At 49.6% G+C, this 57,671-nt stretch carries 54 protein-coding genes (1 of these 54 cut by a window edge); 29 read left to right on the top strand and 25 right to left on the bottom strand.

The genetic code is table 11. The annotated features are described in order from the left end of the window. Window positions 1–159: 159 nt before the first annotated feature. From QL223_RS09580 to QL223_RS09570, 3 genes are all read right to left on the bottom strand, one after another. A complete protein-coding gene (locus QL223_RS09580; protein ID WP_281544591.1) occupies window positions 160–1,050 on the bottom strand; it encodes a LysR family transcriptional regulator in 891 nt (296 codons plus the stop codon). Window positions 1,051–1,236: 186 nt separating this feature from the next. Continuing rightward, window positions 1,237–2,322 carry a porin gene (locus tag QL223_RS09575; RefSeq protein WP_002536757.1) on the bottom strand — a complete coding sequence of 362 codons (1,086 nt, stop codon included), beginning with the start codon at window positions 2,320–2,322 and terminating at the stop codon, window positions 1,237–1,239. A 478-nt stretch (window positions 2,323–2,800) separates the two neighbouring features. Beyond that, window positions 2,801–4,729, bottom strand: a complete 1,929-nt coding sequence (locus QL223_RS09570; protein ID WP_281544590.1) for a sigma-54-dependent Fis family transcriptional regulator — start codon at window positions 4,727–4,729, stop codon at window positions 2,801–2,803. Window positions 4,730–4,950: 221 nt separating this feature from the next. Here QL223_RS09570 and QL223_RS09565 point away from each other — a divergent pair, with 221 nt between their 5' ends. From QL223_RS09565 to QL223_RS09540, 6 genes are read left to right on the top strand one after another with little or no spacing between them, the layout of a single operon-like run. Beyond that, window positions 4,951–6,054: an ABC transporter ATP-binding protein gene (locus tag QL223_RS09565; RefSeq protein WP_002536754.1), complete on the top strand. Its 1,104-nt coding sequence runs from the start codon at window positions 4,951–4,953 to the stop codon at window positions 6,052–6,054. Window positions 6,055–6,058: 4 nt separating this feature from the next. Beyond that, window positions 6,059–7,195 carry an ABC transporter ATP-binding protein gene (locus tag QL223_RS09560; protein WP_281544589.1) on the top strand — a complete coding sequence of 379 codons (1,137 nt, stop codon included), beginning with the start codon at window positions 6,059–6,061 and terminating at the stop codon, window positions 7,193–7,195. Then, on the top strand, window positions 7,185–8,054 hold the full coding sequence (locus QL223_RS09555) for a sugar ABC transporter permease (protein WP_046303823.1): 870 nt from the start codon (window positions 7,185–7,187) through the stop codon (window positions 8,052–8,054). Before QL223_RS09560 ends, QL223_RS09555 begins: the two co-directional genes overlap by 11 nt. Window positions 8,055–8,057: 3 nt before the next feature. Further along, window positions 8,058–8,855: a carbohydrate ABC transporter permease gene (locus QL223_RS09550; protein WP_002536748.1), complete on the top strand. Its 798-nt coding sequence runs from the start codon at window positions 8,058–8,060 to the stop codon at window positions 8,853–8,855. Between the two features lie 11 nt (window positions 8,856–8,866). Next, the gene (locus QL223_RS09545; protein ID WP_002536746.1) at window positions 8,867–9,139 is read left to right on the top strand and encodes a DUF2160 domain-containing protein; all 273 of its coding nucleotides are present in this window, start codon (window positions 8,867–8,869) and stop codon (window positions 9,137–9,139) included. Window positions 9,140–9,164: 25 nt separating this feature from the next. Then, on the top strand, window positions 9,165–10,898 hold the full coding sequence (locus QL223_RS09540) for an ABC transporter substrate-binding protein (RefSeq protein WP_281544588.1): 1,734 nt from the start codon (window positions 9,165–9,167) through the stop codon (window positions 10,896–10,898). A gap of 292 nt (window positions 10,899–11,190) precedes the next feature. Here the strand turns inward: QL223_RS09540 and QL223_RS09535 are convergent, their stop codons facing one another. Then, window positions 11,191–13,512, bottom strand: a complete 2,322-nt coding sequence (locus tag QL223_RS09535) for a response regulator (protein ID WP_281544587.1) — start codon at window positions 13,510–13,512, stop codon at window positions 11,191–11,193. 82 nt (window positions 13,513–13,594) lie between these two features. On the opposite strand from QL223_RS09535, the gene QL223_RS09530 reads away from it, so the two are divergent. After that, window positions 13,595–14,377, top strand: a complete 783-nt coding sequence (locus tag QL223_RS09530) for an ABC transporter substrate-binding protein (protein ID WP_002536742.1) — start codon at window positions 13,595–13,597, stop codon at window positions 14,375–14,377. A 27-nt stretch (window positions 14,378–14,404) separates the two neighbouring features. Further along, the gene (locus QL223_RS09525; RefSeq protein WP_281544586.1) at window positions 14,405–15,085 is read left to right on the top strand and encodes a flagellar brake protein; all 681 of its coding nucleotides are present in this window, start codon (window positions 14,405–14,407) and stop codon (window positions 15,083–15,085) included. Between the two features lie 55 nt (window positions 15,086–15,140). Here the strand turns inward: QL223_RS09525 and hppD are convergent, their stop codons facing one another. The 3 genes from hppD to QL223_RS09510 all read right to left on the bottom strand — a co-directional run bounded on the left by hppD (window position 15,141) and on the right by QL223_RS09510 (window position 17,786). After that, the gene (gene hppD / locus QL223_RS09520; RefSeq protein ID WP_281544585.1) at window positions 15,141–16,214 is read right to left on the bottom strand and encodes a 4-hydroxyphenylpyruvate dioxygenase; all 1,074 of its coding nucleotides are present in this window, start codon (window positions 16,212–16,214) and stop codon (window positions 15,141–15,143) included. Between the two features lie 189 nt (window positions 16,215–16,403). Continuing rightward, a complete protein-coding gene (locus tag QL223_RS09515) occupies window positions 16,404–16,751 on the bottom strand; it encodes a DUF2750 domain-containing protein (RefSeq protein ID WP_002536736.1) in 348 nt (115 codons plus the stop codon). Window positions 16,752–16,886: 135 nt separating this feature from the next. Further along, window positions 16,887–17,786, bottom strand: a complete 900-nt coding sequence (locus QL223_RS09510) for an AraC family transcriptional regulator (RefSeq protein ID WP_281544584.1) — start codon at window positions 17,784–17,786, stop codon at window positions 16,887–16,889. A gap of 179 nt (window positions 17,787–17,965) precedes the next feature. Between QL223_RS09510 and QL223_RS09505 the strand changes: the two genes are divergently transcribed. Both QL223_RS09505 and QL223_RS09500 read left to right on the top strand, forming a co-directional pair. After that, window positions 17,966–18,865 carry an EamA family transporter gene (locus tag QL223_RS09505; RefSeq protein ID WP_281544583.1) on the top strand — a complete coding sequence of 300 codons (900 nt, stop codon included), beginning with the start codon at window positions 17,966–17,968 and terminating at the stop codon, window positions 18,863–18,865. A gap of 252 nt (window positions 18,866–19,117) precedes the next feature. Then, window positions 19,118–19,483, top strand: a complete 366-nt coding sequence (locus tag QL223_RS09500) for a cupin domain-containing protein (protein WP_281544582.1) — start codon at window positions 19,118–19,120, stop codon at window positions 19,481–19,483. Here the strand turns inward: QL223_RS09500 and QL223_RS09495 are convergent. The 4 genes from QL223_RS09495 to QL223_RS09480 all read right to left on the bottom strand — a co-directional run bounded on the left by QL223_RS09495 (window position 19,480) and on the right by QL223_RS09480 (window position 23,293). Beyond that, window positions 19,480–19,842 (bottom strand): hypothetical protein, encoded by a 363-nt coding sequence (locus QL223_RS09495; protein WP_002536728.1) that lies wholly within the window; start codon window positions 19,840–19,842, stop codon window positions 19,480–19,482. The genes QL223_RS09500 and QL223_RS09495 overlap by 4 nt on opposite strands. A gap of 428 nt (window positions 19,843–20,270) precedes the next feature. Continuing rightward, window positions 20,271–21,515: an extracellular solute-binding protein gene (locus QL223_RS09490; RefSeq protein ID WP_281544581.1), complete on the bottom strand. Its 1,245-nt coding sequence runs from the start codon at window positions 21,513–21,515 to the stop codon at window positions 20,271–20,273. A 22-nt stretch (window positions 21,516–21,537) separates the two neighbouring features. Further along, complete coding sequence (locus tag QL223_RS09485; RefSeq protein ID WP_002536722.1) at window positions 21,538–22,389, bottom strand: carbohydrate ABC transporter permease; 852 nt, start codon at window positions 22,387–22,389, stop codon at window positions 21,538–21,540. Window position 22,390: 1 nt separating this feature from the next. After that, window positions 22,391–23,293 (bottom strand): sugar ABC transporter permease, encoded by a 903-nt coding sequence (locus QL223_RS09480; protein WP_002536720.1) that lies wholly within the window; start codon window positions 23,291–23,293, stop codon window positions 22,391–22,393. A gap of 226 nt (window positions 23,294–23,519) precedes the next feature. On the opposite strand from QL223_RS09480, the gene ugpC reads away from it, so the two are divergent. The 6 genes from ugpC (at window position 23,520) to QL223_RS09450 (ending at window position 32,149) form a co-directional block, all read left to right on the top strand. Continuing rightward, window positions 23,520–24,653: a sn-glycerol-3-phosphate ABC transporter ATP-binding protein UgpC gene (gene ugpC, locus QL223_RS09475; protein ID WP_281544580.1), complete on the top strand. Its 1,134-nt coding sequence runs from the start codon at window positions 23,520–23,522 to the stop codon at window positions 24,651–24,653. A 42-nt stretch (window positions 24,654–24,695) separates the two neighbouring features. After that, the gene (locus QL223_RS09470; RefSeq protein WP_281544579.1) at window positions 24,696–25,706 is read left to right on the top strand and encodes a substrate-binding domain-containing protein; all 1,011 of its coding nucleotides are present in this window, start codon (window positions 24,696–24,698) and stop codon (window positions 25,704–25,706) included. A gap of 53 nt (window positions 25,707–25,759) precedes the next feature. Next, window positions 25,760–27,898, top strand: coding sequence for an alpha-galactosidase (locus QL223_RS09465; protein WP_281544600.1), 2,139 nt, complete (start codon window positions 25,760–25,762; stop codon window positions 27,896–27,898). A gap of 46 nt (window positions 27,899–27,944) precedes the next feature. Beyond that, the gene (locus QL223_RS09460; RefSeq protein WP_281544578.1) at window positions 27,945–31,037 is read left to right on the top strand and encodes a beta-galactosidase; all 3,093 of its coding nucleotides are present in this window, start codon (window positions 27,945–27,947) and stop codon (window positions 31,035–31,037) included. Between the two features lie 71 nt (window positions 31,038–31,108). After that, on the top strand, window positions 31,109–31,810 hold the full coding sequence (locus QL223_RS09455; protein ID WP_281544577.1) for an SDR family oxidoreductase: 702 nt from the start codon (window positions 31,109–31,111) through the stop codon (window positions 31,808–31,810). Between the two features lie 75 nt (window positions 31,811–31,885). Continuing rightward, window positions 31,886–32,149, top strand: a complete 264-nt coding sequence (locus QL223_RS09450; RefSeq protein WP_002536708.1) for a glutathione S-transferase N-terminal domain-containing protein — start codon at window positions 31,886–31,888, stop codon at window positions 32,147–32,149. Between the two features lie 61 nt (window positions 32,150–32,210). On the opposite strand, the gene QL223_RS09445 is transcribed toward QL223_RS09450, so the two are convergent. Further along, complete coding sequence (locus tag QL223_RS09445; protein ID WP_281544576.1) at window positions 32,211–33,029, bottom strand: hypothetical protein; 819 nt, start codon at window positions 33,027–33,029, stop codon at window positions 32,211–32,213. 280 nt (window positions 33,030–33,309) lie between these two features. Between QL223_RS09445 and QL223_RS09440 the strand changes: the two genes are divergently transcribed. Then, entirely contained in the window at window positions 33,310–33,669 is a 360-nt protein-coding gene (locus QL223_RS09440) for a diacylglycerol kinase (protein ID WP_002536704.1), read from the top strand. Window positions 33,670–33,732: 63 nt separating this feature from the next. Here the strand turns inward: QL223_RS09440 and QL223_RS09435 are convergent, their stop codons facing one another. The 4 genes from QL223_RS09435 to QL223_RS09420 all read right to left on the bottom strand — a co-directional run bounded on the left by QL223_RS09435 (window position 33,733) and on the right by QL223_RS09420 (window position 37,701). Then, window positions 33,733–34,794 (bottom strand): DUF4056 domain-containing protein, encoded by a 1,062-nt coding sequence (locus QL223_RS09435; RefSeq protein ID WP_281544575.1) that lies wholly within the window; start codon window positions 34,792–34,794, stop codon window positions 33,733–33,735. Between the two features lie 24 nt (window positions 34,795–34,818). Continuing rightward, on the bottom strand, window positions 34,819–35,943 hold the full coding sequence (locus QL223_RS09430; RefSeq protein ID WP_281544574.1) for a BamA/TamA family outer membrane protein: 1,125 nt from the start codon (window positions 35,941–35,943) through the stop codon (window positions 34,819–34,821). Window positions 35,944–35,951: 8 nt separating this feature from the next. Then, window positions 35,952–36,854 carry a TonB-dependent receptor gene (locus QL223_RS09425; RefSeq protein WP_281544573.1) on the bottom strand — a complete coding sequence of 301 codons (903 nt, stop codon included), beginning with the start codon at window positions 36,852–36,854 and terminating at the stop codon, window positions 35,952–35,954. A 205-nt stretch (window positions 36,855–37,059) separates the two neighbouring features. Further along, window positions 37,060–37,701 (bottom strand): DUF3047 domain-containing protein, encoded by a 642-nt coding sequence (locus tag QL223_RS09420; RefSeq protein WP_281544572.1) that lies wholly within the window; start codon window positions 37,699–37,701, stop codon window positions 37,060–37,062. A 291-nt stretch (window positions 37,702–37,992) separates the two neighbouring features. Between QL223_RS09420 and QL223_RS09415 the strand changes: the two genes are divergently transcribed. The 7 genes from QL223_RS09415 to QL223_RS09385 all read left to right on the top strand — a co-directional run bounded on the left by QL223_RS09415 (window position 37,993) and on the right by QL223_RS09385 (window position 45,910). Beyond that, entirely contained in the window at window positions 37,993–38,835 is an 843-nt protein-coding gene (locus tag QL223_RS09415) for a transporter substrate-binding domain-containing protein (RefSeq protein WP_281544571.1), read from the top strand. Further along, window positions 38,832–40,895, top strand: coding sequence for a bifunctional diguanylate cyclase/phosphodiesterase (locus QL223_RS09410; RefSeq protein ID WP_281544570.1), 2,064 nt, complete (start codon window positions 38,832–38,834; stop codon window positions 40,893–40,895). The genes QL223_RS09415 and QL223_RS09410 overlap by 4 nt, the downstream gene beginning before the upstream one ends. A 456-nt stretch (window positions 40,896–41,351) precedes the next feature. After that, on the top strand, window positions 41,352–41,804 hold the full coding sequence (locus tag QL223_RS09405) for a hypothetical protein (protein WP_281544569.1): 453 nt from the start codon (window positions 41,352–41,354) through the stop codon (window positions 41,802–41,804). 308 nt (window positions 41,805–42,112) lie between these two features. Beyond that, complete coding sequence (locus QL223_RS09400; RefSeq protein ID WP_281544568.1) at window positions 42,113–42,565, top strand: DUF1353 domain-containing protein; 453 nt, start codon at window positions 42,113–42,115, stop codon at window positions 42,563–42,565. A 202-nt stretch (window positions 42,566–42,767) separates the two neighbouring features. Beyond that, window positions 42,768–43,943, top strand: a complete 1,176-nt coding sequence (locus QL223_RS09395; RefSeq protein WP_002536689.1) for an EAL domain-containing response regulator — start codon at window positions 42,768–42,770, stop codon at window positions 43,941–43,943. A gap of 22 nt (window positions 43,944–43,965) precedes the next feature. Beyond that, window positions 43,966–44,292, top strand: coding sequence for a DUF6614 family protein (locus QL223_RS09390; protein WP_039849631.1), 327 nt, complete (start codon window positions 43,966–43,968; stop codon window positions 44,290–44,292). Then, window positions 44,285–45,910, top strand: a complete 1,626-nt coding sequence (locus tag QL223_RS09385) for a PAS domain-containing protein (protein ID WP_002536687.1) — start codon at window positions 44,285–44,287, stop codon at window positions 45,908–45,910. The genes QL223_RS09390 and QL223_RS09385 overlap by 8 nt, the downstream gene beginning before the upstream one ends. A 7-nt stretch (window positions 45,911–45,917) precedes the next feature. Here the strand turns inward: QL223_RS09385 and QL223_RS09380 are convergent, their stop codons facing one another. Together QL223_RS09380 and QL223_RS09375 are read right to left on the bottom strand one after the other, a co-directional pair. Beyond that, a complete protein-coding gene (locus QL223_RS09380; protein WP_152442349.1) occupies window positions 45,918–46,478 on the bottom strand; it encodes a hypothetical protein in 561 nt (186 codons plus the stop codon). A gap of 188 nt (window positions 46,479–46,666) precedes the next feature. Beyond that, the gene (locus tag QL223_RS09375) at window positions 46,667–47,356 is read right to left on the bottom strand and encodes a hypothetical protein (protein ID WP_002536686.1); all 690 of its coding nucleotides are present in this window, start codon (window positions 47,354–47,356) and stop codon (window positions 46,667–46,669) included. 215 nt (window positions 47,357–47,571) lie between these two features. Here QL223_RS09375 and QL223_RS09370 point away from each other — a divergent pair, with 215 nt between their 5' ends. From QL223_RS09370 to QL223_RS09360, 3 genes are all read left to right on the top strand, one after another. Then, on the top strand, window positions 47,572–48,330 hold the full coding sequence (locus QL223_RS09370; RefSeq protein WP_002536685.1) for an isocitrate lyase/phosphoenolpyruvate mutase family protein: 759 nt from the start codon (window positions 47,572–47,574) through the stop codon (window positions 48,328–48,330). A 79-nt stretch (window positions 48,331–48,409) separates the two neighbouring features. Continuing rightward, a complete protein-coding gene (locus tag QL223_RS09365) occupies window positions 48,410–49,117 on the top strand; it encodes a hypothetical protein (RefSeq protein ID WP_002536684.1) in 708 nt (235 codons plus the stop codon). Window positions 49,118–49,311: 194 nt separating this feature from the next. Beyond that, complete coding sequence (locus tag QL223_RS09360) at window positions 49,312–49,827, top strand: outer membrane beta-barrel protein (RefSeq protein ID WP_002536683.1); 516 nt, start codon at window positions 49,312–49,314, stop codon at window positions 49,825–49,827. Between the two features lie 47 nt (window positions 49,828–49,874). Here the strand turns inward: QL223_RS09360 and QL223_RS09355 are convergent, their stop codons facing one another. From QL223_RS09355 to QL223_RS09325, 7 genes are all read right to left on the bottom strand, one after another. Continuing rightward, window positions 49,875–50,810 carry a 2-dehydropantoate 2-reductase gene (locus QL223_RS09355; protein WP_281544567.1) on the bottom strand — a complete coding sequence of 312 codons (936 nt, stop codon included), beginning with the start codon at window positions 50,808–50,810 and terminating at the stop codon, window positions 49,875–49,877. Window positions 50,811–51,122: 312 nt separating this feature from the next. Continuing rightward, window positions 51,123–52,868 carry a lysophospholipid acyltransferase family protein gene (locus QL223_RS09350; RefSeq protein ID WP_281544566.1) on the bottom strand — a complete coding sequence of 582 codons (1,746 nt, stop codon included), beginning with the start codon at window positions 52,866–52,868 and terminating at the stop codon, window positions 51,123–51,125. 34 nt (window positions 52,869–52,902) lie between these two features. Then, window positions 52,903–53,328 carry a YHS domain-containing (seleno)protein gene (locus tag QL223_RS09345; RefSeq protein ID WP_002536679.1) on the bottom strand — a complete coding sequence of 142 codons (426 nt, stop codon included), beginning with the start codon at window positions 53,326–53,328 and terminating at the stop codon, window positions 52,903–52,905. Window positions 53,329–53,660: 332 nt separating this feature from the next. Further along, on the bottom strand, window positions 53,661–54,416 hold the full coding sequence (locus QL223_RS09340; protein ID WP_002536678.1) for an NRDE family protein: 756 nt from the start codon (window positions 54,414–54,416) through the stop codon (window positions 53,661–53,663). Continuing rightward, window positions 54,417–54,956: a DinB family protein gene (locus tag QL223_RS09335; protein ID WP_002536677.1), complete on the bottom strand. Its 540-nt coding sequence runs from the start codon at window positions 54,954–54,956 to the stop codon at window positions 54,417–54,419. A 42-nt stretch (window positions 54,957–54,998) separates the two neighbouring features. After that, on the bottom strand, window positions 54,999–56,075 hold the full coding sequence (locus tag QL223_RS09330; RefSeq protein WP_281544599.1) for a D-alanine--D-alanine ligase: 1,077 nt from the start codon (window positions 56,073–56,075) through the stop codon (window positions 54,999–55,001). A gap of 47 nt (window positions 56,076–56,122) precedes the next feature. Next, window positions 56,123–56,701, bottom strand: coding sequence for a DedA family protein (locus QL223_RS09325; RefSeq protein ID WP_002536673.1), 579 nt, complete (start codon window positions 56,699–56,701; stop codon window positions 56,123–56,125). A 218-nt stretch (window positions 56,702–56,919) separates the two neighbouring features. Here QL223_RS09325 and QL223_RS09320 point away from each other — a divergent pair, with 218 nt between their 5' ends. Beyond that, window positions 56,920–57,282, top strand: a complete 363-nt coding sequence (locus QL223_RS09320) for a nucleotide pyrophosphohydrolase (protein WP_281544565.1) — start codon at window positions 56,920–56,922, stop codon at window positions 57,280–57,282. 162 nt (window positions 57,283–57,444) lie between these two features. Beyond that, window positions 57,445–57,671: the 5' end (the start) of an EAL domain-containing protein gene (locus tag QL223_RS09315; protein ID WP_281544564.1), read on the top strand. The gene runs 3,541 nt beyond the window's last position; 227 of the gene's 3,768 nt are visible here — the first part of the coding sequence; the start codon lies at window positions 57,445–57,447; its stop codon lies off the right edge, out of view.

The raw sequence follows: 57,671 nt of genomic DNA, 5'->3' as shown, positions 1-57,671 counted from the left end.
ACGGCGTCAGTCAACTCGCCCGAAGGGAGGCCATCAATGCGCCCACTTCTTCGTTAAACTCCACGGAAATAGAATGACTATTCCTCGCGAAATTTGCCTCGAATTGAACGCATTGATGACCTCTGAATGCGCGCAGCTTCAGGTCGTTTGGGTATAATATCAGCAGGGGTTTTCCAGCAGAAAGTCCTTGAACTTGCTGGCAACGGGAGAGGCAACCCCAGAAGGGTGATAATAGAGATTAAGACTCCAGGTACTGGTTTCAAAGTCTTGCATCAGCGGGACAAGCGCGCCATTTTCAATCGCAGATTCAGTCACAAACTGCGGCAGATAAGCCACGCCAGCCCCTTGAGTCACGCCACGGAGCAACAGGTCGCTGTCGTTCACTTCAATGGTTTTCGGCACTTTCATGACGATGGTTTCCAGACCTTTTAGGAAAATCCATTCGTTACTGCCTGTGAGTGTGGTCGCCACCAGACAGGCATGATCCTGCAAATCTTCCGGTTGCGTCGGTAAGCCCTGCTTTTCTGTGTAGTTGGGAGAAGCAACGACCACAAAGGGGGAAGCCAACAGCTCTCGTTTGACCAGCATAAGATCCTTTTCTCTATAACCCTGAAACCGCGCGTTAGCACTGATCATCAAATCGCTCGTGCTGGCGTGGTCGAGCGCCCAAGGCGTGACATTAATATTGAAGGTCACTTTCGGGTTGAGTCTGGAATACTCGGTGATTTTATCCATCAGGTAATGATTGGCGTAAACTGGCGTACAGGCGATGTTGATGTGGCCTTTTTCATGATCCTGAAAGCCTTCCAGCTTACGGCTGATACGCTCGGCTCGGTCGACAATGGGCGAGAACTCTTCATAAAGCGTCTGGCCAGCCGGGGTTGCTTCTAAAAGGCGGTTGGAACGATGGCAAAGTGTCGTGCCGAAGTGCTGCTCTAACTCCTGAAGCCAGCGACTGCCTGCCGACACTGAAACGTTAAAATGGCGCGCTGCAGAGGAAATCGACCCAGTGCGGATCACATAGATAAAGAACGCCATTTTATCGAGCATGGAATCTCTCCGAAGCTGAGCCAGAACATGTGCTAAATCTCTTTGTAAAATATTCGGTTAACTTTTGCACGTGCGCCAACGGCAGTTTTTGGATTTGTTCTCAACACAACAAGCAGATACAACAAAGCCCAGCATCCTGCTGGGCTTTAAAGACAGTGTGAAGTTTAAGCGTGTTTTACTGATTTATTACCAGTATACGCGTGCACCGATTGCGTAGAATGCTTCACTGTCAGCGGAAGAGCCAGGTGCAACTGCCCAATCGTTCTTGTTGTTGGTGAAACCCGCAGTTTTACCATCTGCCAGCGCTACTTCACCGTACACACGGAAGAACGAGTTGAACTTGTGTACTGCTCCCAAGTAAGCGTTGGTCGCGTCACCACTTTCATCAATTGATTCTTGGGTGAACTTAGCATCGTACTCGCTCACTTCGTAACCACCATATACTGATGATTTTTCAGAAAGTGCGTAGCTCAGCGCCAGTGCATAGCCTTGGCGATCAAGTTTCAGATCGCTCACGTCGCTCTCAATCTCACTTTGAGCATACTGAACACCTACATTCAGATCTCCAAAGGAGCGCTCTACCCAGATAGAGGTGTATAGATCTTCCAGTGAACCAGCTTGCAGTTCGTAATCTACGTTGTCAGTAACTTTGCCGTTCGCGTCTTTTTCATACACTTTGAAAGAAGCATGCTCTTGTTCTGCAAGAGAAACACCAGCAGTCACATCAAAACCAGCAACGTTCACACGACCGAAAAGTTCAAATACTTCAGCGTTGGCTTTATCTTCTGGCAGGGCGTAGCTTGCATCGATGTAGATAGCATCGTTTTCGAAAATGTAACGAACAGCGCTATCGTGCTTACCACCTGAGATAGTACCCTCAGGAATGTGAGAACCACCGTAGAAGTAAGAGTTATCAACGCCCCACAGGTCATCAGCTGTCAGGTACTGTTTGCCCAGAATGACTTTACCGAAGTCACCAGAGAAACCGAAGTTACCCAGACGATTTTCCAACGCATCTTTGTCGTAGCTGATGCTGTATTCCAGTTTTGCAAATACGTCTACGTCGTCAGTCACTGAGTACTGTGCATTAACACCTGCACGTGAACTACCATCGTTCAGCGTCAGCTCTTTTTCTGGTGCTTTAGCCAGAGTGGCGCGAAGCTGACCGTAAACCTCTACCGAACCAGCGTCGCCGCTGTATGCTTCAAATGCGTTTACGTTGCCTGCTGCAAGTACTGCCGGGATTGCTACTGCTAAAAGTGTCTTTTTCATAGAATACGTTCCTGTATTTCTTATAAATTCCATTTGCAAAATGCTGCGAGATGAAAATTAACATTCTGAAAACACAGAGTTCAACGCTACAAAAATTAACAAAATAAGCTATTGACAGTTACATTGACTAAAAATCGCCCAGTTATTTATTCTTAATAAAATTCCTTATTATTTGAATACACAGTCACAAAAGTGAAACAAAACCACATTTAGTGAGGTTAATCATTCATCTTTGATTCAACAAAACCCCAGTAATAACAATCCATTAACCGCTCAATAATTAACCAATATCCACCCAGAAAACAAAAATGTGATTTGCGACACACTTCTCGATATGAGCAAATTATCATTAGTCGTTTCATCCTATTTCTTCGCGCCATGGCGAAAATTGCGTGCAACACGCCGCCTTTGATGTTGACACGGCAAATATCACAAGCCCGATTAATTGATGCTTTGAATGCTTTATTAGTGGTAAAGGCTACTTCAGCCCTAATGCACGAAGACGTTTATAGATAGTGTTTCGGCTCACGCCGGAAAGCTCAGCGATGCGGGTAATATTCCCATCTGTTGCGGAATAAAGTTCTGGTAGGGTGTCTCTCCAGCCAAGCGTTTGGAGAAGAGGCGCTTCATTTTGATAAGTATTGGACGCTTCCTGAGATGTTGGCTGCGCTTTCAGATCAAAGAAAAAGTCATCGGGAAGATGGTGGGTATGGATCATATTACCGTCGGACAACGCCAGTGCGACACGCAGGGTGTTAAACAACTGCCGAATGTTACCCGGCCAAGGGTGCTGTTCGAATAGGTTTAATACCTCATTGCTAACGGGGGGTTGATTGTCCTCTGTCAGTTCAATCAACAAGCGTTCAACCAAGGCTTTGACATCATTTCTTTCGGCCAGAGATGGAAGAAACAACGTCAGCCCATTTATCCGGTAATACAAGTCATCGCGAAACTGTTTTTTGGATACGGCTTCACGCAAGGGCTGGTGGGTCGCACTGATCACGCGAAAATCAACAGGGTAGCTGTCCGTGCTTCCTAATGGCGTCACCGCTTTTTCCTGCAGTACACGCAACAGTCTTGCCTGCACATGGAGCGGCATGTCCCCAATTTCATCGAGCAGCAAGGTGCCGCCATCAGCTTGCCTGATATAACCCATGCTGCCTTTGTTATTGGCACCGGTAAACGCCCCTTTCACATAACCAAAAAGCTCTGACTCCACCAGCTCAGTGGGAATGGCGGCGCAGTTCACCGCTACAAACTTCTTATCCGCGCGGTCGGAAGATGCATGCACCGCTTTAGCAAATACTTCCTTGCCAGCGCCTGTTTCTCCCTGAATGACCAATGGAATGTCGCTGTTGACCACACTGGCAGCCTGCTTGATCGCTTTCTGCATTTTCAGATCGCCAAGATCCAAGTCGGAAAGTCGGCGCTCACCAGATACGGCTTCAACAGGCTTTGAATCATTCTTTATTTTGACTGAAGACAAAGGCGATTGCGGTGCACGGATCATATTGGTGAGGGGGCGTTTGAGCGTACCAAACAAGCGATAGTTTGAAATACCGAGGAATGAAAGCGTTTGGTTTTCTGGGTGCGCTGATAATTTTAGCGTGGTGATCCCAGTCACCATTTCGATGTTCAACCCTTTCAACACATGACCGACTAACAAATCTGCCCGTCGGTTGGCGGCCACTATCTCACCTGCATCATTGAAAACCAGCAATCCCGCCCACTGGCTGGTGTGGTTATCCTCGCTGTTATTGAACACCAAGGTGTAATAGTGCTGGCGATACGTCGCCATGATGAGCTGGTTTTCAACCGACTGCGTCATCACTTTCACCATGCCATTCACATGGGAAGTAGGTAGATAAGCATCAGAGGAGATATTCAATACGCCGACAAGCTCACGTTCACTGTTAAAGATGGGTGCAGCAGAAGCAGTCATATAGCGATTCGCGATCAGATAGTGCTCATCCCGCCCGACGACAACGGATTCACCTGTCTGCAATGCCGTGCCCACAGCATTGGTACCATTAAACCGCTCAAGCCAACTCGTCCCCTGCTCGAAGAGGTGCCCTTCCATTTGGTTAATAAAGCCAGGACGCCCCCAACGGCTAAGCAAGTTTCCGCTGCTGTCAGCCAGTAAAACCAAGCTGTTGCTGTTTACCAGAATATTTTCATAGTAAGGCAGCACCTGTTCTTGTGTTGTCACTATCAGGTCTTTGGATTTGCCTTGTGCATCCTCCCAATCCCCTTTGTTCAAACGAATGATTGCTGGCGCGCTCTTTGGGTTAAGCCCAAATGAGCGGCACCGTTTCCAAGACGCCTGTATAACCTCATCGTGAGAGTGAGCCAGATCGCTCATTTGACCACCAATCCATGCGCGTTCGAACAACAATAAGACTGTCAAGCATTGTTCACATTTTGTTAACAGTCAACATAAATGTTCACACTTCTTACACAGTGACGCTGTTCACACTTATTTTAATCCCTTTAAATTCAGTTAATTAACATTAATTTAACTTCTGGCACGAATCTAGCGTATGACATTCGGATTCGAAAATTAATGCGCGTTCGCGCAATTGACGATGTCGCCAGTACAGCACGTCGTTATTTAAACAGGGAGTTTACATGTCACTCGAATTGGAGAACGTCACAAGGATCAGCAACCATGAAACGTGGTTGGACGACATTAACCTGAGGATAGAACCCGGTTCTTTTAATGTCTTGCTCGGCAGAACACTGGCGGGGAAAACGAGCTTGATGCGTCTGATGGCAGGGCTGGATAAACCTACCAGCGGTCGCGTGCTCTTTAATGGACAGGATGTCACTGGCGTACCCGTGCGGGAACGCAATGTCTCCATGGTCTATCAGCAATTCATCAATTACCCCAACCTGACCGTCTTCGAAAACATCGCCTCACCGCTGCGATTGGAAAAACAGCCTGAAGCAATCATTAAGCAGAAAGTGCAGGAAACGGCAGAGATGCTTCACATTGAACAGTTTCTCGATCGACTGCCTCTCGAACTATCAGGCGGTCAGCAACAACGCACTGCCATGGCAAGGGCACTGGTGAAAAACGCTGACTTAATTCTGTTTGATGAGCCTTTGGTCAACCTCGACTACAAACTGCGTGAAGAGCTTCGTCAGGAAATGCGTGAACTGTTTGCCGAGCGCAACACCATTGCGGTTTACGCCACCACAGAGCCTAACGAAGCGCTTGCTCTTGGCGGTAATGTGGTTCTGATGCACGAAGGCAAGGTGATTCAATCCGGGCCAACCGCAGAGGTATATCACCACCCATCTTCAGTCACCAGCGCTGAACTCTTTGGTGAACCGCCCATTAATTTGATCCGTGGCCGTGTCGGCGGCGGAAACGTCTCTTTCGACGAACACATTCACTTTCCACTCAACACTGACCTTGGTGAATTAACTGACGGGGAATATCAGTTTGGCATCCGCCCTAACCACCTCAGTTTGGTGCCGAACAATGATGACGATTTAGAGCTGACCGTTGATGTCGAACTGGCGGAGATCAGCGGTAGTGAAACTTTCCTGCACGTCAGAAACCGCGACATCAATATGGTGCTCCACTTACCGGGGGTTCACGACTACGACGTTGATCAGAAGATCAGTATTTATGTGCCTACCCACAAGCTTTATGTCTTCGATGAGTCACAAAAGCTCATTCAGTCTGCGCGTCGCGTCCAGTCAACGCCGGGCATAGGGGGGTAACAATATGGCAGAAATCATTCTTAATTCCTTGGCACATTCCTACAAGGCTTCACCTCAAAGCCGCGAGGATTATGCTATCCGGAAAATGACCCACACCTGGCGCAATGGCGGTGCCTACGCCTTGTTAGGCCCTTCCGGTTGCGGCAAAAGCACCATGCTGAACATTATCTCCGGCCTGCTGACACCGTCGGAAGGGGAAGTGATGTTTGACAACCAGGATGTCAGCCGACTTGCACCACAAGAGCGCAACATCGCGCAGGTTTTCCAGTTTCCTGTGGTGTACGACACCATGACGGTATACGACAACCTCGCCTTTCCACTTCGCAACATGAAAACACCGGAAGCCAAGGTACGTTCACGTGTCAGTGAAGTGGCTGAGCTCTTGGAACTCAATAGAGTGCTGGATAAACGCGCCAGCAACCTCAACGCAGATGAAAAACAGAAAGTCTCCATGGGTCGCGGTCTGGTGCGTGAAGATGTCTCCGCCATTCTGTTCGATGAACCACTGACGGTTATTGACCCACATCTGAAATGGAAACTGCGCCGCAAGCTTCGCCAGATCCATGAACAGTTCAACATCACCATGATTTACGTGACCCACGATCAGCTCGAAGCCGCCACCTTCGCAGAAGAGATCGCCGTGATGTTTGACGGGACAATTGTACAGTTTGGCTCTCCACGCGAACTGTTCGAGCGCCCCAACCACACTTTCGTGGGTTTTTTCATTGGCAGCCCCGGCATGAACCTCTTGCCTGTTCAGCGCTCCGCTGACGGCAATGTGTCTTTTGAAGACATGCCCATCACCCTAACGGACGCCCAGCGCCAGATGCTGGAAAACAACAGTAGCAACAACATCAAGGTCGGAATACGCCCTGAGTTTGTGCATGTGTGGCAGGAAAAACGGGAGGATTCTTGGGAAGTGCCCATACAGCACGTTGAAGATTTGGGCACCTACAAAATCGTCACCGCGATGTTCGGTACCCAACCTATCAAACTGCGCATCGCTGAAGAAGCGCCGATTCCTCAAGGACGCGCCCATATCAGCTTCCCAGCTCAGTGGCTGAAGCTCTACATCGATGAGTATCTGGCCGGAGAGCCGGAAGAAAGCACAAGCGCGACAGGAGGTCAGGATGCAAACTAAGACGGAAAATAACCGCGCCTGGCTGCTGGTACTCCCAGTATTCCTGCTGGTCGCCTTCTCCGCCATCATCCCGTTGATGACGGTGGTGAACTACTCGATTCAGGATATTTTCGATCAGAACACACGCTACTTCGTGGGTACAGAATGGTACAAGGAAATCCTGAACGACCCACGTTTACACGACTCTCTGGTTCGTCAGTTTATCTACTCTTTCTGCGTACTGGCGATTGAAATCCCGCTGGGTATCGCGGTGGCGCTGTGCATGCCTGCACGCGGGTTTAAAGCCTCACTGGTGTTAATCGTTCTTGCCATTCCACTTCTTATCCCCTGGAACGTTGTCGGCACCATCTGGCAGATATTCGGGCGGGCAGATATCGGCTTACTCGGCTGGTTCCTCAACAACATTGGGGTGGAATACAACTATGCCTCCGATCCGGTCGATGCGTGGATTACCGTGCTGGTGATGGATGTCTGGCACTGGACATCTCTTGTTGCCCTGCTTTGTTACTCCGGCCTTCGAGCTATTCCGGATGTTTACTATCAAGCCGCGAAAATCGACCGCGCATCGAACTGGGCTGTGTTCCGCTACATTCAACTGCCCAAACTGAAGAGTGTGCTGCTCCTCGGTGTCCTGCTGCGGTTTATGGACAGCTTCATGATCTATACCGAGCCCTTCGTACTGACAGGCGGTGGTCCGGGTAACGCCACCACTTTCCTTTCACAGGCATTAACCAAGATGGCTGTCGGTCAGTTTGATATCGGCCCTGCCGCCGCCTTCTCGATCATCTACTTCCTCATCATTTTACTGGTGTGTTGGGTGTTCTATACCGCAATGACCAACATGGACAAAAGGAGCTAAGCCATGAACAGAAAAACCTTTGGCCTGCTCGCCTACATTGTGTTTCTGATGACGCCGATTTACTGGCTGCTGATGATGTCATTTAAAACCAACGAAGAGATTTTAGGTGGCCTCACCTTCTGGCCACAGAGCTTCACGTTAGAGAACTATGCAGTCATCTTCTCCGATCCAAGTTGGTATTCGGGGTATCTGAACTCACTCACCTACGTGAGTATAAACACCCTGCTATCACTGGCGGTTGCGCTGCCTGCCGCTTATGCGTTCTCGCGCTATAAGTTTATCGGCGACAAGCACCTCTTTTTCTGGCTGCTGACCAACAGAATGGCGCCACCTGCAGTATTCCTGCTGCCCTTCTTCCAGCTCTACAGCTCCGTGGGTTTGTTCGATACCCATATCGCTGTGGCACTCGCCCACTGCCTTTTCAACGTACCGCTCGCGGTATGGATTCTGGAAGGCTTTATGAGCGGCGTGCCAAAGGAAATCGATGAAACCGCCTATATCGATGGATACAGCTTCCCGCGCTTCTTTGGGCGGATCTTTATCCCGATGATCCGCTCAGGGATCGGTGTCACCGCTTTCTTCTGCTTTATGTTCAGCTGGGTTGAACTGCTGCTGGCACGAACACTGACTTCTGTAAACGCTAAACCCATTGTGGCGACCATGACCCGAACCGTCAGTGCATCAGGCATCGATTGGGGTGTGCTCGCTGCAGCGGGTGTGTTGACCATTGTTCCCGGCCTGTTGGTGATTTGGTTCGTGCGTAACCACGTAGCCAAAGGCTTTGCACTTGGACGTGTATAAGGAGAAATGACATGAATTGGATGGCCTGGACACTCCCGAGCGCCCTGTTTTTTATCACCATTGCCTGCATGTTGGTGGCAATGACCGTATTCGAAGTACTCCGTCCTTGTGTGGAAAGGAAAGGATTTTTGCCTATCCGCACAACCCGGGGTGATCGACTCTTTATAGGACTGCTCGGCAGTGCCTATATCCACCTTTTCTTCATCGGAATGACGGATCTGCCTATCTGGTATCCCTTCGGGATCGCCATCGTGTGGCTTATCTCGGTTTTACGTTGGGGTTAGGACAAAACGACAAAGGAGCGAAACTATGAAGCAATTGCCTGCTGTAAACAAATGGACACCACTTGGGTTCATGATCAGCTTGCTACTGGCACCGGCGGCCCTCGCCGATCAGTACAGCGACGCAGCAAAGAAGTGGGTTGGCGATGAGTTTACCCCTTCCACGCTAAGCCAAGAGGAACAGCTCAAGGAAATGGCCTGGTTTACAGACGCTGCCAAACCTTTCCGTGGCATGGAAATCAAGGTTGTCTCAGAAACCATTACCACCCATGAGTATGAGTCCAAAGTGCTGGCGAAAGCCTTCGAGGAAATTACCGGCATCAAGGTCACTCATGACCTGATTCAGGAAGGCGACGTGGTGGAAAAACTGCAAACGGAGATGCAGTCTAACCGCAGTATCTACGATGCCTATATCAATGACTCTGATTTGATTGGTACCCACTTCCGCTACGGCAAAGTTTTCCCAATCAGCGATTACATGGTGGGTGAAGGGAAAGACGTGACCCTGCCTACTTTGGATTTGGACGATTTCATTGGCATCAGTTTCACCACCGGCCCGGACGGCAAAATCTACCAACTGCCTGATCAGCAGTTCGCTAACCTCTACTGGTTCCGCGCCGACTGGTTTGCCCGTGATGACCTGAAAGCCAAGTTCAAAGAGATTTACGGCTATGAACTCGGTGTACCGGTTAACTGGTCTGCCTATGAAGACATCGCTGAATTTTTCTCTGTTCACGTAAAAGAGATCGATGGCGAGCGCGTGTACGGCCACATGGATTACGGTAAAAAAGACCCGTCTCTGGGTTGGCGCTTCACTGACGCATGGTTCTCAATGGCAGGTGCCGGTGACAAAGGCATTCCAAACGGTACACCCGTTGATGAGTGGGGTATCCGTGTTGAAGGCTGTTCACCTGTAGGCTCCAGCGTTGAGCGTGGCGGCGCGACTAACGGCCCTGCGGCTGTTTATGCCACCACCAAATACGTTGATTGGTTAAGTGATTACGCGCCACCAGAAGCACAGGGCATGACCTTCTCGGAAGCAGGTCCGGTTCCAGCACAGGGTTCTATCGCTCAGCAAATCTTCTGGTATACCGCCTTTACTGCTGACATGACCAAACCGGGTCTGGCAGTTGTGAACGAAGATGGCACGCCAAAATGGCGCATGGCACCTTCACCTCGCGGTCCTTACTGGGAAGATGGCATGAAACTCGGTTATCAGGATGCCGGTTCATGGACTCTGATGAAATCGACCGATCCAAAACGCCGCATGGCGGCATGGCTATACGCGCAGTTTACTGTCGCGAAATCCGTGTCTCTTAAGAAAACTTTGGTGGGTCTGACGCCTATCCGTGAGTCTGATATCAACTCTCAGGCAATGACAGATGTGGCACCGAAGCTGGGTGGCTTGGTGGAATTCTACCGCAGCCCTGCTCGCGTTCAGTGGACACCAACCGGCACCAACGTGCCTGACTATCCAAAACTGGCGCAACTGTGGTGGCAATTTATTGCGGAAGCAGCAAACGGCGAGAAAACACCTCAGGAAGCACTGGACGGTTTGGCGAAAGCGCAAGACCGCGTACTTCAGCGTCTTGAGCGTGCAAAAGTACAAGGCGACTGTGGTCCTAAGCTGAACAAGCCACGTGATGCCGAATACTGGCTGAATCTGCCGGGTGCACCGAAAGCCAAGCTGAGTAACGAGAAGCCGCAAGGCCAGACCATCAACTACGATGAACTGCTCCAGCAATGGAAGTCAGCAATGTAAATATTGAAGTAAAGAGCAACGACGACGAGATGTTTTGTCTTGTTGAAGATGTAATACCAATCACAGTAGGTAGGTGATCAGAGATAGCATAGGAAAAATGCTCGAGAACAAGGCAAAAAATTTCGATAAGTAGTTCTTCTACAATCAAATTTTTCAACGCAGTTATCGAGTATTTTAACAAGCTAGGATGAGCAGATACTTACTACGATTGGTATAATGTAACGAGTCCAAGTAAGCAAAACGCCTGCTATCGCAGGCGTTTTTATTTTGCGAAGGTTTGTCACCCCGCCCCTCAGATCGATTTAGCCTTTCCCCGCTCAGAACCCGGCATATGCGTTTTGATCATCCGCTCCAGTTCCGCTTTGCTAACCGGCTTGGCAATATAATCATCCATGCCGCATCTCAGGCATTCATCCCTGTCCTGCGCCGTCGCGTTAGCGGTCAAGGCAACAATCGGTGTATGAGGCGCATATTCATGCTCACGAAGGAGTCGGGAAGCCTGATAACCATCCATGATAGGCATTTGGCAGTCCATAAAGATCAGATCGAACATACCTTCTTTGCAATAATCGATCGCCACCTGTCCGTTTTCGGCGACCACTACTTCCACCCCAAGTTTCCCAAGCATGGCCTGTGTCACCCTCTGGTTCACCAAAGTGTCTTCCACCACCAACACACGGCCTGAGTAGGTCGAAGGTTCAGCCAAACCAATCTCTTTCGACGCTTGCTCTTCTTTGTGAGCCGACATGGAAATCACGCCGAGTTTCGCCTGTTGTCCACGGAGGATGCGCGTGAGGTGATTGCGAAGATCGTTAAACTTATACGGTCTGGAAAGGTACCCTTCGATGTTGAAACTCTCCAGCTTCACATTGTCATGTACTTCCGGCGCGGCGGTGATCATCATCAAGCTCGGGCAACGCTTACCAAAACGCTTGCGTAATTTAGAAGCGATCGAAAAGCCATCTGAATTCGGCATCAATTTATCCAGAATAACGATTTTGAACGGCTTAGCCGTGTCGATGCGCTCTGCGATCATCTCTTCCGCATCTTCAGGATGGACACAACATGTCACCTGACAGCCCAAGTTACCCAATTGTGCACTGGTGATCCGCATGTTCAAACGGCTGTCGTCCACCAGTAGCATGGCAGCGTCAGAGAAAAGCATGGCATCAACCGGAGTTGCTTCCGGCATTTGTGCGCGCTCGAAAGTCACGGTGAAGAAGAAACGGCTTCCTTCTCCTTCCTGACTTTCCACTTCAATGTGACCACCCATGAGTTCGACGATCTGACTCGAAATCGCAAGACCCAATCCCGTTCCGCCAAAGTTGCGGCTCATGCTGCCATCAGCCTGTTCAAACTTTTCAAAAATGGTGTCGAGTTTGTCGGCGGGTATACCAATCCCCGTGTCCTTAACATCAAAGCGCACCGTGATTTGATCCCCTGCCTCATCAACCTGCTGGATATCAACACGCACACTGCCACTTTGGGTGAACTTCACAGCGTTCCCGACCAGATTAATCATCACCTGTCGAAGGCGCGGCGCATCACCCATCAGTAGTGGTGACAGATCCTGATCGAGGCTACATTCGAACTCCAGCCCTTTTTCCTTGGTGCGAAGCCGGAACAAGTGCTCGATGTCTTTGCAAAGCTCAAACAGGTTGAGCTCAACAAAGTCCAGTTCCAGCTTACCCGCTTCGATTTTTGAGAAGTCGAGAATATCGTTGATGATATCGAGCAGCGACAATGATGACGTTTCCAGCATTTCGATAAACTCGCGCTGTTCGTCGTCCAAACGGGTGCCTTTCAGCAATGATGCCATCCCAATGATGCCGTTCATTGGCGTGCGGATTTCATGGCTCATGTTGGCCAGAAATTCACTCTTTTTCTGGTTAGCCATTTCCGCCTGTATCTTGGCGTTTTTCAGCTCCGCGCTGTATTCGCGCATTTTCTCTATCGTGTCGTTGTACTGGGTGTACAGCGTCACCAGTTCTTCGCCCATTTTTTTGTTCGGACGCTCAATCGGCTGCGGCAAGTTATCAACCCCAAACTTGGTTACACCATGAGACATCCAGACCAGTGGACGGACGACATCAACATACACGATAAAGAACACCAAACCACCAAGCACCAGCGTTGCGCCACCCAGGAAAAGCAGCAGCATGACAAAGCGTTCGATCAGCGCGTTGTAAATACCTTCAAGGCCCACTTCAACTTGCAGGTAGCCCAGTTGATAGGTCTTGCCAAATTGCTGATGAACCAATGGCCATTGGTAAGAAAACTTGGGTTCAAGCGGCATTTCACCGAATTCCGCCAGTGTCCGTCCATCATCAAAAACACGGATATAACTAATGTCAGGATCCCGGAAAATCCCTTGCGCGGTGACTTGCAACTGGGTGGTGTCTTCCTGCCAGACACTGTTAGTAATACTGGCCAGATCGGTCTTTTGAATCAGCAACGCATTTTGACGCATCTGTTCAGTGCGTGCCTGATAATCCAAATACAAGGCAAACGCCGCTACCAAGAATGCAAGAAGACTACAAATGAGAAGAACACGGCCCACTAAACGTGCTGCCATGCTGGAAGGCGGAGGAAGATTCTCTTTTTGATTCAACATAGTCTAGGCTTATTAATGTCTTAAATTTAAAGCACCTACCTTTAAGAATAGCCACGATTTGTAAACTTGGATGGTCAAAACTATGTCCGAAAAGAAATCCATTCCCAGCGTCCTTTATCGTGTCATCGGCGTGCCGGTGATATTTGCTCTGCTCTCTGCCACCGCTTCAGCAACAGTGTTGGAATACTTTGTGATACAAGATCAGGCCGAGCCACTGCAGATACAAACCAAAGGTGAGAACCATCGTGGCATTGTCACCGATGTTTTAAAACAGGCTTTCGACGGCACTGAGCACCAATTGGTCATCCACACTTATCCGTTTAATCGCTATCTTGCCGAGCTCAATAAGCATAAAGACAAAAATTGGGTCACCTATGGCAGCCCCGCTTGGGGCGATATGCAGGCCGCCAATCTTTCCGCATACCCGATTTTAGAAGTTGAGCACAGCATCCTCAGCCGGGCAGATTCTGATTTTGTTTACCAAACCCCGGAAGATTTAAACGGAAAAATCGCGGTGCTCCTGTTCGGGTTCGACTATCCCGGCCTTGAAGAGCAAATAGAAAAAGGGGCAGTCAGTGAAGTACGGGTCAAGAACTACGATTCGGCTTTCCGTGTGGTTGATCGCCTTAAAAGTGTCGGCGGCTTCGTTGAAATGGATCTCAGGCTGAAATACCACCTCAAACGCCTTGGCTTCACTCAAAACGATTACACCCTGTTTGAGGTTAACAACCTGATCCCGAAATACAACATCCACTTGGCCTATTCACCGGGAATTGACCCAGAACTGCAACAATTCATGGACAAGCGATTACAAGAGATGCGCAATAACGGTCAGCTGGCAAGCATCATCAGCGACTATCTGTAACTGCGGCCATCGGGAGAACGTAGCGATATGCAAGCAGTGAAGAAAGATTCGACAGACAGTTTTTACCGACTTTTGTCAGTAGGAGCCCGGCTCAACATCGAGCTTTCTGACGATCCCAAAAAGACGCAGGTCACCTCCCGCATTGTTGGCTATCGTAAAGATCAGTTTTTGCTGATTGACTGCCCAAGCGGTCAGGATCCCATCATCGAACGCTTTTTTATTCCCAACAACGAGCTGATTATCCGAGCCATTACAGACAGCGAATTCCGCGACGTCATTGCGTTCCGCTCATTGGTCATGGGTGTGATTCAAAAGCCCATCCGCCTATTGATTGTGTCATTGCCGGAAAGTATTGCCCACCGACAAATCCGGCAGGAACCCCGTATAGATACCAACCTTACTCTACGCGCTGAAGCGGACGAAGGCCCATTCAAAGCACGGCTAATCGATTACTCCGTTTCAGGTTGTTGCCTTTCAGCCTCGGGCGACGAACACCTTTTCTTCGAAGATGAAACCCTGAAAATTCATATTGAATATGGCAGTGATCTACGAGGTGTCATCACCGGAAAAGTCGTTACCGTGAACAATGACAAAGAACCGCCAACCGCAGGCATTCGTTTTGATGAGAGCAGCTCTACGCTGCGTAAAGAGTTTTTCTACCAGTTGCTATTCGACATGCGGGTGAACGACAGATCGCTGGACGTTTAACGAAGAACAGGCCGATTGGCCTGTTCCAAGTTTTAAGGGGGGTTTTAAGAGCGGTTTAACCTGCATCCAACACACCTCTGCGGATTTGGTCGAGTTCAATCGACTCAAACAGTGCCTGGAAGTTACCTTCACCGAAGCCTTGATTACCTTTACGCTGGATGATCTCAAAGAAAACGGGTCCAATCACAGTGTCGGTAAAAATCTGCAGCAAAATGCCTGTTTCCACATTGCCATCAATCAGCACGCGCAGTTCTCGTAACTGATCAACACTCTCTTCATGGCCTTCTACGCGGTCATTCACTTTCTCATAGTAAGTGTCTGGTGTGTCCATAAAGCGCATGCCCCGGCTTCTCAGCGACTCGACAGTTTTGTAGATGTCCTCAGTGCTGAGGGCAATATGTTGAATACCTTCGCCGTTGTACTCTTTGAGGTATTCCGCGATTTGGGATTTATCATCGCTGGACTCATTAATTGGGATGCGGATTTTGCCACAGGGTGCAGTAAGGGCGCGGGATTTTAGCCCCGTCAGCTTGCCTTCAATATCAAAGAAACGGATTTCCTTGAAGTTCGCAATACGGTCGTAGAAATCGGCCCACACATCCATATTGCCTTTCTCCACGTTGTGGGTCAGGTGATCAATCACCTGTAGTCCCGCATCAGAGGCTGCAAGACGTTCACGCCAGTCCGGGTAGTAGTCAAAATCGATGTCATAGATTTCCTTGTCGCCATATCGGTCAACAAGGTAGAGGTAAGAATCACCAATGCCGTGGATAGCAGGGATATTCAGTTCCATCGGCCCCACACGTGCATCGCACGCCGTTGCGCCTTGTTTCACCGCGTAGTCGACGGCATGTCGTGCATCTTTCACCCTGAACGCCATAGCGTTCACACTGGCGCCATGCGCTTTGGCGAAACCCTCTGCCTGAGAATCAATTTCACCATTAACTATGAAATTGATATCTCCCTGACGGTATAGCCACACGTCTTTGTGCTTGTGCTTGGCGATTTCCGCAAACCCCATCAGTGAAAACAGGTTTTTCAGATCAGCAATGCCTTTGGCATTCGGCGCGGTATATTCCACAAATTCGAAGCCGTCAGTCCCCATTGGGTTGATTGTCGTCGTTGCCATCGTTAATCCTCCTACCAAGCGATCCCTTGCAATGGGTCGCAACACTCAAAAGTTGTTACGACCTTGTTAATTCACCTAAATAGAAATAGCAGTCGGTAACGGCAGAAGGCAACGCAAGCGCGCGTGCTACAGGTGAGCACGGTGTAAAGAGGATTTTGTACATGGAGATTGACAGTGAATCACAACCCCTTATTGAATAAGGAACTTTTGTGCAAGTTCGACAGGTTCTACTTCTTCACCACACAGATCATCGCCCCAATCTGGCCCAAGCATCACCGCATCATTAGCGAGATCCACCAGCCATTCCTCCACGAACTCCTCAACAGAAATGGCAACAGGTGCAAAGTCAGCCCACTCATCAATACAGTGAATTTCCGCCGCTTCACGGGATGACCAAAACGGCATTACATCCGTATCTTCGTAGATAGCTGAATCACAAATCACCCAACCATCTTTACAGTGTAAACCCCATATCGCGCCCGTTTCTCGGGAAGCGTGCACGAAATGCTCTAAAGGCGTGGTGTTCTCGGTCGTCATGCAGGCTCTCCTATGCATCGCAATAATTGACCAGTCAGCGGGAAATCAGTTTTCCCAACTTCTCAATCTATGCGCCATGAGAGCAAAGGCGTGTATTAAAAGTGAGGATCGTGCAGAAGCGCTTGCAAACTGGCCTTAACGTCGGTTTTGCGCCTTACGAAAAGCAGCGGGTGTGCTGCCGACACGTTGCTTGAACTGCTGGGAAAGGTGTTGTTGAGAAGAGAAACCACAGGCGTCGGCAATCTCCGCAAGCGGCAGAATATTCTCTTGAAGCAGATCTTTGGCGCGGGCAATGCGGCGTGACAACACATACTGGTGTGGCGTGCAGTCGAAGCTGACTTTAAACATACGCGCGAAATGGAACTCACTGAGCTGAGTCAGTGTTGCCAAATCGCTTAAGGAAAAAGACTGCATCAGGTGGCTTTCAATGAAATCTATCACCAGCCGCTGGTTTTGGGGCGACAAGCCACCTTGTGATTGCGGCAATTGCAGTGGCAACTGACAATAACGGCGCACCAAGTGAAGCAACAGCATTTGCTGGGCGTGAGACATCATCAGCTTATCAGTCTCGCTTTCCCAATCCAGTTGCAGCATGGTCTGGCGCACCAATTGGTTGACGAAAGGATCATCAACAAAGGTGCACTCTTTAAGCTCAATATGCCGACCTTCTTTATCAAACACCTGCTCAGCAAAGTTCTGAAGATGCTTCTGTTCGAAGTAGAAATGGAAGAAGCTGAAAGGATCGGCAAAAGACCATTGCGAGCGATGATCCGTCGGCATCAGACACAGCTTGTCTTCACCGCCAAACATGTCACCACCGGACAGACATCGCTTGGTATTCTGCCCACCGCTAAGATAAAAACTCAACGTATGATGACCCGGCTTTTCATAGCTGGCACTGCCGTGGCTGTTACTCCATACGGCTGATCCCAGGCCATTGTCCTGCCAGATTTCATTGTGCAGCCGCGCCGTGTTGTCCTTCAACACGTTGTAAACTCGCTGCCTTTTGAGGGTTTGAGACGAATCCTTGTCCATTGATATACCACTCCTTTCTCGACCCAATATATCGGCACTTCCTCTGGTTGAACATGCTTAGAAGGAAAAAAGCGCAAGAATCTATAAAAACCGCAGGATGCTGAAAGCCTAAAAAATGTCTCGGAGATAGATTGGCGAAAAAACAACGATAGTTGGCTGATGTAAGGATAAGGGAAGTTATGAACGCAACGCTGTATGTCATCACGGTATTAATCTGGGGAACCACCTGGTTGGCGATTGCCTTCCAGATTGGAGACACCCCGGTTGTTGTTTCAGTGGGATGGCGATTTGCTATCGCATCCGCTGCACTTCTGGCTTGGCTTGCCCTACGCGGCAAGCTGCCCCGACTTTCCAAAGAAAACCACAAAATGGCGGTGCTGCTGGCGCTTTGCCTGTTCTCCAATAACTTTCTCTGTTTCTATTTCGCTACCCAGTACATCCCAAGTGGGCTCAACGCGGTCGTCTTTTCCCTCGCCCCGATCCTGAATGCGCTCAACCTATGGTGGCTTGAGAAAAAACGTCCCGACGCATCTTTCATCCAAGGGGCACTCATGGGTTTTTCTGGCATCTTGATGCTGTTTGGCGCCCAGTTCATTCACTCCGCCATGGATCTCACCATTTTGCTCGGCCTTGGGGTCACCTTTGTTGGCACTTACTTCTTTTCCATGGGTAATCTGGTTTCTGCCCGCGCACAACAAAAAGGTATGCCACTGTTGCCAACCACGAGCTGGGCCATGGGTTATGGCGCGCTGTACCTGTTCACCATCGCCTTGTTCATGGGTCATTCACTCGCCTTCACCACCACGCCGCTGTATGTATCCGCGTTGGTCTATCTCGCCATCATCGGCTCTGTGGTCGGTTTCAATACTTACCTTGCGTTGGTTGGGCGCATTGGCGCGGCTAAAGCGGCTTACTGCACCGTCCTCTTCCCGCTGGTTGCCTTGTCTTTATCGACCATTTTTGAAGGCTATGAATGGACATGGCAATCGGTGCTCGGCGTGATGCTGGTGGTTGGTGGAAACCTGAGAGTGTTTGGCTTACCAGAGCCTGTAAAACGCTGGTACCACGCACACCGCTAAGCGCTCGATTTTTTATTCTGCCGCCAGCTGAATAACCCAAACCATGCTGATCAAAACCGGCCAAAGCCACGATGGGATGCCAAGCGTAAATGAGTGTTTGGTTGGTTGCTTTTTCATCGTCTTGCCCTCTCTTGTTTGATTGGGTGATTAAAGCGAACAAAGCGGGCAATACAGGCTTTAAGTAATGGCATTATGGCGAACAATAGTGACCAAAATATGGCAGTAACGTTCACGCTACCTAGGAATACCGAGATGGACAAAATTACCCTGGCCGACAAATTTTCTCTATTTGATGAAGTCTGGACGCCCAAAATCATCGCCGAATCTAACGGACAGTTGGTCAAGATTGCTAAAGGCAGCGGCGAGTTGGTCTGGCATAGCCATGAGAATGAGGATGAACTGTTTCTGGTGCTGAAGGGTCAGCTGACCTTAAAGCTTCGCGACATAGACATTGTGCTCAATCCGGGAGAATTGTTTGTGGTGCCAAAAGGTGTGGAACATTGTCCAGAGGCAAAGGAAGATACTCACTTCATGATGATTGAACCAGCGTCCACCCAGCACACAGGCGCGCTGGAAACTGATGTCACAGTGTCAGCAGATGCGCAGGAGTGGATTTAGACCTTAAAGTTGTAACTGGTCTCGCCAGCATTCGGCGTGATGGTTTTTTCGACCTGTTTTAAGAGTTGCTGCTGACCTTGGGTGTAAGCGGAGAATTTCGCCATTTTGGCTTCCTGCTCCGCTACGCGGTCTATCAAACCGCGGTAATCACCGCGCTGTGGCGAATCTTCCTGTGCTTTATCCGCCTGCATTTTCTCTTCGCGCTCTTTTCGGAGCATTTCCGCTCGTTCTGCGGGAGTCAACGACTGATCAGTTTTCACGCCTTCATTACGCGCACCATACTGCGCCTCATCTTTCTCACGCTGACGCGCGCTGAGGTACATGTTGTTCGAGTAGCTGGCGTTGATCAGATTTGGCATTGCCCTTTCCTGTCAGCAATTCATTTTACACATCGGGATCTTAAATTTAGTACAGGGTACTAGGGGCTGCTGACCTTTTGTGGTTAAATTTTGTTCTCGCTATAAGCGTTTTAGGCGCGGCGAGGTGTGTGCTGCCTAGTCATTCTAAGCAAATACACCTCAACAAAGCATAAAACGCTTAGAGCAGAACCCTTCGGGCAGCGTTTGTGGGGAATTTCTGCTGCGTTATCAGCTTCTCATGTAGGCTCGCTACACATCGAAGCCTCTGCCTTGCATAAAATCCCCCACAAAACTGCTGCAAAAATCACCACAAAAAGGTCAACAGCCCCTAAAGTACGGCATATATTTTCCTTTCTCATTTATCCGGATAAAAAAGCGAGCGTTATACAATAACGCCCGCTCCTGATTCTAACGGTCTGATATGTCGATTATTGCTTGAAAGTACGCTGACGCGTTTTTTCCAGCTTCTCAAGAATCTTGTCGATACGGTCTGGGTGAACCATATATTGTTGGAAACCCTTCATGCCTTCTTTCGCCATCGCAGGATCGGTATCTCGGTCGTAGAACTGCGCCGTACCCGCCGCTTCACCTAACATCACCACGCCTGCGTTCAGATATTCATCGTCTTTAGGGGTCGCTTTGTTATTGGTCGGGATTTGCAGTAGCGCTTCGTTAATCATGGTCTGGATTTCAGGCTGCGCCACAAACGCCAAGAACCTACGCGCATCTTCTTTGTTCTTTGCTTTGGAAGGAATATGCAGGGTATCCATCGGCGCGTCTTCCGCCATTGGCACACTGGCATCAATCACAGGGAACTGGAAAAAGCCCATGTTTGGACGCACTTCATCGGTAAAGTTTGCCGCGAGGAAGTTACCCATCAGGTACATCGCTGCTTCACCGTTGTACAGGAAGGGCTGGGCTTCCTGCCAAGAGTAAGATGCATGGTTGTCGAGATAGTAGCCCGGCTCAACCAGATCATTCCATTTTTCGAATACGGCTTTCACGCGTGGGTCGGTGTAAGGCACTTTGCCATCCATCAGATCGATGTGGAAATCGAGACCATTCACGCGCATGTTCAGATAATCGAACCAACCCGCTGCAGTCCAAAGATACTTGGTACCGATCGTAAATGGCGTCACGCCGTTGTCTTTGAGAGTTTTAGAGGCAGCGACCAAGTCATCCCATGTTTTAGGCACCGCAATACCGTATTTATCGAACAGGTCTTTGCGGTAGTAGATACCCCATTGGTAATAGGTATAAGGCACCCCGTATTGCTTGCCGTTGACGCTCATCGCAGGCATAGCGCTGGCAAAATCTTTGTCCATGCCATTGGCTTGCCACATGTCGCTCACGTCTTCAAACAAACCACGGTCGACGAAGGTTTTCATTCGGTTACCCGCATACCAGAACACCACATCCGGCGGAGAAGTTACCAGCCAGTTACGAATCGTGGTCTTGTAAGCTTCGTGGTCATACAGGTTGTATTTCACCGTGATATCCGGGTTCGCCTGTTCGAACTTTTCAATCACCTCGGCCCAAGCTTTCTTTGGGGCTGGGTCTGAGGCATCAGAGTTAATCACCAGCGTCCCTGCGGTTACTGAACCACTGAGCGCCAGCATCAGAGCGCTGATCATGCCCATGCTTTTCTTAGCAAGCGTTCTCATATCCTTCATCCTTACTTTCGTTAAACCGGGATCAGCCTTTGGTTGCGCCCAAGGTTAATCCAGCAATAAAGTGGCGTTGCATCGTGAAAAACAGTGCCACAGGCGGAAGTGCAGCGATCACCGCGCCTGCCGACATGTACTGCCAGGATGCAAGCCATTGTCCTTGCAATGCGTTCAGGCCTGCCGTGACAGGACGAACTTCATCGCTTTGAACCAGCACCAGAGCCCAGAAAAAGTCATTCCAAATAAAGGTAAAGACCAAAACAGACAATGCTGCCAGTGCGGGTCTCACCAAAGGGAGAACCACATACCAGAAAATGCGCCACTCACTGACCCCTTCCACACGCGCTGCCTCAATCAGAGCATCGGGAATGCCAATCATAAAGTTACGCATAAATAAGGTGCAGAAACCGGCTTGGAAGGCGACATGGAAGAAAATCAGCGCCCAGTGGGTGTCATACAGACCAAAGCTGATGGTGAGGTCGCGAACTGGGATCATCAAAATCTGAAACGGAACAAAGTTACCGCCGATAAACAGAGCAAACAGCCAGATATTGGCGCGGAACTTATATTTGGCCAGTGCATAACCTGCGAGGGTCGAGAGCACTACCGCCCCCGCCACCGCGGGAATACAAATCAGCAAGCTGTTCAGCAGATAGCGTCCCATCGGAGTTGCGGTGAACACCTGTGTGTAGTTTTCGACCAGCTGCAGTTCATCCGGCATACCCCAGTAATTACCCGCGTTAATGTCAGCGATAGAGCGCACAGATGTCATCAACACCGCCGCGAGGGGGATCAGCCAAAGACACACAGCAATGTAGAGCGAGATGCGATACGTGGCGTTGACGAATTTGCCGCGCTGTTCAATCGGTCTTGGAAACATATCAACGCTCTCCTTTCAGCATTCGCCACAGGAACCAGGCGATATAGATATCCATAATCAGGAAGAGCACCACGGCGACCGCCGCACCATAACCCATGCGGTAATTGAAAATAGACTCTTCATACATCAGGTACGCCAATACCGTTGAGCTGCCCCACGGACCACCTGCCGTCATGGTCGCCACTAAATCAAATGACCTCAGCGCGCCAATCACCGTCACAACCACCGCGATGAAAGTGGCGGGTTTGAGCTGCGGTACCACCACGTACCACATCATTCGCCAGCCTTTTGCACCATCAAGGCGCGCCGCTTCCAGCTGTTCGGGGTCGAGGTTGTTGAGACCCGTCAGGTAGAGAATCATGCAATAGGCCACCTGAGGCCAAAGCCCGGCCGCGATGATGCCGTACGTCACCAGATCTTCATCAGCCAGAATCGAAATAGGATCAAACCCCAGCGCGACAATAAATTGCGTCAGCAAACCAAATGACGGGTCATAGAACCAAGCGAATACCAAGCCCACCACCACTTGCGAGATCACGAAGGGGAAGAAGAACAGCGCCTTAATAAGACGGATACCTGCCACTTGTTGATTGAGAAAGAGGGCAATCAGAAGGCCAATCGGGGGGGCAAGCATGAAAAGGATCATCCAGAGGAAGTTGTTCACCAAAGAGGTGTAAAACGCGTCTGAATCGAAAAGCTCAATGTAGTTTTCCCAGCCAACCCAGGTTTTTTCTCCCAGACCGTCCCACTCAAAGAAGCTGAGCCATACACTTTGACCAATGGGATAAAGCACATATATCGCGAAGACAACAATGGCGGGGGCAAGGAAAAACCAAGGCGCCATTGCCAACTGACTTCGCTGAACAGCGGAAGGCTTGGATGCTGATGAGGAATGCACAGTCATATTACGTCCTGTTTTTCTAACGTTGATGAACCAACAACGCGCGATATCCGACGCATTTTTTGTTACTAAAATGTAACCAACGCGAGTTCATTGTTTAAAACTAGTTCACAAAATCGACAATGTAAACGTTTCCATTCGTCGAAAAACCGCCTATTTTTAGAAAAGGGTGACCGAAACGACGAAATTCGAATCACCAAAAAGAAACTGATTGCATAGGGACCGCGGTATGGCCGACATCACACTGAGAAAAGTTATTAAGAGCTTCGGTAAAATCGAAACGATTCACGGTATCGACCTGGATATCAGCGGGGGAGAGTTCGTGGTGTTTGTTGGCCCTTCCGGTTGCGGCAAGTCTACGTTGCTGCGCCTGATTGCGGGTCTTGAAACCATTTCTGATGGCACCATCTCCATCGATGGCACAGAGGTGAATGATGTTGACCCGGCAGACCGTGGTGTCGCCATGGTGTTCCAGTCTTATGCGCTTTACCCTCACATGACGGTGCGGGAAAACATGGGTTTTGGCCTGAAAATGAACGGCGTCGACAAAGCGGAAATCGACAAGCACGTCGACCGCGCTGCCAAAACCCTGCAACTTGAAGCCCTGCTGGACAGAAAACCCAAAGCGTTGTCTGGTGGTCAACGCCAGCGTGTGGCGATTGGTCGCGCTATTGTGCGGGATCCTAAAGTCTTCCTGTTCGATGAACCGCTCTCTAACCTGGATGCGGAACTTCGCGTTGAAATGCGTCTGCAGATTGCCAAGCTTCATCAGGAACTTGGCAACACCATGATTTACGTGACCCACGATCAGGTCGAAGCCATGACGCTTGCCGACAAAATCGTGGTGCTGCGAGCCGGAAATGTGGAGCAAGTTGGCTCACCTTTGGCGCTATATCACAATCCCGCCAATCTGTTCGTGGCAGGTTTCATCGGTTCACCGAAAATGAATTTTGTCCCCGGCCGCATTTCTGCCATCAACGGCAATGAGGTCGCTGTCGCTATGCCTGACAGCCAAACCCTGACTGTCAGCGTTGCCCGAGAGGTCAGCGAAGGCGAGGCAGTGACCGTCGGCATCCGACCTGAACACATTCAGATTGGCGAAGGCCCGGGCTTTAATTTCCAGTTTCATAGTGAAGTGGTGGAACGCCTTGGCAACAGTACTTACCTGTTCGGCCAATATTGCGGTGAAGACGGATTCAAGGTTCACATTCCCGGTGACAACGCCGTGAAAGCCTTCCAGACAGTCTCCCTGCACTGTTCTCCGGACGACATTCACCTGTTCAACAGCAACGAACAGGCATTAACCCATCGTCCGGAAGGCGAGGAAGACCCAGCACCACTCACTGCCAACGCGCAGGAGTAATGACAATGCCGCTTTCAGGCAATTTGATAGGAGATCTTCTTAATGGCAACCATTAAAGACGTCGCGCGTCAGGCAGGCGTGTCAGTTGCCACGGTCTCCCGTGTGATCAACGGCTCGCCGCTCACCAAATCCGATACCGCCGATTTGGTAAAACGCACCATGCGCGAACTGGGCTACCGTCCGAATGCCGCAGCACGCACCTTGGTCAGCAAGCGAAGCCGAGCGATTGGTGTTGTTGTAGCGGACGTGTCTGACCCCTTTTTTGGCTCCTTGGTCAAACACGTTGATACCATTGCCCACAGGCAAGGCCATCATCTCTTGATTGGTAACGGCTACCACGACGCTGCAAGGGAGAAGCAGGCCATTGAATCGCTGATCCAGAATCAGGTCGCCTCGCTGATCGTGCACAGCAAAGCGCTGGATGACGACACACTCCGCGCCTTTGCGGAGGAGCATGGTTCAATCGTCTTTATCAACCGTTTGATCCCGGGTTTGGAAGATCGTTGCATCTACCTCGACAACTATCGCGGCGCTTATTTGGCCACCGAACATCTCATCGAAAAGGGTCACCGCTATGTGGCGTATATCGGTTCCAGTCACTCCATCGAAGATACGGTGCAGCGTCAGAAAGGCTATGAGGACGCGCTGAATACCTATCGCGTCACCGATGAGACCCACCCGGTTATGATGGCCTTTGATACACCGGAAGAAACCGGTGGCGAGCGCGCTATGGCAAAGCTGATGACGGATAACGAACACCTCAGCGCAGTATTTTGCTACAACGATGTCATGGCAGCCGGTGCCATCACCGCACTGACCGACCGCGGTTATCGTGTACCGGAGGATGTCTCGGTCGTGGGCTTTGATGACAGCCTCATCGCCCGCTATCTCCACCCGAAACTCACATCAGTGCGCTATCCGATTGAACAAATGGCCGCCCTAGCTGCAGAGCAGGCTATCGCATTATCAATCCAACAGCCGGTTCCAGAAGAAAAAGGCAGCTACACACCCATACTGATTACAAGAAGCTCTGTCGCCGAGTATAGCGAATAGCGCCGTTTATCAGGCGCGAAGACGCCAACAAAGGGAATGGATTCATGGCTAATATGTCCACGAAAGGAAGCGAAGCGTCGCCTGAAAACTTCGTTCATTTGCAATCAGCGCATACCAGCCTGATTCTGACGTTGAAGCCTGTCCCCGCCATGGTTTACTGGGGCAAGAAAATTGATGCCGATACGTCACTCAATGATTCGCTTTTTGACCTTCCGGTTGGACAGGCAAGGCTCGATGAAGCCATGCCACTGGCCTTACTCCCAGAACAAGGCCGCGGCGATTTTGGCAGCCCGGGCATTGAAGGGCACCGTGATGGAAAGGACTGGGCACCGGTCTTTGAATTGATGTCTGTTACCACCTCTCCGGGCAGCGTACAGCTTCTCCTAAGCGATCCCCGTTCTGGGCTTGAGGTTTGCACCAAGCTTGTTCTAGATGAAGACAGCGACGTGCTGACGCTCAACCACACACTGACGAATACCGGAACGACGAATTATTCCCTTCAACGGCTCGCGCTGACATTGCCAGTCGATGACGATTTTCTCGATCTGATCAGCTTCCATGGCCGATGGTCCCACGAGTTCCAACAGCAACGCCTCTCGTTCAAACACGGAGGCTTTGTGCAGGAAAACCGCCGAGGTCGTACATCCCATGAGTCTTTCCCGGGATTGGTCGCTTTGCAAAAAGAAACCCACGAACTGAGTGGCAATCTCATTGGCATGCACTTGGGCTGGAGCGGTAATCACCGCATTCAGGCGCAGGTGAAAAGTGATGGCAGGCGCTACCTGCAAGCCGAGGCACTGTTGGCAGCGGGTGAAATCAGCCTTGCCCCCGGAGAAAGCTTCGCCACCCCCGACTTGTATGCCGTCTTCAGCGCAGAAGGCCTTAACGGCATGATGCAGCGCTTCCACCAATTTGTACGCCATCAAATCCTGAGCTTTCCACAATCAAAACTGCGCCCTGTACATTTTAATACCTGGGAAGGGATCTACTTTGACCACGAGCCCCAACGCATTATGGAAATGGCCACGGCCGTCGCCAGACTCGGTGTTGAGCGCTTTATTCTCGATGACGGCTGGTTCACCAACCGAGATGATGATACCCGTGCCTTGGGTGACTGGCAGGTGGACAAGCGCAAGTACCCTGAAGGGTTAAAGCCGGTTATCGAACACATTAACCAGCTAGGGATGGAGTTTGGCCTTTGGGTGGAACCGGAAATGGTCAGCAAAAACTCTGCGCTTTTCCGCGCCCATCCAGAATGGATGCTGGGTATGGATGAGCTCGGTTATCAACAGCCGGCTGGACGTCATCAGTTTGTGCTCGATTTACAGAACCCCGACGCGTTTAACTACCTGTTGTCATCACTCGACAGCCTGCTAACCGATCATCATATTGGCTACCTAAAGTGGGACATGAACCGCGAGCTGGTGCAAGCCGCACACCAAGGCAGTGCAGCGTATCACGGCCAGACGCTGGCGTATTATCGTCTGATTGATGCACTTCGTGAGAAACACCCTTATGTAGAGATTGAATCCTGCGCATCCGGCGGTGGGCGTGTGGATTATGAAGTGCTGAAACGCACCCATAGGTTCTGGACTTCCGACTGCAACGATGCGTTAGAACGCCAAACTATCCAACGCGGCATGCAGCTGTTTTTCCCGCCGGAAGTGATGGGCAGCCACATTGGCCCCAGACTGAGCCACACCACCAGACGCTGCCATGACATGTCACTTCGGGGCATTACCGCCTTGTTTGGCCATATGGGTGCGGAACTTGACCCCCAAGGGCTAGAGGATTGCGAGCTCCGCGCATTTTCCAAATACATCGCGCTCCACAAGCAATATCGCCCTCTGCTACACAGCGGCACCAGCTTTGTGTTGCCATCTGTGGATTCCGGTACCCATATCTACGGTGTGAAGGATGACAGCGTGGTGCTGTTGGCCGTCGTGCAACTCACCATGCCGGAACATGCGCTTGGACAACGACTGCGATTACCCGTTCTTTGCAAGGAAAAACGCTACCGTGTCGAGGTGGTCGATGCCCCCGCGGCTTTTAGCAAGACGATGAAGCATCCTCCTGTCTGGATTGAAAAAATGCCGGTCGTTAACGGCGATCAGCTAAGCCAAATTGGACTAAGCTTGCCAGTAATGGACCCAGAAAGTGCCATGTTGTTGTCCTTTACCGTTGAACCGTAATCGTTTCATGGCCCCGCATTGAATTGACGAGTTTGAGAACCACAACATGACCCGATTTGCAGAATTGATCCGTCGTCGCCAATGGGAAAATCCCGCCGTCACGCAGCTTAACCGCCTTCCGGCACATTGCCCCATGGCGTCTTATCCGAGCGTGGAAGCCGCGCTGGATGATCAATACAACGCAATTCCCGTCTCCCGACACCGCGTTTCCCTGAACGGTGACTGGCAATTTTCTCTCTTTGATTCTCCAGAACTTGTCCCTTCAGAGGTCACAAACCGAGAGTTTGATGACACAAGCTGGCGTAAGATTCCCGTGCCTTCAAACTGGCAGCTGGAAGACACCACCGACATTCCGATCTACACCAATGTGCAATATCCCTTTGAGGTCGATCCTCCCAAGGTGCCAGACCAAAATCCAACCGGCGTTTACCGCACCACCTTCCAGTTGCATGATGGTTGGCTGGATGCACAAACCCTGATTTGCTTTGAGGGGGTCAGCTCGGCGTTTTACCTGTTCTGCAATGGCCATTTTGTCGGATACAGCCAGGACAGTCGCCTGCCTGCCGAATTCGATCTCAGCCCTTTCGTCGCATTGGGCGAGAATCAGATCACTGCAGTGGTGTTGCGCTGGTGTGATGGCAGCTACTTGGAAGATCAGGATATGTGGTGGCTAAGCGGAATCTTCCGCGATGTCACCCTGCGCAAAAAGCCTAAACACCAAATCGCCGATTTCAGCGTAAACACCGTGCTAGACCCGACCCACCATGTCGGCACATTGAACGTCACCACCAAGCTTGAAGGCAAGTACAACAAAGTTGCTATTCAGCTTTTTGATGAAGGCACGGATCTCAGCGGGCTAGTCATTGCAGAATCCGGTCAACGCGTCATTGACGAACGTGGCGCATGGGGAGATCGCTGCGAACATTCACTCATCGTTTCCTGCCCAAGGCTATGGAGCGATGAAGACCCCCACCTCTACCGTTTGGTCGTCATGCTGCTGGACGAAAACGACGAACCTGTTGATATCGAAGCCTGCAACGTGGGTTTCCGGCAAGTGGGTATCAGCGACGGCCTGCTGCAAATCAACGATCTTCCGGCCCTGATCCGCGGCGTGAACCGCCATGAGTTCCACCCCGAAAAAGGGTACGTGCAAACCGTCGAAGACATTGAAGAAGATCTCAAGCTCATCAAACAATTCAACTTCAATGCCGTGCGCACCTCGCATTACCCTAATCATCCTGCGTTCTACAACCTGTGCGACAAACTTGGGCTGTATGTGGTTGATGAAGCCAATATCGAAACCCACGGCATGGTGCCGATGTGCCAGCTTTCTGACAACGCGGAATGGCTGAGTGCATACACTGAACGTGTCACCCGCATGGTGGAGCGCGATAAAAACCACCCTTGTATCATCATTTGGTCTCTCGGTAATGAATCCGGCATTGGGAATAACCACCACGCCATGTACCAGTGGGTGAAGCAGCGCGATCCCAGCCGCCCCGTGCAGTACGAAGGCGGCGGCGCTGACACCGCAGCCACTGATATCATTTGCCCCATGTATGCGCGCGTGGAGCAAGATCAGACCGACCTTGGCCTACCTAAATGGGCGCTGTCCAAGTGGATTGGCCTACCGAATGAAAACCGCCCGCTGATCCTTTGCGAATATGCCCACGCCATGGGCAACAGTCTTGGCAGTTTCGATAAGTACTGGGAAGCTTTCCGGCGCTATCCCCGTCTTCAGGGTGGCTTTATCTGGGATTGGGTCGATCAGGGACTGGCACGGAAAGATGATCAAGGTAGTCAATGGTGCTATGGCGGTGATTTTGGTGACACACCGAACGATCGCCAGTTCTGCATAAACGGCTTAATGTTCCCTGACAGAACACCGCACCCTACCGCTTTCGAAGCCAAATTCCACCAGCAGCGTTTCAGTTACAAACTGGAAGGGACGTATCCTCTGGTTGTCTCGCTTGCCAATGAATACCAATTCCATGCGCCGGAAAATCTGACGCTGCGCTGGTCTATTCAAGGCAATGGCAAGCAAATCACCAGTGGCGAACAAGCCTTGCATTTGCTGGCGGGGAAAACAGCACAGGTAGAATTGGCAAAATCCCTGCCGTACCCTAAACACAATCAGGAGTATTTCCTGAATATTGAGGTGGTGCTTTCTTCTGATGAGCCTTGGGCGCCGCAAGGTACCCTTATCGGTTGGGGGCAATTGGTGCTGCCGGTTTACCGCGCACTGCAATCACCTGAGTTGGCACCGGACAGATTGCCTGATGTGATTGATGAGCCAGACCACTGGACGGTCAAAGGCGATCACTTCGAACTCGACTTCGACAAGCAAAGCGGCCATTTGGTGCGCTGGTTGATTGAAGGCGAAGAACAGCTTCTTGATGCGCCAAAAGACAACTTCATCCGTCCGCCTATCGACAATGATATCGGCGCAAGCGAAGCAGACCGCCCTGACCCCAATGCCTGGCTTGGAAAGTGGCAGCAATCCGGCCTGTTTGATTTGCGCCATGAGAATCTGTTCAACACCGTTGATGTGCTGTCTGATACGGTGCAAATCCGCTCCCACCATGGTTATTTCATCGGTGGAGCCATGGTGATCAGCACGCTCTGGCGCTATGAAGTCGACCTTTCCGGTACTATCGCGCTGACCGTCGATGTCAATGTCGCGCAGGATATGCCATCACTGCCTCGTGTTGGTCTGGAGCTTGCTTTACCGCTTACTGACTCTGTGGCTTGGTTTGGTCGCGGGCCTTTCGAGAACTACCCGGACCGTAAAGCCGGTGCCATGGTGAGCCGCTATTTCGCCAGCATCGACGACATGCACACGCCTTACATTTTTCCTTCAGAGAACGGGCTGCGTTGTGATGTTCGCCAGTTGGATATCGACAATCTTCGGATTGAAGGCATGTTCCATTTCTCGGTCAGCCGCTACAGTCAGGAAAGTCTGACTGAGGCCAAACATCAGGAAGCGTTAGTGCCAGACGATCATATCTATCTGCGCATTGATGGCTACCACATGGGTGTTGGGGGCGATGATTCCTGGAGTCCAAGTGTGCATCCGGAGTTTTTGCTCGACGCCGCTCATTATCGGTACGCATTGACGCTTTCTATGAAAAGGGATTGATAGCAAAGTCTGTTGTGCTGAGAATTTGCTACCATGGCCATCACATTGATACCCAAGCTTAGGGAATGACGATGGCCAATGTTTCCAAACACATGCTCATCACGGGTGCCAACCGCGGTATTGGACTTGCACTCACTCAACGTTGTCTCGACGCTGGCTGGCACGTCGATGCCTGCTGCCGTCAGCCATTCGAAGCCGCAGAACTGAACTCGCTCGTAACAAAATATGATTCGCTGAGTATCCACGCGCTGGATGTCACAGACCACACCGCAGTTGACGCGCTGGCTCAGTCGCTCTCGGATAAGCAGTTCCACCTTATCCTCAACAATGCCGGATACTACGGCCCCAAAGGCTATGGGTTTGGCAATACCGACATGGATGAATGGCGCAAGGTGCTGGAAATCAACACGATTGCGCCACTCAAAATTGCACAAGCCTTTTATCCCCACCTTCTAGCAGCCAAAGGCACCTTTGCAGCAGTTTCGTCCAAAGTGGGTAGCATGGCGGAAAACACCTCAGGGGGCGGTTATATCTACCGATCGTCCAAAGCGGCGCTTAATTCCGTGGTAAAAAGCTTATCAAACGATTTATCACCACAGGGCATTATCGCCATTGCCTTGCATCCTGGTTGGGTACAAACCGAAATGGGCGGACCAAATGCGCTCATTTCAGCGGAAGAATCTGCACAGGGACTTTATGCCGTGTTGGAAGGGCTTGAAGTAAAGGACAGCGGACGTTTCCTGAATTACCAAGGTGAAGAGATTCCGTGGTGATTAGAAATGAATAAAATATTCAAAAACACGGGTCTTATGCCGAGCAAGACCATTCACAATAAAAAAGGAAGAAGTATGCCTGATTTAAATGCTCACAACCTTTACCACAAAAACTACTGCCCTTTCTGCCTCAAAGTCCGTGCGGCACTGAAGATGATGAATCTTGATGTGGCACTGGTTGATGTAGGTGCGGACAGAGAAGCTTACCAGGAGTTGGTCACTGAAGGTGGCCGCGGAATGGTACCTTGCCTTCGCATCGAGCAGGACGATGGCACGGTCGAGTGGATGTATGAGTCTGACGACATCATCGAGTACTTCGAAGAGAACTTTGCTAAGTAACCGCTGATTTCAGCAAAAAGAAAACGCCGCTCATCGCGGCGTTTTTTGTTTCGAGAAAAGGTTATTTTTCCTTCGTTATTGCTCCCACTCTTTTCGCCCATGCCATAAAGCTCGCTTCCAGCTCATTGATCATGCTTTTCACCGCAATTTGGTTGAAACGGTTTGCATCAGGCGTGGAAAGAAACGCGATATATTGATCCAACTCTTCCGCCGTAAAGTCTTTGTAAGCATAAGCCAGAGAAACCGTAACCATCTGCTGCACGTTAGCAGTGGATTGCTGACGAATCGCACCCAGCTCTTGTTTCATGTTGTCCATATCCAATGGGACATCAGGTTGAAGTGCTGACATCAACCCCGCAAAAATCGCCAACTGAACTTGCTCATAAAAGTTAACGGTAATATTGGTCGCATTGAGCAGTTGATCGATTTTCTGTACCTGGGCAATAAGCTGCTGGTTTTTCATCAAAACCGGAGCCTCAGCAGACATAGCGGCGAATGCCTCTTCCGTCCCGCTTTTGGCCTCAGCCTCTGTAAACGCCTTACCCAGCGGGGATTCATACCAGCGCATCAGCGTCGCGATTTGTTCGTCGTCCATAGCGCCAGAAAGGGACCGACGAATGCCGGAAAGGATGTTAGCCGGCACGATGGTTTCATCTGCAGCCTGCAACATGGCGTTGACTTCTTTTTCTGATAACGCGCCCTGTTGTTGCTGGGCTTCGAGAATGCCCAGTTTCACCGTTGCCGGGAACTGGTTCACCATCTCATCCACGCCTGCGGCATTGAGTAGGGCATTGAGAGATTTGTCTGAGGCGGCCTGTGCAAAGCCCACCACACAGAACGTGAAGAAATAGAGCGTCCATTTTACTGCTTGTTGGAACATGGTTTTGTCCTTAAATGAGGTTTTTAATGCAGCCCCCTGACATTCAGGCTCTTTTGACCTGTGGGTGCTTAGAGAAATTGTCCTTTTCACTGGCTTCTTCGAAGTCAGACTTAAATCATCAGTGATAGTGGACAAAAAACACACCGCAGCTGTGCGGTTCACGTTGATTTGGTACTTATTTCGGTAAAAAGCAGCACAAAGTTAATCAGCTAAAAGCATGGATATTTCTCTTATTCACGCGCAAAATAACGCTTTGTTCGTGAACCCGAGATTTCCATAGATGAAACCCAATGTGACTGGCCTGAAGCGCATTTTGCATGCCACCGGGTACTCCTTTCAGGGACTTCGCGCTGCATGGAATAATGAAGCGGCATTTCGACAGGAATTGGTTCTGTTGATCGTGATGACCACCCTTTCGTTCTTTCTGCCTGTGACTCAGGTTGAACAACTTTTGATGGTGGCATCACTGTTTATCGTTGTGATTGTTGAACTGATTAACTCTGCCATCGAAGCGGTTGTTGATCGCATCGGCCCAGAACATCATGAGCTGAGCGGGAGAGCCAAAGATATTGGCTCTGCTGCAGTGTTTATCGCGCTGCTTTTGGTGGTGATCACCTGGGGATCATTTCTGCTGTTTTGATAGTTTCAGCTGCAGAAAAGCAAAAAGGCGACATAATGTCGCCTTTTTGTATTTTTCGAGAACCTAGGGACGGGTTGTTTCATCCATCGCTTTTGCGAAATTCGCCAACGATTGAAAGTCAGATTCTGTCCACACTGTTTTTGATTTCAGGCTATCCGGCAACACACTAAATGCGTTTTCTTTTCTCACCGCCCTTGCTTCAAATTGCGCCCAGTTTGAAAGCAACTCACCATTCAGCAACTCGACAGGCAGCGTTTGCCACTCCCCGTTTTCCACACCATTGGGTGTTAAAGATAAGGCAAGATGATAGTCACGATGCAGCAGCACCCATTTGTCTGGCAACCGCTTAGTGCTGTCCCACCATTTCCCGTCCAGCGCTTCAATACGCCTAGAAGTTTCACGTTCTGGCGCAGCTTCCAGCGCAGACAGCTTTTCTGCAAAAGCGGTATCCATGGCCTCGCCAAATTCCACCAGCGTCAAATCGGGTGTTTCTCGCAAGATGGACATTGCAAGCTTGGCGCCCAGCATATTGGAGTAGAGATCTTCCGGCGAGTAAGCCGATGCGAGCTCTTTGAAACCCGCCACTGAAACCAAGCCAAACCACTGCGCAATCTCATGCCACTGGGCGAGACGAAATGCCATGACACCGGCGATATCCACCGCGATTTCATGCTTTTCCTGCGCCTTTAACGGGGCGTCGTTGCGCTTCAGCACAATGACGCGGTCGCGAAGTTCTGCGGGCAGTGGAATCTCTGCGTCTGTCCCTATGCGATAGCGGATTTCGTTAAATAGGTAATAGGTGAAATCTGCCGTGTCACGCACATGGGCGGTATCAATAAAACCGCCTTTTTGGGTGAAGATAAGCCCATTATGCTCTTCGCCAATCCCCAACAAACTGCTGGAAACCCCTTGCGAACCATCATTGTATTGGTGGTTGCCAACACCTTTTGCTTCCAGCACGTTGCCCACCGAAAAGAAGGGAACGGGCACACCGCCAACCTGTGCTTTTAAATCTTTACCGAAGGCGCAGCAAGGGCGAACACCCACAGGTGCGTTGGCCAATGCCACACTGCTGACACTCAGAAAAAGACCACCCATTAACAGGCGGCGACCAAAAGGTTTCACTCAGCTCACCATCATGATTGTTGTTTAGAACGCTTCGTTAATGTGGAAATAGAACCCACTGCTGTCTTTGCCGATACCAAAATCGAAACGCACGTTAATCCTTGGTTTAAAGGCAAAGCGATAGCCAATACCCGCCGTTGGCAACCAACTGTTATCAAACAATGCGTCCGCATCCGGCGCGATGTTGCCCGCACCCACCCAAGTCACCATGCCGTGTCGGGCATTGAATTGGTGTCGCCACTCCATCTGCGCGGAAAGCTGATAGCGGTCGCGGTACTGACCGATGTAATAGCCGCGCATACGTTTGTCGCTGCCAAGCTCGGAATAGGCATACCAAGGCACATCACCTGTCACGCCCTGGCCATATATATCCCACGCCAGAATGCTGTCTTTCGACAGGCGCTGGTACTCACGGTAGTTCAGCGTGAATCTGTCGTAGTTGAAATCGGAGCCAAACGCATCTCGGTAAGACACCCACTCGGCGCTGACCAATCTGCCACGCTCCGGATTGGGTTCGAAATCCCGGCTGTCGTACTCCAGTGCCATCACAGCACCACTGCTGATGGCGTCATCCAGCGCTGAGCCCGACAAAATCGGCCCATCAGACTCCTGATGAGTCAGGCGCTGAAAATCCCAGCCGACAGTGATGTAAGACTCTGACAGGAATTGATAAGACACCTTCGGAGACAGTTTCAGGATCTGCGCCTGCTGCTTGGTTTTGTTATCACTGTTCTCCGCCGCATCGCGGCCAATACCCCAGTAATAGCCCGGCGCGTGGCTGATCCATCCATCTGCCAACAAACGAAGGGTATCGCCATTCAAATAAGTGCGGTTTTCCACACCGAGACCATAGGAGCCTGAGGTCGAGACATAAGATTTCACCGCCACAGTCGAGTAAGGCGTGGTCTCAACCCAGTCTGAAGGTGCATACAGACCCACCGCGGCCACACCAAAGCCAAAGCCTTGCTCTGGGTTCACAAATGGCCCCGGCAGCACGCCCCAATCAATGCCCTCTTCGACATTGATCGTCTCGCTCGAGCCCAACTCTGTCAGGAGCTTATCTATCCAATCCTGTTGGTCAGTCTCGGAAGCCAGCGCCAAGGTTGGCAATGCCAGCGTGAGCAGCGCCAGAGATGTCATCGCTTTCATGTTTCCCCTCAATAACGCATATCAATCGAGAAGAACACACTGGTGCGATCGCCAAGTCCTGCTTCACCAAGAAGATATAAATGCGGCGAGATTTGGTATTGCATACCGATAATCGGATTCCAGGGAGTCGTCAATCGCTGTTCGACATTGAATTTTCCATCTTCAGTGAAGTCATCGAGGAATGAAGGAAGACCAAGACTAGAGATAGACCCTGATAGAGACTGTTCAACATCCTGATACATAGCTCCAGCCCAAAGGCGCATAGGAACGCCCTTTGAGTGGAAGTCGTAACCAACGCGCGGTGACACTACATAGGCATCAATCGCGCCATCAATAACACTCAGATCGGTTTGGGTATAACTTGCATCCAAGAGCGCAAACCAATTTTTGTAACCGCCAGCTAAAACTAAGCCTCCGCCAAATAACTCTCCTTCAAGATCTAACTTAAAACTGAACGGCTTCACTCCTTGCAGCGGAATGTGAATATCTTTCTTGTCTGTTTCAAGCGTCACACCTTTAACGGTTACCATCGTCTCTGACTGACCTTTCATCTTTCCAATCAGGCCGTAGAGATTTAGAAACGGGAAAACCCACACATCTGCCCGCAGCGACAAAACTTCACTCGACTGGCGTCCAGGTGATGCAACTATGTCTGGGTGAATAGGCGTAATACCATCTTTGTTGAAAAAGCTTGGCTTTCCTTTTATAGCCAACCCTTCAAACCCAATTGAATCCACCGCAATGCCCTGTTCCAAGCTCATATAGCTCACGTTAAACCCGAACGGTTTTGGTAAGACATAACCTAATGCTTCGGCCTCTTCTTTCCAGATAGGGAGGGAAAAAGAGTCAGCCCAGCTCGCGGTTGAACACAACAGCAAGCTGCCAGCAAGCACACGTTTTAACGAGAACATACTTCTGCTTCCAGATGCTCCCGGATAGGAGCAATAAAAATGGGAGGCGCAATTGCGGAAGGGGCGAAGAAGAGCGCGGAAGACTTTCGCAGCAGCCTAAAGAGGCGCATATCATACTCAGCAAACGGCAAAAGTAAACTAGAAAGTGTACATGTAAAAGTAGAGATTTCCCGAGTGCCAAGCGGAACTTGTAACGCGCTGTTTGTTAATGGGTTTCAGAGAAAGTCAGCGGCGTAATATAGGCGGATGTTTCAGATTGAGAATTGTCACTGTCAGATGTTACAGCAACCACAGAGAGGGTTTGATAGTCTTTCCCGAAAAGGCGCTGGAAGTCTTCCCGCACATTCCGGCTAACTGCGACCCATTCGTTTTTCCTGTCACCCGAGGTCGCTGCCAACATTTTGAACCGTTTTGGCGCAAATGGATTCGGCCAGAAACTGTTTTCCGGTTGGTTTGGTGTCCAGACATAAACAATGGTTCTGCTGCTCATCATGGTCATGCCCGGCACCACAGTTACCGAAATCCGCCAGGCGAAGTCATCCTGCGTTTTTAATTTCTCATTGTCCGTGGTGGGAAAGGTATCAACTTTCCATTGCCAACTCATCCAAGGCGTTGCCAACAGGTCGATTTCCTTTTCCATGATTAAGCCTGAAGCAGCATCCTGACTTTCCCCGTGTAGCACAGCTCCACCAAACGATGCGTCGTCAATCAAACGGTATCGGGTTTCGCTCTTAAACGCTTTCACCTGCCATTCGGACAGTTCGGAAAAGCCAATGGTCTCCTCCGCTAAGACAGGAGGTAGGAAAACCAAATAGCAGGAAAGCAGAGCATAAATCCATTTATTCAATCAATTTCTTCCTCTAAGCGGCTGTCTAAATAAGAACGGGTATCCCCAATATAGATTTCATTTCTTCCCCTGATTTCAATATGGGATGGCTTGCGCACAAGGCATATGCAACACGCACTTAAAACGAGTCGTAAAAAAAGTCCTGACAAGTACCAAAAATAAGACACTCAGCCATCTTGAGGTTACTTAATATACACGTAAAGACGAGTGTGCCAGATGCACTGACATAAATTGAAAAGGTCGTTTGAGGCGATTTTAGTTCGCGGCCAATGGATTGATTTACAGGATATTATGCGACGAATTTACGTTTCCCTCGGCTTGTTTAGTCAGGCAGCCGTAGCCTTTGCGGAACAACCCCTTCGGGTGGTATCTGAAACACTTCCACCCTTTCAGGTCATTGATGAAGAAGGGCAATTTGGCGGTCGTGCAGTTGACATGGTCCAAGCCATTTTGGACGAGGCTGGGTTTGATTCACCCATTGATGTCATGCCCTGGGCACGGGCTTACAAAACCGCGCAAAAGGAAAAAAACGTCGCCATCTTCTCCATGGCTTTTTCTGAAAAGCGCAAAGATCTCTTCCACTGGGTTGGCCAGTTGTACGCACTCGAACGTTCTTCATTGATAGGCTTAAAAAGCCGCTCTGAACTGCAAGGGGATTCATTGGACCACGCCAAAAATTTCCGTGTCTGCTCAGAGCTAGAAACTTACTCCTATCAATACTTGGTAAATAAAGGTTTTAAGCCCGACGAAAACCTGTTCACCTTACGGGGAACGCTATCAGCCATTCCAACCGACAACGGCGGCATTGCCCGCCCTGCGAAGCACCTTTCTTTGCTGCAAAACCGTAAGTGCGATTACGCCACAGGGCTTTGGTCTGTGTATGCCTACAGCGAAAACAGCAATGATGATTTGAAAGCGTATTTCTACCTTGGGGACCCAGATAAACCACTGATTTTGAACCTCGCTCTCAGCTTAGGGTCAGATCAGGTCGTGATTGACCGAATGAGCAAGGCTTACCATACGCTTCTTAACGATGGCACCCTCTATAAAATCTGCTCCAAGGACGACCCTGAACATACCTTCACACTGTCTTGTGCTGCTGTCGAGCCGCCAGAGAATAACGGGGATTTATGACCTCAAAGCTGTTCGGCACCAAAGCCCCCCTGCTAAGGCGATTTGTCGCTTCAGTGATGCTATTGAGCATTATTGGCGGCGTGGTGATCAGTGTTGTTATCGCGTCGGTTCAGCTCAACCACCTCAATACTGAAAAAGAACTGGCTGCCAAACTGCAGTTGGAAAACATCCTCGACGGCGCGGCCTACGCGGCGTTCAACCTCGATTCTGCGCAAGGGCATTCGCTACTGAAAGGCTTCGAAGGCGACCATTTGTTTCAGGCTGTCGCCATTCTCGACAACTATGACGATGCCGTGGCATCCATCGAGCAACCTCATCATCATTTGATTCCTGAGTGGTTGAGTGTGGTCCTCCCTGTCGATGAAACGGTTGTTCTCTCCTATCCGTTGACGTTCAAAATCTATCGCGATAGTCAATTTATCGACCAACATGTAGGGAATCTGGTCGGCACCGTGCACTTCCACACCTCTGAGGCCGAATTTTACGATTTGGTGTGGACCATCTGCCTTTCTACCATGGCTGAAGTACTGCTTATTGCCATCATCCTGACCATCCTCTTCCACAATCAGATTGGGCGACCACTCTCCAAAATCATTGATTCTATTGATAAGAACGCCAAGCTTGAGCGACAGAAAAACGCCAGACTGTTGAAGATAGACGGCCATGAAAACGACGAGTTTGGCTTACTGGTTCACGCCTACAACAATTCCGTGCAGCAGGCAGTCAGCTACATGCGAGAGCTGGAAAGTGCCAAAGCCGAACTCAAAGCCCTGTCTGAAATCGACCCGCTCACGAATGTTTCCAACCGCCGGGCTTTGCTTTCGGAACTCAACACCCTATGTAATCACGAGCATCCTTTTGCATTGGTGTCGTTCGACCTTGATGACTTCGGTGGCTATAACGATGCCAACGGGCACCAGGAAGGAGATGTGTTGCTGGTAAGATTTGCCCGTGCGCTGAGAGAGCAACTGCCGCAAGCGTCCATCAGCCGCACCGGTGGAGATGAATTCGTTTGTATCATCCCCTCCCAGAGTTACCAGCGGAGCGTGGAAGATTTGCTAACACCGCTACTCAACACGCCTGTACGTGAAGACATCACCAGTACCCAGTGGATTTCTTCGTCTATCGGTGTCGCCTTCTTCCCTGAAAATGGCCACACGCCGAGACAACTTCTGCATGCTACCGACATCGCCCTTTATATTGCCAAGGAAGCGGGACGACGCTGTGTGCGTTTTTACGATAAAGATGCCGATATAGCACGAACCAACCGTGAAGCCGTCCGCAAGGCGCTGCAGCGCATTATCGAAACCAAAGAATTCACGCTGCATTACCAACCCAAAGTCAGCATGAAAACCGGATTGGTCATTGGCTGCGAGGCATTGCTACGTTTGAATCACAACGAGAGACAACAGAATGTCGCCCATGTCGATATTGTGGAAGAAGCCGAACGCACAGGCCTGATTGTGGCACTGGGACGGGAGATCATGCGACGTGCCTTTTACGATATCAGCCAGATCCTTGATCACCTGCCGGACAACTTCCGCTTCAGCGTCAATGTTTCCCCTCAGCAACTTACCTCTGACGGGTTTATTGCAGAGCTGCTTTCCTGCTCAGAAGACAATGATGTGCCCCTGCAGAGCCTGGATATCGAAATCACTGAGTCTTCCCAGATGATCAATACTGATTCTACCAACAAGGTACGAAACTGGCTGAAAAATGCCGGGGTGACGGTTTCACTGGATGATTTCGGTACTGGTTTTGCGTCGCTTGAATACCTGCTCACCTACGGCTTTGACCAAATCAAGATTGACCGCCAGTTTACTCAGGTGCTGCCTGGGGATGACGATGCCAAGGCCATCTTTAATGTGGTCAAGTACCTTGCAGATAAGCTGAACATGGATGTCATCGCTGAAGGCGTCGAAACGCTGGATCAGGAGACCTATTTGCTCAATCAAGGTTTTGAATATGCGCAAGGCTATTTCTACGCTAAGCCACTTGTCATTGATGATTTCATCCAATTTGTCGCCTGTCGTCAGGCCAAGCACAGCTCTTCTGTCTAAAAATACCTCCTTACATAATAAAAACCCCAGACAGAAATATCATTTTTTCTTCGATTTCCCTTCTCCACCACTTGCACACTGCCTGACAGACTAAAAGTCATCACTTAATTATAGTATTCATATAGTTAGGTTCAGCTAACCACCGTACTGAAAGCGTGACAACACTGAATCCCGCCCGTTAGTTATTAAACAATCCGACAGTTGTGTTTCACTTATTTAACATCTATTCAACCTTCCGTGAATTTTTACTTTTAAAATTTTGCATCTTGAATAAAGCTTAAATCAGAAAAACAAAAACACGTCTTCGACGAATACTGAAATTGAACTTGCACCTGTAATAAGCACAACAAGCAGGTTATTGAACATCAGGGGAATGGCTCCTTTTATCGAGCCAAATAATAATAAAATGTGATTAAGCAGGGTGTTTACACTCACTAACAAAATGGGAGACTTCCCATGAAAAAAGTAAAATGCTTAGCGGTAACTTTTTCGAGCTTATTATTAACAGCCTGTATCGTTAATAGTAATAATCTTCGAGAGACGGATTTAAATTCGTCATTGCGACAAGGTGGATATTATTACTCCCACTTTGGAATAGAAAGAGAACAGACACGCGAAAAAGTCACCTTTGAAGACACAGAGGCAAGGGTTGCCTCAGTATCGCGGGTCACGGTAGTCAGTAATCGGGATGGCACTATCTCCAAAGCTTTGAAACATAGAGGTAAAGGGAATTATCAAATAGATTGTCAGGTTGGTGCACATTTCTGCTTTTTAGTCATCGGTGCACTGATCAATGGGAAAAAAGTTGATCACAAATATCATGTTAATAAATCTGGATTACTCGTTAGGGAAAACGGAATATCAAAGAGATTTATTCATGATGACAGCGAAATGATTGAACAGTTTTAAATTCGTTTTTGGCTATGGTAGCGAGCCTTTAGGTTGGTAATAATTGATGCACCCAATACATTACCACCTCTACTTTACTGGTATCATCAGGCAGCGTTGATGGTAACTCAGTAAAATGACATGGAAGTTCCTTGTAGTTGGTGTAAATTATTTCAATGCAAATATTTGCATTTTGGACAGGCAATGCTCATTTGAGCTGACTCCATATTGCCTGTCCTTTTTCTTTTCTATTTTTCCCAATCTTTAAACGCAATCACAATAGTGTATTAGTTAGCCTATACCCTCCAGAAGCGACTTGGAGGCCCCTCATGCTTAAGCAACCCAAACTGCAACCCAGCGCATTGACGAACAAATACGAACTAACCTGGGATTTTGAAATACAAGTCGACGGTGTCGATATTGTTGTCCCAAAGTACTTCCGTTACGACGGTGCCAGCATTCCTGCTGTCGCTTGGCAAATTACTTTTACGCCCTTTCACCCAGACATCATGATGCCAGCATTGGTCCATGACTGGCTGTTCTACAATCATCAGGTTGACCGCGAGCAGGCGGATGATTTCCTCTACCAACTGCTGCGCCAAAATCGGGTGGATAACCTGCGCGCCAACATGATTTGGGGAGCCGTCAGGGCAGGTGGGCACTTCTTCTGGGACAACGATGAGGAAGATAAAGAATTTCTGAGAAAGCTCTATCGCCTTGTCAAAAACAGACCAAATATCAATAGGTATCACTTTCCCCAGGAAATTGTAAACACTGCCTAAAATTACCGACTCACATTAAAGACTGTGTATTTATTGGTGGAATGTATTCAATCTCTTTAGATTCCTGCGCAACTTTTTCAGTCTGCACCGCCGATATTTTCTATATTTGCAGCTAGTTCCAAAGTTAGGTTTTCAGTAGGTAGGCAACAGAGCGCTCTACTGGACTGGTGGATGCCACATACCCGGGTCAAGGAATGGGATTTTGAACGTTTACGTCGTCGATGATAATACCGAGTTTACCGATGTCATCACACAAATGCTGTGTGAGACAGGCTATCCCACTAAAGGTTATAACCGGGGCATGGATCTGCTGCGTTTCGCCGCGCCAACCTCCAATGATGTGCTGCTGCTCGATGTACACATGCCGGATAAAAACGGCATTGCCTTGCTCAAAGAGCTGAGCAGTTTCAGCATCAAACCCTGCGTGATCCTGCTGAGCGGGTACGACAAATCCATTCTGAATTCCGCCTCTACCTTCGCCCAGTCGCTCGACTTCAACGTGATCGGTTCACTTTCCAAGCCTTTTACCCGCAGAGTGCTGCTGAACATGTTGGAGTTTGCCAAACAGGGCAAAGCCGACAAAAAGAAAATGGAAGTGGCCAAGGTCAATCCGGTTGATGTGGAAGAAGCCATGGATGATGACCAACTGGACGTTTTCTATCAGCCACAAATCAACCTGAGGGATGGCGTTGTTACCTCTTACGAATGCTTGCTGCGCTGGCATCATCCTGAGCTTGGGCTGTTAAGTGCCGATCAGTTTCTGCACACAGATTTACCAGACAGAATTAAGCTAAAACTCTCCTTATGGGTACTTAACCGTGTTGCTAGCGATGCCGAAGCACTTGTCCAATTGCCGCATTTCAAATCCATTTCCATCAACGTGAGTGCCTCATCGTTGGTGACGCCGGAATATCAGTTCCGGTTTAATTCACTGATCGCCGGCACCCAGTTAAAGCCCCATCAAATCACACTGGAACTGATTGAGCGTGAGTTTCTTGAAGGGCGTCAGGATGTACTGGATATCTTGGTCAACCTCAGAATTAAAGGCGTGGGGCTGTCTCTCGACGATTTCGGCACGGGGTATTCCTCCCTGTCTCTATTCCACACGCTGCCATTTTCCGAGTTGAAGGTCGACAAATCCTTCACCAAAACCATGTTGAGTAACGCTCAGTCTCTCAACATCGTCCGCTCCTGCATTGATTTGGCTAAACGCATGGAACTCAAAGTCATTGCTGAGGGCGTGGAATCCCACGATATCTATGAACATTTGCAGCACGAATGGTGTGACTCGGCTCAGGGCTACTACATTGCCAAGCCTATGCCGTTAAAAACCCTGATGAGCTGGAATGCAAATTTCAACCATCACATTTACAACTAATAAGGACGTTATTTTGGTCTCAATGCACGGATTGTATGAGCTCAAACCCGATCAGGATCAGAGCGAATTTGAACAGGCATTCACTGCTTATGCCAAACAACTCAACGAGATGGGACTCAACATTGGCTGGCAGTCTTTTTCGCGCCGTCCACACCAAGGCTACAACCTTATGCCTCCTGAGCAACACGGATTGGTTGCCATGTACTTTGAAGACGACGAGCAGGCTAACCGCTGCTGGGACGTGGTAGCAACCGACGACGAGCCCATTGCTTCCCTTCACCGGGGTGTTAACCAAAAGGTCACCAACATCAGCTTTTTCTATAGTGATGTGAACACGCACAATGTCTGAAAACGATGAGCTGCGAAAACGTATCGCTCAACTTGAAGCCGAGAACGAACGACTCAGACACGCCATCGATATTGCATCTGATGGTATCTATGACTGGCAAATCACAGAGAACAAGCTCTACCTGACTGGCAGCTGGTATGAAACGCTGGGTTATGAGAATCAGGAAGTCTCCTCCACCATTGAGCAGTGGCAATCTATGCTGCATCCTGATGATGTTGAATCTACCTGGAAAGCACTGCGGGCTCATATCAACGGTGAAGTTGAACTCCATGAGCATGAAAACCGGCTTCGGATGAAGAATGGCCAATACCGTTGGAATCTCGATCGCGGCAAAGTGGTTGAGAGGGATGAAAATGGTGTGGCGCTGCGCATGGTGGGGATTGATAAAGACATCACCCGACAAAAGCAGAGTGATGAGCTTAACCACCAGCTCGCCGCTCAGTTAATGCAAGCCAAAAAAATGGAGGCGCTGGGCGCGTTTGCAGGGGGGATTGCCCATGAGTTTAATAACCTGCTGGGGATTGCTTTCGGGCTGGCGGATTTAATCACGCTTAAACTGGAAAGCACCCCAACTTACGAGCGTGTTGGCGAGCACTTAGAGAAGCTTGAAGATGTGTTAGATCGTGGGCGATTATTGGTAAAGCAGATCCTCACATTCAGTCGGAAACAGGATGAAGACCGAACAGAACTGGACCTTAACCGTCTTTGTCAGGATGTCACCTGCGCATTGGAAATGAGCAAAGCCTTCACCTCAAATCTCGCACTCACGTTGCCGGAAGAAATCCTGATCATTCATGCCGACAGCACCCATATTCATCAGTTACTCACCAATCTTCTCATCAACGCAAATCACGCCTGCCAAGGTCTTGAAGGCAAAATCCGCTTTGACGTTTCCGCCGTTGAACTGACTCAAGAAAACATCGAATCTGAATGGCTGGCACAACCGGGCATGTTCGCCAAAATCACTATCATTGATAACGGGGTAGGTATCGTTGATAAAGTGCTGGAACATATCTACGAACCGTTTTTCACCACCCGGGCGCACGGTGAAGGTACGGGCATGGGATTGGCCATCGTTCATGGAATTATCAGCCGATACCAAGGTGGGATCAGCGTTAAAACCAAACTAAACGAAGGCACAGAGTTCACCGTCTACCTTCCGCTCTGCAGCAAACGCTCAGAAAACCACGTTATACATTCCGAGAATCTGGTTTCGTCTGGCATTCCGCTGGATGCTGATCTTCATCAGCCCAAAGTCATCTTCGTCGATGATGAAGAAATCATGCTTGAAGTAGTAAAAGCAACGCTGCCGATTTTCGGTCTGCAGGTTGATACCTTCAGCGACCCAAGCGAAGCGCTTTGGGAAATAGGGAAAACGCCTGATAAATACCAGATTCTGGTCACCGACCAGGCCATGCCACAACTCACCGGGTTACAGCTTATCAATGAAGCGCGCAAGCACAGCCCTGAACTGCCCGTGGTGCTTTACACCGGATTGAATGACTTTGCTGACCAGATTGGTGAAAGCCAACAGCTTCAGGGCTTTTTGTTAAAGCCTTTGCGGGTTAATGAACTGATCGTACACATCCGCTCTATATTGAGTGCCCGAGGGCAGTAAAATGCCCTTATTGGCTGACTCCTGCAAAATGGCGGTTTATTGCAGAGACCAAGGTCAATGCATCTTGAATAGCGACAATTAAGCCCTCCCGATCAGCAATCCAAATGCTGTTTGAACTGCCAAAGCAAGCAGATAAAGCGATCCGATGCCCTGAATACAAGGTGGCCGACACATTTAAGTGTCTACCATAACCACCTAAAGAGAACTCCAACGTTGTGATAAAGCCATCTGGTGGAGAGTACACAACCTCGTAGCGTCCCTTTTCTCCTTGAATGTGAATATTTGCACCCACACCACTCGCTGCTTCTGTGAGTATTTTTCTGCTCACGCCTCTTGGTCGTGAGCACTTAGGATAATTTAAATCCATGATGGCTGAACGCACGGGCCAAATCCGGTCACGGTAAAGCATTTCCAACTCATAAGCCGGGTAGCGAACATCGAGAAGAGAGAGTTTTGATCCTTGACTACGCGTTTCAATCAGAGAAACAAGGGTATTTGTAATGAACGTAATTAAATAGAATCCATTGTGACTCTTAATTGAAACAAGGGGAGTTAAATAACTAAACACTTTACAGAAAAAGTACCAATAAAGAATATTAAACGTTTCCTAATAAGGGGAGTAAAATGCCTACACCTTTACTGGTACTTTTTTGGCAATTTATGTTTGGGGGATTAAAGCTGACTGTCAGTTCACAGTTATAAACGAGTGAGACCAATCGTTTCCTTACGGGATGTTTGTATCAAAAAGAAGGCAATTCAGATGGGGAAGAATGTCATTGATGCCACACCATGGACAACCTGATTAATATGACGGTTGGTGCTGTCAGCGACCATTTTAGCCATCATGTCCTGAATCACGATCATTTTCGCCAACACGCGCTCATAGCTGTAGTTTGGGGTACCATCCAACGCGATACCGTTGCTCAGTAGCATCAAATCACCATTGATGTCTTTCCGTGTATTGAGCAACCAAGCCACCGTTTCCAGATTACGGGCGCTGTTATAGAGCTTTTGCTGATCGATATCGTCGAGGAGGTAAAACTCCAACTGATTGTTGTAACTGGCGCTGATCATCCCGGTGATACCAACCATCAAAGCAAACACCCGGTCACCTTCATACTCCTCAGAAAAGGCCAGATAAAGCGCATCTACCCCATCCAATCCACCCAGCTCTGCATAGCCGCCTTCAGGCCGTTGAACCGTCATAAAAGAATCCAGACGTCCAGAAACCGTCATCTCTGGCACTTTAGCCAACTCTCTTGGGTTTCTTTTGTAGAGTTTTACGGTGAGATCACGTATCGCATCGCGGATTTCCAGTATGTGAATATCCGTAATCAAGTCCATGTCTGATTTGGCAAGATTTTTAAATTCAAAGGGACGGTTACCCGCACTGCAGGCCGTCAATGCGAACGTCAGTAAAAAGGCAATCCCTGTTCGAAGCAGCATGTCGGTTCTTTATCTATTCAGTCAACGCAATGAGTGTAGGTGCGGCCTATCCATCTGGTAAATGTTCATGCTTCAACTCTGAGCCATGTCTCTAACTTCGCGTTACCGATTACCCCAATTTTTCAATCGTTTGGGTTCAGTTCCGTTTTCAGCCAGAGACCTGAAATAAACTCGATAAAGTATTCCCAACTTCACACAGAAAAACGGAGTACCGCATGGATTTTTATCAACTATCTACTCATGACCACCTTTATGTATTAGCAAATGTCTGGGATGCAAACAGCGCCAAAACTGCCGAATTTGAAGGATATCCTGCAATTGGGACCTCCAGCGCTGCCATCGCTCACTCACTCGGTTATGAAGATGGCGAAGCCATGACCTTCGACGAGCTCTTGTTCGTCGTCAGGCGGATTCTTGCATGCTCGACCTTACCACTGAATGTGGATATTGAATCTGGCTATGGGGAAAGCGCAGATCAAATTGCCGGGAATATTCGCACACTCATCGCGATGGGCGTCAAAGGCATCAACATTGAAGACAGCAAGGTGCTGGCAGGCGAGAGAAAGCTCGAAAGCATGGTGGAATTCCAACAGAAACTTAGGAATGTCATCAAGTTGGTGGGCAGTCAACGAAGAGAAGTGTTTATCAATGTCCGTACTGATACGTTTTTACTTGGGTTAGATAACGCGAAGGAAGAAACGCTTGAGCGGGCGCAGCATTATGCCAATGCAGGCGCTGATGGTCTGTTTGTACCTTTTATCTCGAAGCCGGAAGATATCAAAGCTGCAGTTGATGCCTGTGCTCTTCCTCTCAATGTGATGTGTACACCGACCCTGCCAGAATTCGGCGCACTGCAACGACTGGGTGTCAATCGGGTCAGCATGGGGAACTACGCGCACAGTTTTTCGCAAGAAGCACTGAGACGAGTGTTTAGCGAGATTCGCGATAGCCAATCCTTCATTCCGCTATTTTGAGTGAAAAGCCATATTGTTCGTTGTCCTCGCTTTGACTAAAATCATCGCCATTTCCAAGTACACAAATTGAGCAAAAACAATGAACAAAAGCTTTTTGACCAATCTTATCGCAGCAGCCGTGTTCGCTGCGGGTTACTACTTTGAAGAGCCACTGGCACTTTATGGTGGTTTATTTGCGCTGTCAGGTTCGCTGACCAACTTGCTGGCTGTACACATGCTGTTTGAAAAGGTGCCGGGGCTTTACGGTTCTGGCGTTATTCAGGCACGTTTTGAGGCGTTCAAGCTTGGCATCAAATCATTGATGATGGATCAGTTCTTCACCAAGGAAAATGTTGATCGTTTTCTGAATAAAGAAATGTCTGGCGGTGCAGCTTTGAACCTTGAACCTGTGATTGAACAAATCGACTTCAATCCAACGTTTGATGGCTTGGTGGAAGTGATTAACAACAGTCCATTTGGTGGCATGCTTGCCATGATGGGCGGTTCGGAAGCACTGGCACCACTGCGTCAGCCATTCGTAGAGAAAATGAAAACCTCAGTGGTCGACATTACTCAGCAGGATAACTTCCGTGAAGCGCTGAAAGGCCAAATTGAACAACCGGAAATGATGGGCGACATCACGGCTAACATCGAGTCTGTTATCGAGCAACGCCTGGATGAGCTGACACCAGAAATGGTCAAAGAAATCGTTCAGAAGATGATCCGCGAGCACCTGGGTTGGCTGGTCGTCTGGGGTGGTGTTTTCGGTGGTGTGATTGGCGTGATTTCTGCGCTGGTTGCCGCCTGATACAGCCTCCCCTCCCCATTGATTGTGGCACCTTCGGGTGCCGTTTTTGTCACTTCCACAGCAGATTGTTTGGGTACAGCTCACAAATATCTGATCTTGTTGCCAAAAGCTGCCCAGTTGCCCCACTTTCCCGCCGATTCACTCCTAAACTGAATTCCATATGTTTTGTCGCAAACTTGCTACAGGGTGACCACATGGCTAAATCTAAGAAACTGATAACGCTGGCCGCATTGAGCTCAGCGCTTTTTGCTACTTCAGCCTCTGCGCTGGTTCTCCCACTCTCAGTGGGGGCAGACGCTGGGCTCACTGATGTGAAATACAAAGGCCGCAGCGCCACCGGTTACTTCTGGGCCATCAACGGTAAACTGCACCTGAATGATTTCACCAGTATTTACACTGGCTACGGCGAAACCACCGCCGATATTCCAGATGAAAACGGCGTCGATCAAGACTTCACCTCTACCTCAATCCCTTTAGCACTTCAGGTGAACATTCCTATCGTCCTGGGTGATGTGTATGTACGTGGCGGTGGCAACTATTACGACAATACTTATGCGATGGAAAAAGAAGATGGTTGGGGTCTGCTGGGCGCGGTAGGTATTAACCTGTCTCCGGGTATTGGTCCTGGCCTTGCAGTAGAACTGACTTACCGTGATGCGGGCAGTGCAGAAACTAGCTCTGTTGGTGTCGGTGCCAGCCTGAATTTCTAACTGTTATGAACATAAAAAGCGCCGGGTTCTGGCGCTTTTTTTGAAATTTAAGCTTTTTTAGGGTTGAGTCCTCTCTCTACGCCCTTTAAGCAGGCAACCAATGTGGCGTTAACCGGCGTTGGAATCCCTACCGCTTTCCCCTGACCAACCACAAAGCCGTTGATAAAATCAATCTCAGTCGTCATTCCATTTTCGATGCTTTGAAGAACAGAGGGTTTGAAGTCAAAAGGAAGTCCTGCTGATGCTTTGACCCATGCTTCCTCAGGATCGGCTAATGACAGTGTCACACCCAATGCACTTGCCACTCTCATTGCCTCAGCAACAGCCTCAACACCTGTTTGTTTAATTGAAGGTATGTCGTAGAGATTACCAAAATTCAATCCAGTAATAGCTGAGAGCGCCCCTGCGGCAACATTAATCAATAACTTATCCCACATTGCTCCCATGATGTTGTCAGTGGCAACCGTCTTCAGACCAGCGTCATTAAAGATACGCTCAACTTCTTTGATTCTTGGGGTCAGTTGACCATCAATCTCACCAATAATCGTCTCTTTATCCGCGACGCCGGCCTTAACCTTTCCTGGAGTCAGCATCATGCCACCGACATAGGTTTTTCCCGCAATAACATGCTCACGGCCTACTACCTCTGATAGCAAAGACTCTTGCCCTAAGCCATTCTGCAGAGACATGACCATGGTATTTTCTCCCACCAGATTAATGGCTGACTCAATCGCTGCTTGGGTGTGAAAGCTTTTGACCAACACTATTACTAAGTCAAATGGCTCGAGGTGTTGTGTTTCAGTGACAGCAAGCACTTTCACGATGTGCTCTGCATTACCTGTTTCCAATATCAACCCAGATTTGTTTACTGCTTCTACAAATTCAGGATCAATATTAATCAAAACCACATCGTTATCAGTAAGTGCTAAATGCCCTCCAATAACAGACCCCATTGCGCCAGCTCCTAGCATCGCAATTCGCATAACTCATTCCCTATCTTGTTGGGGTAATCGCTCAGAAAATAGAGGATTACTGATAGTTAAAGTGATTTAGGAGCCATGGAGCGTTTAGCCTGCATTGAGCCTAACCGAGGTCGATTTGAGACACAGAAAGTACAATGGATGCATGTTAACCGCGCAAGCTCCGCTGTATTCAGCCCAGGGAGTAACCAGACATGAGCAATAATGATGACACAGCACAATTAAAAAAAAGTACCGTTATTGGGACGTTGATTGTTAAATTGATTAGCGAGGAATTGTCGCCAAAACACGTTTCCAGTAAAAAACAGATACCATCTATTTTTGCAGATGGTGGTCGAGATAGGTTTCCGCTTGCTCTTTGCCCATGTATCTGCCGAGCGTCTTAGCAGGCACATTGCGTAAATCCACCATAATCAGGCCATCCAACGCATTGTTGAACGCAGGATCCACGTTAAAGCACACCAGCTTGCCATTCAGACCAAGATATTGTCTCAATAGCACTGGCACACCCAACCCCTGACTCATACGGCTGATCACTCGCGATAACAGCTGTAAATCACCCAATCCTGCCAGCATGGAGGTATGCCAAGGCACAGGTGCGGATGTTTCCAGCGGTGTGGTCGGTGCCACCAGCTGCGCTATGTCCTCGTCGTAGTGGTGCACGCTCAGGCTCTCGGCCAACAAACGACGTGCTGTTAGCGGATAATCGTTACTAATGCTGACCGGACCAAACAGGGTGGTGATATCAGGATGTTTGCTCACGTAAGCTGCAATCCCCTTCCAGAGCAGCAGTAAGGCTGACAAGCTTCGCTGGTACTTTTCATCAATCACCGAACGGCCCATTTCCAGCGAGTTACCCATGCTTTCAACAAAGCGCTCGTCGTATTGGAACAAGCTGCGTGAATAGAGTCCATTCAACCCTTTCTCAGCCACAATTCCCTGCACTTTACCCAAGCGATATGCGCCGACCATTTGCCGCGCTTCCCGATCCCAGATAAACAGATGCAGGTAGTAATCGTCATATTCGTCGATATCACAAGCCATGCCAGTGCCTTCACCGACAGCGCGGAAATTCACTTCGCGCATTCTGCCGATTTCCTGAAGGATCACCGGAATATGCGTACTTTCCGTGCAATAAACATCAAACTCATTGGATGACAGAAGTTTTGCTTGCGCTGGTAATGTTGTCAGTTCCTGTTCTATCGCATCGACAGACTGCGGCGCAATGATGGGTTCGCCTGTCTGTTCCAACTCAACAGCCGTCACCGCTTGTTCACGGTTGAGCAAGTAAGTATTGAGCCTGAGGTAATTGACCAAGGCGTCGTCATTTTCAAATGCACGACACTCTTTCCACGGGATAGGTTCACCAATGGAAAGTGGGATGGAGTCACCGCGTTTATTGAGCAATTCACGCGCCAGCATTGCGGTGCGGAGCAGCGGGTGGATACGCCCAGCCCGATAGAATTTGCGGCTGTTCTGACCGCCAATGTAAACCGGTAACGCCGTCGCTTTGTGCTTCTTGACCAAGGCAGCAACTGAACGGCTCCACGCCTTGTCTTTGAGCTGTCCATCTTCGTCGAAGGTCGAGACTTCACCGGCTGGGAAAATCAGCAGCAAACCGCCATCGCTGACATGTTGGTGTGCTTCGCGTAACGCTCTCAAATTCGCCTTACGCGCACTCTCCCCTTCAAACACATCGACGCCGATAAAGATGTCACTGAGTTCGGGAATACGTTTGAGGTAGTAGTTGGCCAGCACTTTCATATCAGGGCGCACCTGACGCAGTAGTTTGGCGAGGATCACCCCTTCCACACCACCGAGCGGATGATTGGCCACCACCACTGTGCTGCCAGTGGTAGGTATATTCTTCATGTCCTCGGCAGAGACGGTGTAGTCAATGCCGAGCACATCCAGGGTATAGGAGAGAAAATGATCGGTATCTATCCCTTCCGGACGGCGGCGGTAGTGCTTATCCAAAGCCCGGAGACCTGTCACTGACTCCAGCGCTTTTTCAATCACACCAAACGGCGTTTTTCTCGGGATCTGAAAGGGACTGATCATTGATGACTCTCCTTTTAGCGGTTAACAGGCTGGATTAGCGCTTCGCCCAGTTTTTGTCACCCAAATCGATAAAGCCCGGGATGTCTTTTTCCCATGCTTTCTGAACAGAATCGTCATAGTTCAGGTACAGCTTGTTATCGACGATAGTCCAAAACTCAGGGTCACCCGGCGCTAGATCATCTTTCTCAGCGATTGCCCATGCACAGTAGCCACCGTATTGCGGTGCATACTTCTCTGGGTCAGCGAGGAATTTGTCGAGGTTTTCCTGGCTGGAGAACAACCAATCAGCACCCTGATATTCGGTTTTGAAATCTGATTTGCCTTTGACTGGTGTGCCGTCGAAGAAAGACACAGTGTCATAACCACTCACCGCTTTGCTGCTGAAAAAGCCAGTGTAAACATCGGCGGCGAAAGTCAGTGGTGAGAACAACAAAGTTAGCAGTAACAGTACGCGAGACATCTTTCACTCCTTTTATTTTGGGCAGGTTCGCTTGCCAGGGTCTGTTGACCTTTGGTGGTGAAATTTTGTTCTAGCCATAAGCGTTTTAGGCGCGGCGAGGTGTATGCCGCCTAGTTGTTCTAAGCAAATACACCTCAACAAAGCATAAAACGCTTAGGGCAGAACCCTTCGGGCAGCGTTTGTGGGGACTTTCTCCTGCGTTATCGGCTTCTCATGTAGGCCAGCTACACATCAAAGCCTCTGCCTTGTATAAAGTCCCCACAAACTGCTGCAAAAATCATCACCAAAGGTCAACAGACCCTATATAAGAACCTATCGGGGAGGTAAAAATTTCACCTTTTTTCGCTGGCAACCAAACGCATGTTTGGTACTTTTCGAATCAAGGTTTCTGTCGCCGTTGGAACGTTTTCACACGGTGAACCATCGACATACACCATTTCCATTGCCCCCGGTGTGGCGCTGAGGTGTGTAAAGCTCACTGTGTTGGCATCGTCCCGGTGCATACACACAGATTTGTAGCCCGCTTCCGGCACATGGCTGCGGTGAAATGCCCATGCTTTCTCGACGGTTTGCGGTTCGGTCATGATGCTTTTAAAAGCTTCACGCCTTGCAATCATCACTTCCTGAAATGCCACGGAAGAAGAAATCATCGGCTCAACGCTGGGTCGCTGCGTGAGAACATGACCATCCCACTGGAAAGCAATCACGTGACCGTGGTGCGCATTCAAATCCGGTGCGAAAACCAGCAGGGTGAAGGGCGCATAAGAGCCCATATGAAGGTTATTGAGTGTGCTGACGACATCTGCCACTGACGACGAAGGTGCCAGCATTTTCACCAACAAGCCACGACTGATGAGTGGCAATTCGGGAATATCACCCTGATAGTAATTCAGTAGACAAAGAGAGAGACCATGTTGGTTGGTGGCGATCCAGGTACCGCCGCCATCCGGGTCTACAGGCATGAGAAATTCGGTGCCTTGTTCGCGAAATCGCTCCGGTGGTCGCGCAATGGCACGGCCCTTTTGCTCATCGCGGTTGAAGAAAACGTCGTAACCGTTATCGTGCAACAGCCAACTGACAGTACACATCTACTGTTCTCCACGAAAATGACTGAGGGTGGCAGGCGCAAGGCCAAAGGTTTCTGCCACACTGATCTTCTGTGCGCTCAAACTCACGCGGATAAGCGCAAAATGATGCACCGCATGGCTGGAAACAAACGCCAGTTCGCGACCCAGCGTTGACGCTGATGTGGCCGCTGCCTGACGGTTCAGGCTCACCTCATGTCGCACATTGATGGCTGAGTCCATATCAGCTTCTGAAAGACTTTCCAGCCATTCGCAAAGATGTCTCCATTCCGAAATCGCTATTTCCCGATCCGTTTCGACAGGATGTGCACGGCGACGAACGTCATAGTCGATTTCCTGTGCAGAAGCCGCATGAAAGACATCCAGAATATGGCGCATATGCTGACCAATCGAGCTTTGCAAATAAGGCGCAGCAACGAACTGGTATTGGTCATCTGACAATTGATGAAGAAGCTCAAGCGCCTGTGCCGCCACATCCAGTCCCCCTTCTACCTCGACGGCATAAGGTGCGTTCAGTGATGGTTTGGAGTCTCTTGCTAACATGGAATCCCCTCAAATCGATGCTTTATTCGATTGTTTCTTGTTTTAATCGGTCGACGGATAATCACGCACCAGCGCTTTTTCCTTGCGCCATGCTCGATACAAGTCCATCAACGAAGGTACTTTATGCCCCGCTTTTCGTTGCAGGTTGCCTATCTCAAACAACATGCGGTACTGTTCCAGCAAGGTACTGAAAGCACTTTTGATGGTCGCGCCACGATCCCAGATATGGGCGGCTTCACTGCTGGCACCATTAACTTCTAAAAGCACAAAATCCTCGCCACGCATCAGGCTCGCGATGTCGCGGAACTTCAAATCAATCCGTCCATAGTGATAACCGGGGAAATCATCAAAAATTTCATCCAAGCGCTCGACTAACGCTTCACTGATATAGTCACGTCCATCGCGGAAAATCGCTCCGCGAGAATGACTACCGGCAAACGCAAGGCGGAAGGTTTCCCCTTTGGCGAGTACCAAATCCAGCTTATCTTCATGGCGTGAGCGATAGAGGTGGGAAAGTTTTCCGGCGCGCGAATCTTCATCAATTAACTGTGCGAGGTTACTTTCGCCGTCACCCACCACAAACGGGTTGTATTTGAGCGTCATGGAGAAAATCTGTCCTTTCTCCTGACCTGGGTAGCGCACGTAAAACACGCCTGCTTCGGCGTTATAAGGCGCTTTTTCCTGCAGCATCAAGCGGGCACCGTCAGGAAACAGGCGAAGGTATTCTTCCAGCTCACCTTTGTTTTCCACCAAACGCACGCCTGCACCACGACACCCCAAGTCCGGCTTGGCAACAACAGGAAAGCCGAGCCCCGCCTTGTGTAATGCCGTCAAGGCTTGATGCGCCTGTGTTTCAGGCGGCATTGCCGTCTTCTCCCACATGATGTAAGGCAGGATCCAAGGTTTGGCGGTTTCACCCGCCAACGACAAGATGGCGTCCTTGGACTCACCCACCATGCCGCTTAAATCAATCCCGGGGTTTGCCACCAATGGCAACCCGAAGCTTCGGTATTTCAAGCCATTCCAAATCCATTGCAGGGCAACCGGAGCGTAAAACACCCAACCCGGCCAGAATTCAAAAAACGACACCGGCTTGCCGCTCATGTCTAGAGGCGGCATGCCATGGTTAACCGGCAAGGCAGGGGACGTTTTCTCTTCCACCAGCTTTAATCTGTGCAAACGGCTTTCTCCTTCAGCTTGCTCCCTGCAACGCGGTTGACAGCAATGAGCAAGAGCACCACAACCGGGATAAGCCCCCAACTGAGGTGGTTATTAATCCATTCAATTTCGCCCAACTGGTAAACCAGCGCGAAAACCAATGCCGTCCAGAGCGCGGTCGCCACCAAAACAGCAGATAAAAATGGCTTCAGCCCCACGCGGAAAAAACCGCTGAGGCAAAAACCCACAAACCTTAGACCCGGCACAAAACGAATAAGGAACAAATTGCCAAACGCATGGGCACGCAGTTTGCGGCGTATCATTCTCACGCTCGGCTTGGTCAGTAAAAATCCGCGCAGTTTTCTCCAGCGGCGAGCCCACAAGCCAAGTGCATACAAGCCAATATCGCCTGTGGCGATGCCAACAAAAATCGCCGCCAGTGCGGCAGGGATAGACATCACACCCTGCGACGCCGCAACGCTTGCCGTCACAATGGCCAAATCTTCGAGTAGATAAGACAGGAGGATCACCGCGAAAAAGAGGGTCACAGGGGAAAACGTCAGCAATGTGGCGGTGATGTCATTCAAAGTGGGTACCCAGCTCCATGGTTCTACTTACAGAATAGACAGGATTAGCGCGTCATTGCTTTCACTGGGCAGATAAATTCCCTGCTTTCACAAAAATAGGACAGGTAAACCAGTTATTTAGTGACTATGGAGGCAATCCAACGCTTCAGTTTTCCCGTGCTTCAATCCATGACACACTACTGCCCCTAGAGTGCTATTGATTGAAAGGAAGTTTCCCAATGACTGATAAACCCCAAAGTGCATTCCTTCGTTTGGAAGCTGAGATGACCGAATTTGCGCGCGAACGTGATTGGGAGCAATTTCATAACCCCAAGAATCTTGTGATGGCCTTGAGCGGCGAAGTGGGCGAACTGGCAGAGTTGTTTCAGTGGCTGACGCCGGAACAGGCAGAAAATTTCCCTTCAGAAAAGCGTCAGGCGCTTGAGCATGAGCTGGCGGATATTCAACTTTATCTCATCCGTATTGCCGACCGTTGTGGCGTGGACTTAGAAAAAGCCTGTGATGAAAAGATTGCGCACAACCGTAAGAAATACCCACCCGAGAAGTGCTTTGGGAAAGCGGTCAAATATAACGAGCTGTAACATCACGAATAACGCGCTGTAAAACAGCCGGTCTTTCTCGGCACAACAATGAGACATCATCTAAACTTTTGAGACATAACTCTGCCTTTAAGGTGTGGCTTCGCTGTCAGCGCCTGCCGAAAGGGAGAGTTTCCTTTTTTGACTCATGGTTCGGATGACAGAATGACGCCATCGACAGCGCCCCCATCTTCTAAGGACGTATTTCCAGAGAATGCGGTTTTGCTCCGCGTGATGCTGTTGTTTCTGGGCTGTCTGATTGAGTCGCTGTATGCCATCTATTTTTTACGCCAACCCAACAGCGCCGCGTTTATTTGGTATACCAATGGTTTCAGTATCGCCATGATCGCTCTGGCTCCTCCCAGCCAGCGTTTTGCCCTTGTTGGCACTGC

Origin of the sequence: Grimontia sp. SpTr1 (genome assembly GCF_947387585.1) — a bacterium.
GTDB classification, from domain to species: domain Bacteria; phylum Pseudomonadota; class Gammaproteobacteria; order Enterobacterales; family Vibrionaceae; genus Enterovibrio; species Enterovibrio indicus.
The sequence above is the reverse complement of the archived record's forward strand: the minus strand, read 5'-3'. Positions and strand labels throughout refer to the sequence as shown.

Coding starts and splice junctions, on each gene's coding strand:
- hppD (WP_281544585.1), bottom strand. CDS start 16,214: ATGGCAACGACGACAATCAACCCAATGGGGACTGACGGCTTCGAATTT.
- QL223_RS09490 (WP_281544581.1), bottom strand. CDS start 21,515: ATGAAGGATATGAGAACGCTTGCTAAGAAAAGCATGGGCATGATCAGC.
- QL223_RS09505 (WP_281544583.1), top strand. CDS start 17,966: ATGAACGCAACGCTGTATGTCATCACGGTATTAATCTGGGGAACCACC.
- QL223_RS09370 (WP_002536685.1), top strand. CDS start 47,572: ATGGATTTTTATCAACTATCTACTCATGACCACCTTTATGTATTAGCA.
- QL223_RS09565 (WP_002536754.1), top strand. CDS start 4,951: ATGTCACTCGAATTGGAGAACGTCACAAGGATCAGCAACCATGAAACG.
- QL223_RS09485 (WP_002536722.1), bottom strand. CDS start 22,389: ATGTTTCCAAGACCGATTGAACAGCGCGGCAAATTCGTCAACGCCACG.
- QL223_RS09545 (WP_002536746.1), top strand. CDS start 8,867: ATGAATTGGATGGCCTGGACACTCCCGAGCGCCCTGTTTTTTATCACC.
- QL223_RS09445 (WP_281544576.1), bottom strand. CDS start 33,029: ATGTTCCAACAAGCAGTAAAATGGACGCTCTATTTCTTCACGTTCTGT.
- QL223_RS09330 (WP_281544599.1), bottom strand. CDS start 56,075: ATGCCGCCTCTAGACATGAGCGGCAAGCCGGTGTCGTTTTTTGAATTC.
- QL223_RS09515 (WP_002536736.1), bottom strand. CDS start 16,751: ATGACGACCGAGAACACCACGCCTTTAGAGCATTTCGTGCACGCTTCC.
- QL223_RS09340 (WP_002536678.1), bottom strand. CDS start 54,416: ATGTGTACTGTCAGTTGGCTGTTGCACGATAACGGTTACGACGTTTTC.
- QL223_RS09450 (WP_002536708.1), top strand. CDS start 31,886: ATGCCTGATTTAAATGCTCACAACCTTTACCACAAAAACTACTGCCCT.
- QL223_RS09390 (WP_039849631.1), top strand. CDS start 43,966: ATGCACGGATTGTATGAGCTCAAACCCGATCAGGATCAGAGCGAATTT.
- QL223_RS09500 (WP_281544582.1), top strand. CDS start 19,118: ATGGACAAAATTACCCTGGCCGACAAATTTTCTCTATTTGATGAAGTC.
- QL223_RS09480 (WP_002536720.1), bottom strand. CDS start 23,293: ATGACTGTGCATTCCTCATCAGCATCCAAGCCTTCCGCTGTTCAGCGA.
- QL223_RS09425 (WP_281544573.1), bottom strand. CDS start 36,854: ATGTTCTCGTTAAAACGTGTGCTTGCTGGCAGCTTGCTGTTGTGTTCA.
- QL223_RS09495 (WP_002536728.1), bottom strand. CDS start 19,842: ATGCCAAATCTGATCAACGCCAGCTACTCGAACAACATGTACCTCAGC.
- QL223_RS09375 (WP_002536686.1), bottom strand. CDS start 47,356: ATGCTGCTTCGAACAGGGATTGCCTTTTTACTGACGTTCGCATTGACG.
- QL223_RS09460 (WP_281544578.1), top strand. CDS start 27,945: ATGACCCGATTTGCAGAATTGATCCGTCGTCGCCAATGGGAAAATCCC.
- QL223_RS09335 (WP_002536677.1), bottom strand. CDS start 54,956: ATGTTAGCAAGAGACTCCAAACCATCACTGAACGCACCTTATGCCGTC.
- QL223_RS09345 (WP_002536679.1), bottom strand. CDS start 53,328: ATGTCTCGCGTACTGTTACTGCTAACTTTGTTGTTCTCACCACTGACT.
- QL223_RS09540 (WP_281544588.1), top strand. CDS start 9,165: ATGAAGCAATTGCCTGCTGTAAACAAATGGACACCACTTGGGTTCATG.
- QL223_RS09560 (WP_281544589.1), top strand. CDS start 6,059: ATGGCAGAAATCATTCTTAATTCCTTGGCACATTCCTACAAGGCTTCA.
- QL223_RS09400 (WP_281544568.1), top strand. CDS start 42,113: ATGCTTAAGCAACCCAAACTGCAACCCAGCGCATTGACGAACAAATAC.
- QL223_RS09355 (WP_281544567.1), bottom strand. CDS start 50,810: ATGCGAATTGCGATGCTAGGAGCTGGCGCAATGGGGTCTGTTATTGGA.
- QL223_RS09555 (WP_046303823.1), top strand. CDS start 7,185: ATGCAAACTAAGACGGAAAATAACCGCGCCTGGCTGCTGGTACTCCCA.
- QL223_RS09410 (WP_281544570.1), top strand. CDS start 38,832: ATGACCTCAAAGCTGTTCGGCACCAAAGCCCCCCTGCTAAGGCGATTT.
- QL223_RS09320 (WP_281544565.1), top strand. CDS start 56,920: ATGACTGATAAACCCCAAAGTGCATTCCTTCGTTTGGAAGCTGAGATG.
- QL223_RS09350 (WP_281544566.1), bottom strand. CDS start 52,868: ATGATCAGTCCCTTTCAGATCCCGAGAAAAACGCCGTTTGGTGTGATT.
- QL223_RS09455 (WP_281544577.1), top strand. CDS start 31,109: ATGGCCAATGTTTCCAAACACATGCTCATCACGGGTGCCAACCGCGGT.
- QL223_RS09415 (WP_281544571.1), top strand. CDS start 37,993: ATGCGACGAATTTACGTTTCCCTCGGCTTGTTTAGTCAGGCAGCCGTA.
- QL223_RS09510 (WP_281544584.1), bottom strand. CDS start 17,786: ATGGACAAGGATTCGTCTCAAACCCTCAAAAGGCAGCGAGTTTACAAC.
- QL223_RS09535 (WP_281544587.1), bottom strand. CDS start 13,512: ATGTTGAATCAAAAAGAGAATCTTCCTCCGCCTTCCAGCATGGCAGCA.
- QL223_RS09470 (WP_281544579.1), top strand. CDS start 24,696: ATGGCAACCATTAAAGACGTCGCGCGTCAGGCAGGCGTGTCAGTTGCC.
- ugpC (WP_281544580.1), top strand. CDS start 23,520: ATGGCCGACATCACACTGAGAAAAGTTATTAAGAGCTTCGGTAAAATC.
- QL223_RS09580 (WP_281544591.1), bottom strand. CDS start 1,050: ATGCTCGATAAAATGGCGTTCTTTATCTATGTGATCCGCACTGGGTCG.
- QL223_RS09365 (WP_002536684.1), top strand. CDS start 48,410: ATGAACAAAAGCTTTTTGACCAATCTTATCGCAGCAGCCGTGTTCGCT.
- QL223_RS09440 (WP_002536704.1), top strand. CDS start 33,310: ATGAAACCCAATGTGACTGGCCTGAAGCGCATTTTGCATGCCACCGGG.
- QL223_RS09525 (WP_281544586.1), top strand. CDS start 14,405: ATGCAAGCAGTGAAGAAAGATTCGACAGACAGTTTTTACCGACTTTTG.
- QL223_RS09385 (WP_002536687.1), top strand. CDS start 44,285: ATGTCTGAAAACGATGAGCTGCGAAAACGTATCGCTCAACTTGAAGCC.
- QL223_RS09465 (WP_281544600.1), top strand. CDS start 25,760: ATGTCCACGAAAGGAAGCGAAGCGTCGCCTGAAAACTTCGTTCATTTG.
- QL223_RS09575 (WP_002536757.1), bottom strand. CDS start 2,322: ATGAAAAAGACACTTTTAGCAGTAGCAATCCCGGCAGTACTTGCAGCA.
- QL223_RS09530 (WP_002536742.1), top strand. CDS start 13,595: ATGTCCGAAAAGAAATCCATTCCCAGCGTCCTTTATCGTGTCATCGGC.
- QL223_RS09430 (WP_281544574.1), bottom strand. CDS start 35,943: ATGAAAGCGATGACATCTCTGGCGCTGCTCACGCTGGCATTGCCAACC.
- QL223_RS09360 (WP_002536683.1), top strand. CDS start 49,312: ATGGCTAAATCTAAGAAACTGATAACGCTGGCCGCATTGAGCTCAGCG.
- QL223_RS09405 (WP_281544569.1), top strand. CDS start 41,352: ATGAAAAAAGTAAAATGCTTAGCGGTAACTTTTTCGAGCTTATTATTA.
- QL223_RS09550 (WP_002536748.1), top strand. CDS start 8,058: ATGAACAGAAAAACCTTTGGCCTGCTCGCCTACATTGTGTTTCTGATG.